Annotated in this window: 56 protein-coding genes, 2 pseudogenes and 1 riboswitch (1 of these 59 cut by a window edge); of the genes and pseudogenes, 23 read left to right on the top strand and 35 right to left on the bottom strand. The window is 60.9% G+C overall.

The genetic code is table 11. From position 1 onward, the window contains the following. From SM766_RS02825 to SM766_RS02815, 3 genes are all read left to right on the top strand, one after another. Positions 1 to 141, top strand: the 3' end of a protein-coding gene (locus SM766_RS02825) for a CpXC domain-containing protein (RefSeq protein ID WP_368946857.1). Its footprint begins 582 nt before the window's first position; 141 of the gene's 723 nt are visible here — the last part of the coding sequence; the start codon falls outside the window, past its left edge; it ends in the stop codon at positions 139 to 141. A gap of 295 nt (positions 142 to 436) precedes the next feature. After that, the gene (locus SM766_RS02820) at positions 437 to 1,483 is read left to right on the top strand and encodes a methyltransferase (RefSeq protein WP_368946856.1); all 1,047 of its coding nucleotides are present in this window, start codon (positions 437 to 439) and stop codon (positions 1,481 to 1,483) included. Between the two features lie 15 nt (positions 1,484 to 1,498). Continuing rightward, positions 1,499 to 1,966: a thioesterase family protein gene (locus tag SM766_RS02815; RefSeq protein ID WP_368946855.1), complete on the top strand. Its 468-nt coding sequence runs from the start codon at positions 1,499 to 1,501 to the stop codon at positions 1,964 to 1,966. Positions 1,967 to 2,075: 109 nt separating this feature from the next. Here SM766_RS02815 and SM766_RS02810 read toward each other — a convergent pair whose 3' ends face one another. After that, complete coding sequence (locus SM766_RS02810) at positions 2,076 to 2,690, bottom strand: DUF2202 domain-containing protein (RefSeq protein WP_368946854.1); 615 nt, start codon at positions 2,688 to 2,690, stop codon at positions 2,076 to 2,078. Between the two features lie 353 nt (positions 2,691 to 3,043). Then, the gene (locus tag SM766_RS02805; RefSeq protein ID WP_368946853.1) at positions 3,044 to 3,943 is read right to left on the bottom strand and encodes a LysR substrate-binding domain-containing protein; all 900 of its coding nucleotides are present in this window, start codon (positions 3,941 to 3,943) and stop codon (positions 3,044 to 3,046) included. 6 nt (positions 3,944 to 3,949) lie between these two features. Between SM766_RS02805 and SM766_RS02800 the strand changes: the two genes are divergently transcribed. After that, on the top strand, positions 3,950 to 4,186 hold the full coding sequence (locus tag SM766_RS02800; RefSeq protein WP_368946852.1) for a hypothetical protein: 237 nt from the start codon (positions 3,950 to 3,952) through the stop codon (positions 4,184 to 4,186). Positions 4,187 to 4,198: 12 nt separating this feature from the next. Continuing rightward, positions 4,199 to 5,746 carry an asparagine synthase (glutamine-hydrolyzing) gene (asnB, locus tag SM766_RS02795; protein WP_368946851.1) on the top strand — a complete coding sequence of 516 codons (1,548 nt, stop codon included), beginning with the start codon at positions 4,199 to 4,201 and terminating at the stop codon, positions 5,744 to 5,746. 94 nt (positions 5,747 to 5,840) lie between these two features. On the opposite strand, the gene SM766_RS02790 is transcribed toward asnB, so the two are convergent. The 8 genes from SM766_RS02790 to SM766_RS02755 form a co-directional block, all read right to left on the bottom strand. After that, the gene (locus tag SM766_RS02790; protein ID WP_368946850.1) at positions 5,841 to 6,434 is read right to left on the bottom strand and encodes a rhodanese-like domain-containing protein; all 594 of its coding nucleotides are present in this window, start codon (positions 6,432 to 6,434) and stop codon (positions 5,841 to 5,843) included. A 247-nt stretch (positions 6,435 to 6,681) separates the two neighbouring features. Then, positions 6,682 to 6,837 (bottom strand): hypothetical protein, encoded by a 156-nt coding sequence (locus SM766_RS02785; RefSeq protein ID WP_368946849.1) that lies wholly within the window; start codon positions 6,835 to 6,837, stop codon positions 6,682 to 6,684. A gap of 118 nt (positions 6,838 to 6,955) precedes the next feature. Then, complete coding sequence (locus SM766_RS02780; protein ID WP_368946848.1) at positions 6,956 to 7,819, bottom strand: aldo/keto reductase; 864 nt, start codon at positions 7,817 to 7,819, stop codon at positions 6,956 to 6,958. A gap of 277 nt (positions 7,820 to 8,096) precedes the next feature. Then, positions 8,097 to 8,492 carry a (R)-mandelonitrile lyase gene (locus tag SM766_RS02775; RefSeq protein WP_065271027.1) on the bottom strand — a complete coding sequence of 132 codons (396 nt, stop codon included), beginning with the start codon at positions 8,490 to 8,492 and terminating at the stop codon, positions 8,097 to 8,099. Between the two features lie 23 nt (positions 8,493 to 8,515). After that, a complete protein-coding gene (locus SM766_RS02770) occupies positions 8,516 to 9,154 on the bottom strand; it encodes an NADPH-dependent F420 reductase (RefSeq protein ID WP_368946847.1) in 639 nt (212 codons plus the stop codon). 48 nt (positions 9,155 to 9,202) lie between these two features. Further along, the gene (locus SM766_RS02765; RefSeq protein ID WP_368946846.1) at positions 9,203 to 9,964 is read right to left on the bottom strand and encodes a carboxymuconolactone decarboxylase family protein; all 762 of its coding nucleotides are present in this window, start codon (positions 9,962 to 9,964) and stop codon (positions 9,203 to 9,205) included. Between the two features lie 129 nt (positions 9,965 to 10,093). After that, positions 10,094 to 11,023 carry a LysR family transcriptional regulator gene (locus SM766_RS02760; protein ID WP_237028424.1) on the bottom strand — a complete coding sequence of 310 codons (930 nt, stop codon included), beginning with the start codon at positions 11,021 to 11,023 and terminating at the stop codon, positions 10,094 to 10,096. A gap of 57 nt (positions 11,024 to 11,080) precedes the next feature. Further along, positions 11,081 to 11,536, bottom strand: a complete 456-nt coding sequence (locus SM766_RS02755) for a (R)-mandelonitrile lyase (RefSeq protein WP_065271030.1) — start codon at positions 11,534 to 11,536, stop codon at positions 11,081 to 11,083. Between the two features lie 196 nt (positions 11,537 to 11,732). Here SM766_RS02755 and SM766_RS02750 point away from each other — a divergent pair, with 196 nt between their 5' ends. Together SM766_RS02750 and SM766_RS02745 are read left to right on the top strand one after the other, a co-directional pair. Beyond that, positions 11,733 to 12,935 carry an NAD(P)-dependent alcohol dehydrogenase gene (locus tag SM766_RS02750; protein WP_368946845.1) on the top strand — a complete coding sequence of 401 codons (1,203 nt, stop codon included), beginning with the start codon at positions 11,733 to 11,735 and terminating at the stop codon, positions 12,933 to 12,935. Between the two features lie 72 nt (positions 12,936 to 13,007). After that, positions 13,008 to 13,466 carry a cyclophilin-like fold protein gene (locus tag SM766_RS02745; RefSeq protein ID WP_368946844.1) on the top strand — a complete coding sequence of 153 codons (459 nt, stop codon included), beginning with the start codon at positions 13,008 to 13,010 and terminating at the stop codon, positions 13,464 to 13,466. Between the two features lie 126 nt (positions 13,467 to 13,592). On the opposite strand, the gene SM766_RS02740 is transcribed toward SM766_RS02745, so the two are convergent. The 11 genes from SM766_RS02740 to SM766_RS02690 all read right to left on the bottom strand — a co-directional run bounded on the left by SM766_RS02740 (position 13,593) and on the right by SM766_RS02690 (position 22,598). Beyond that, positions 13,593 to 14,444 carry an energy transducer TonB family protein gene (locus SM766_RS02740; protein ID WP_368946843.1) on the bottom strand — a complete coding sequence of 284 codons (852 nt, stop codon included), beginning with the start codon at positions 14,442 to 14,444 and terminating at the stop codon, positions 13,593 to 13,595. Continuing rightward, on the bottom strand, positions 14,441 to 14,824 hold the full coding sequence (locus SM766_RS02735) for a biopolymer transporter ExbD (protein WP_368946842.1): 384 nt from the start codon (positions 14,822 to 14,824) through the stop codon (positions 14,441 to 14,443). The genes SM766_RS02740 and SM766_RS02735 overlap by 4 nt, the downstream gene beginning before the upstream one ends. Before the next feature lie 5 nt (positions 14,825 to 14,829). Further along, positions 14,830 to 15,210, bottom strand: coding sequence for an ExbD/TolR family protein (locus SM766_RS02730; RefSeq protein WP_368946841.1), 381 nt, complete (start codon positions 15,208 to 15,210; stop codon positions 14,830 to 14,832). Beyond that, entirely contained in the window at positions 15,207 to 15,848 is a 642-nt protein-coding gene (locus tag SM766_RS02725; protein WP_368946840.1) for a MotA/TolQ/ExbB proton channel family protein, read from the bottom strand. Before SM766_RS02725 ends, SM766_RS02730 begins: the two co-directional genes overlap by 4 nt. A gap of 11 nt (positions 15,849 to 15,859) precedes the next feature. Further along, a complete protein-coding gene (locus SM766_RS02720) occupies positions 15,860 to 16,012 on the bottom strand; it encodes a hypothetical protein (protein WP_368946839.1) in 153 nt (50 codons plus the stop codon). Beyond that, positions 16,005 to 16,670, bottom strand: a complete 666-nt coding sequence (locus tag SM766_RS02715; protein ID WP_368946838.1) for an adenosylcobinamide amidohydrolase — start codon at positions 16,668 to 16,670, stop codon at positions 16,005 to 16,007. Before SM766_RS02715 ends, SM766_RS02720 begins: the two co-directional genes overlap by 8 nt. Then, positions 16,670 to 17,425 carry an ABC transporter ATP-binding protein gene (locus SM766_RS02710; protein ID WP_368946837.1) on the bottom strand — a complete coding sequence of 252 codons (756 nt, stop codon included), beginning with the start codon at positions 17,423 to 17,425 and terminating at the stop codon, positions 16,670 to 16,672. Before SM766_RS02710 ends, SM766_RS02715 begins: the two co-directional genes overlap by 1 nt. After that, complete coding sequence (locus tag SM766_RS02705; RefSeq protein ID WP_368946836.1) at positions 17,422 to 18,405, bottom strand: FecCD family ABC transporter permease; 984 nt, start codon at positions 18,403 to 18,405, stop codon at positions 17,422 to 17,424. The genes SM766_RS02710 and SM766_RS02705 overlap by 4 nt, the downstream gene beginning before the upstream one ends. Beyond that, positions 18,402 to 19,241 (bottom strand): ABC transporter substrate-binding protein, encoded by an 840-nt coding sequence (locus SM766_RS02700; protein WP_368946835.1) that lies wholly within the window; start codon positions 19,239 to 19,241, stop codon positions 18,402 to 18,404. The genes SM766_RS02705 and SM766_RS02700 overlap by 4 nt, the downstream gene beginning before the upstream one ends. Positions 19,242 to 19,244: 3 nt before the next feature. After that, positions 19,245 to 21,131, bottom strand: coding sequence for a TonB-dependent receptor plug domain-containing protein (locus tag SM766_RS02695; RefSeq protein ID WP_368946834.1), 1,887 nt, complete (start codon positions 21,129 to 21,131; stop codon positions 19,245 to 19,247). A gap of 159 nt (positions 21,132 to 21,290) precedes the next feature. Beyond that, positions 21,291 to 21,503: riboswitch (cobalamin riboswitch) on the bottom strand. Between the two features lie 474 nt (positions 21,504 to 21,977). Further along, complete coding sequence (locus tag SM766_RS02690) at positions 21,978 to 22,598, bottom strand: Lrp/AsnC family transcriptional regulator (RefSeq protein ID WP_237028425.1); 621 nt, start codon at positions 22,596 to 22,598, stop codon at positions 21,978 to 21,980. Here SM766_RS02690 and SM766_RS02685 point away from each other — a divergent pair. Together SM766_RS02685 and SM766_RS02680 are read left to right on the top strand one after the other, a co-directional pair. Beyond that, complete coding sequence (locus tag SM766_RS02685) at positions 22,597 to 23,634, top strand: zinc-dependent alcohol dehydrogenase family protein (protein ID WP_368946833.1); 1,038 nt, start codon at positions 22,597 to 22,599, stop codon at positions 23,632 to 23,634. The two genes, SM766_RS02690 and SM766_RS02685, sit on opposite strands and share 2 nt — an antisense overlap. 223 nt (positions 23,635 to 23,857) lie before the next feature. After that, positions 23,858 to 25,039: an aromatic amino acid transaminase gene (locus tag SM766_RS02680; protein ID WP_368946832.1), complete on the top strand. Its 1,182-nt coding sequence runs from the start codon at positions 23,858 to 23,860 to the stop codon at positions 25,037 to 25,039. 77 nt (positions 25,040 to 25,116) lie between these two features. Here the strand turns inward: SM766_RS02680 and SM766_RS02675 are convergent. Continuing rightward, positions 25,117 to 25,874, bottom strand: a protein-coding gene (locus SM766_RS02675; RefSeq protein ID WP_368946831.1) for an IS5 family transposase whose coding sequence is annotated in 2 segments (ribosomal slippage) — positions 25,117 to 25,553 and positions 25,553 to 25,874 — 759 coding nt in all. Because the reading frame shifts where the segments join, the coding sequence is not laid out codon by codon here. Between the two features lie 788 nt (positions 25,875 to 26,662). Then, on the bottom strand, positions 26,663 to 27,553 hold the full coding sequence (locus SM766_RS02670; RefSeq protein WP_368946830.1) for a LysR family transcriptional regulator: 891 nt from the start codon (positions 27,551 to 27,553) through the stop codon (positions 26,663 to 26,665). A 112-nt stretch (positions 27,554 to 27,665) separates the two neighbouring features. Between SM766_RS02670 and SM766_RS02665 the strand changes: the two genes are divergently transcribed. The 8 genes from SM766_RS02665 to SM766_RS02630 all read left to right on the top strand — a co-directional run bounded on the left by SM766_RS02665 (position 27,666) and on the right by SM766_RS02630 (position 36,670). Then, a complete protein-coding gene (locus SM766_RS02665) occupies positions 27,666 to 29,216 on the top strand; it encodes a proton-conducting transporter transmembrane domain-containing protein (RefSeq protein ID WP_368946829.1) in 1,551 nt (516 codons plus the stop codon). 14 nt (positions 29,217 to 29,230) lie between these two features. After that, positions 29,231 to 31,636, top strand: coding sequence for a YbcC family protein (locus SM766_RS02660; RefSeq protein ID WP_368946828.1), 2,406 nt, complete (start codon positions 29,231 to 29,233; stop codon positions 31,634 to 31,636). Between the two features lie 298 nt (positions 31,637 to 31,934). Next, complete coding sequence (locus SM766_RS02655; RefSeq protein WP_237028426.1) at positions 31,935 to 32,411, top strand: polyketide synthase; 477 nt, start codon at positions 31,935 to 31,937, stop codon at positions 32,409 to 32,411. A gap of 283 nt (positions 32,412 to 32,694) precedes the next feature. Next, on the top strand, positions 32,695 to 33,000 hold the full coding sequence (locus tag SM766_RS02650; protein ID WP_490363344.1) for a hypothetical protein: 306 nt from the start codon (positions 32,695 to 32,697) through the stop codon (positions 32,998 to 33,000). 146 nt (positions 33,001 to 33,146) lie between these two features. Beyond that, positions 33,147 to 33,773 (top strand): Crp/Fnr family transcriptional regulator, encoded by a 627-nt coding sequence (locus SM766_RS02645; RefSeq protein ID WP_368946826.1) that lies wholly within the window; start codon positions 33,147 to 33,149, stop codon positions 33,771 to 33,773. Between the two features lie 25 nt (positions 33,774 to 33,798). Next, the gene (locus SM766_RS02640; protein ID WP_368946825.1) at positions 33,799 to 34,881 is read left to right on the top strand and encodes an ABC transporter substrate-binding protein; all 1,083 of its coding nucleotides are present in this window, start codon (positions 33,799 to 33,801) and stop codon (positions 34,879 to 34,881) included. Next, on the top strand, positions 34,878 to 35,921 hold the full coding sequence (locus SM766_RS02635) for a FecCD family ABC transporter permease (RefSeq protein WP_368946824.1): 1,044 nt from the start codon (positions 34,878 to 34,880) through the stop codon (positions 35,919 to 35,921). The genes SM766_RS02640 and SM766_RS02635 overlap by 4 nt, the downstream gene beginning before the upstream one ends. Then, complete coding sequence (locus SM766_RS02630; RefSeq protein WP_368946823.1) at positions 35,918 to 36,670, top strand: ABC transporter ATP-binding protein; 753 nt, start codon at positions 35,918 to 35,920, stop codon at positions 36,668 to 36,670. The genes SM766_RS02635 and SM766_RS02630 overlap by 4 nt, the downstream gene beginning before the upstream one ends. 239 nt (positions 36,671 to 36,909) lie before the next feature. On the opposite strand, the gene cueR is transcribed toward SM766_RS02630, so the two are convergent. Together cueR and SM766_RS02620 are read right to left on the bottom strand one after the other, a co-directional pair. Next, entirely contained in the window at positions 36,910 to 37,332 is a 423-nt protein-coding gene (cueR, locus tag SM766_RS02625; protein WP_368946822.1) for a Cu(I)-responsive transcriptional regulator, read from the bottom strand. Between the two features lie 12 nt (positions 37,333 to 37,344). Beyond that, on the bottom strand, positions 37,345 to 39,852 hold the full coding sequence (locus SM766_RS02620) for a heavy metal translocating P-type ATPase (protein ID WP_368946821.1): 2,508 nt from the start codon (positions 39,850 to 39,852) through the stop codon (positions 37,345 to 37,347). 163 nt (positions 39,853 to 40,015) lie between these two features. Between SM766_RS02620 and SM766_RS02615 the strand changes: the two genes are divergently transcribed. Then, positions 40,016 to 40,216 (top strand): heavy-metal-associated domain-containing protein, encoded by a 201-nt coding sequence (locus SM766_RS02615; RefSeq protein WP_065271053.1) that lies wholly within the window; start codon positions 40,016 to 40,018, stop codon positions 40,214 to 40,216. A gap of 39 nt (positions 40,217 to 40,255) precedes the next feature. On the opposite strand, the gene SM766_RS02610 is transcribed toward SM766_RS02615, so the two are convergent. The 9 genes and pseudogenes from SM766_RS02610 to SM766_RS02570 form a co-directional block, all read right to left on the bottom strand. Then, complete coding sequence (locus tag SM766_RS02610) at positions 40,256 to 40,987, bottom strand: DsbA family protein (protein WP_274832323.1); 732 nt, start codon at positions 40,985 to 40,987, stop codon at positions 40,256 to 40,258. A gap of 1 nt (position 40,988) precedes the next feature. Next, positions 40,989 to 41,400, bottom strand: a pseudogene (locus SM766_RS02605) (c-type cytochrome). 53 nt (positions 41,401 to 41,453) lie between these two features. Beyond that, a pseudogene (locus SM766_RS02600) lies at positions 41,454 to 41,561 on the bottom strand (multicopper oxidase domain-containing protein); the annotation flags it as partial. 14 nt (positions 41,562 to 41,575) lie between these two features. Further along, on the bottom strand, positions 41,576 to 42,478 hold the full coding sequence (locus tag SM766_RS02595) for a c-type cytochrome (protein ID WP_368946820.1): 903 nt from the start codon (positions 42,476 to 42,478) through the stop codon (positions 41,576 to 41,578). A 2-nt stretch (positions 42,479 to 42,480) separates the two neighbouring features. Further along, complete coding sequence (locus SM766_RS02590; protein WP_368946819.1) at positions 42,481 to 43,086, bottom strand: c-type cytochrome; 606 nt, start codon at positions 43,084 to 43,086, stop codon at positions 42,481 to 42,483. Positions 43,087 to 43,147: 61 nt separating this feature from the next. Next, positions 43,148 to 43,606, bottom strand: a complete 459-nt coding sequence (locus SM766_RS02585; RefSeq protein WP_368946818.1) for a c-type cytochrome — start codon at positions 43,604 to 43,606, stop codon at positions 43,148 to 43,150. Positions 43,607 to 43,980: 374 nt separating this feature from the next. After that, positions 43,981 to 44,292 (bottom strand): SHOCT domain-containing protein, encoded by a 312-nt coding sequence (locus SM766_RS02580; protein ID WP_274866713.1) that lies wholly within the window; start codon positions 44,290 to 44,292, stop codon positions 43,981 to 43,983. Beyond that, a complete protein-coding gene (locus SM766_RS02575) occupies positions 44,289 to 45,680 on the bottom strand; it encodes an ATP-binding protein (protein WP_368947110.1) in 1,392 nt (463 codons plus the stop codon). Before SM766_RS02575 ends, SM766_RS02580 begins: the two co-directional genes overlap by 4 nt. A 14-nt stretch (positions 45,681 to 45,694) precedes the next feature. Further along, positions 45,695 to 46,417, bottom strand: coding sequence for a response regulator (locus tag SM766_RS02570; protein ID WP_274829666.1), 723 nt, complete (start codon positions 46,415 to 46,417; stop codon positions 45,695 to 45,697). Positions 46,418 to 46,587: 170 nt separating this feature from the next. Here SM766_RS02570 and SM766_RS02565 point away from each other — a divergent pair, with 170 nt between their 5' ends. Further along, positions 46,588 to 47,139 (top strand): calcium-binding protein, encoded by a 552-nt coding sequence (locus tag SM766_RS02565; RefSeq protein ID WP_368946817.1) that lies wholly within the window; start codon positions 46,588 to 46,590, stop codon positions 47,137 to 47,139. 428 nt (positions 47,140 to 47,567) lie between these two features. Here SM766_RS02565 and SM766_RS02560 read toward each other — a convergent pair whose 3' ends face one another. Next, positions 47,568 to 48,413, bottom strand: coding sequence for a transporter (locus SM766_RS02560; RefSeq protein WP_368946816.1), 846 nt, complete (start codon positions 48,411 to 48,413; stop codon positions 47,568 to 47,570). A gap of 674 nt (positions 48,414 to 49,087) precedes the next feature. On the opposite strand from SM766_RS02560, the gene SM766_RS02555 reads away from it, so the two are divergent. From SM766_RS02555 to SM766_RS02540, 4 genes are all read left to right on the top strand, one after another. After that, positions 49,088 to 50,875, top strand: coding sequence for an amidohydrolase (locus SM766_RS02555; RefSeq protein WP_368946815.1), 1,788 nt, complete (start codon positions 49,088 to 49,090; stop codon positions 50,873 to 50,875). A gap of 309 nt (positions 50,876 to 51,184) precedes the next feature. Next, positions 51,185 to 52,852, top strand: coding sequence for an alpha/beta hydrolase (locus tag SM766_RS02550; RefSeq protein ID WP_368946814.1), 1,668 nt, complete (start codon positions 51,185 to 51,187; stop codon positions 52,850 to 52,852). 399 nt (positions 52,853 to 53,251) lie between these two features. Continuing rightward, entirely contained in the window at positions 53,252 to 54,178 is a 927-nt protein-coding gene (locus SM766_RS02545) for an ABC transporter transmembrane domain-containing protein (protein ID WP_368946813.1), read from the top strand. 294 nt (positions 54,179 to 54,472) lie between these two features. Further along, positions 54,473 to 56,092, top strand: a 1,620-nt coding sequence (locus SM766_RS02540; protein ID WP_490363343.1) for an amidohydrolase family protein, incomplete at its 3' end; no start/stop codon positions are given.

Here is a 56,092-nt window from a genome sequence, read left to right as displayed (position 1 = left end):
GAGCTGTATGTGGTGATCCACGACAACCCTGAGGGATGGGCCGCGATCCGCGGTCGACTGGAAACCTGCCCCTTCGTCGATATGCAGAAACTCTACATGGGTGAAGGCCGCCATACGGGCGATGAACGCCAGGCAGGCTAACACCGCGCAGCCGACACTCAGCGCAAACCGCGGCGGCGGAGGGGCAAAAACGTTCCTCTTGTCGGGCAGACATCAGGCGATCTGCCCTGCCACTAGGTGCGGTTAAACCCATCCGTGCCCTGCCCTTTGCGAGTGGAAACGCAGGCCATAGAAAGTGGTTTCCACCGTAGAATGCATCAAAGTTTGGCTCAAAACCGACAACTTGCAACATGTTCCCGGCACTACTGTTGCGTGGCAGCTACGGCTGTGTATGCTCCCAGACACATCCGAAATGACAGAAAGGTAAGTGGGCTTCATGCAGGATCTGACCCCGGCGACACTCGACAACAATGCAATCGAAAGCGCGGAGGATCTGTCGTCCATCGCTTTCAGTTTCATGGCATCAAAGGCGCTGTTCACCGGTCTGCATGTCGGTATCTTTTCACTGCTCGCGGACGGCCCCAAGACGGCCAAAGAACTGTCAAAGGCCGCAGATGTGCCGCTCAACCGCATCGTCACGCTGACAACCGCGCTGGCCAGCGTCGGGCTGCTGAGCAACACGGACGATGACAAGATCAAGAATTCCCCCGCCGCGCAGAATTTCCTTTCGAAAACATCGAAATACGATTTCGGCGATTATCTTCGCTATCAGATCGACCAACAGATGTACCCTTTCCTGCTGCAGTTGAATGCGGTGATGAAAGGCGAACTCTCCGAGGATGCAATCGCTTCTTACCGGCACTGGATGGCGGATGAAGAACAGGCTTCGGTCTATTCCGAAAGCCAGCACGCCGGCTCGCTTGGCCCGGGGCGCACACTGGCCCGCACTGTGGACCTGTCCCATGCCAAGACCCTCTTGGACGTGGGCGGCGGCACCGGCGCGATGACCATCAGCCTGTGCAACGAATATGAGAACCTTGAGGCCACCATCATCGACTTCCCCAACGTGGCAGAAATCGGTTGGGGCTTTGTCTCCGAGGCCGGTCTGATCGACCGGGTGCGCTATATTCCAGGCAACGCCATCGAAATCCAGTGGCCAGGCAACCAGGACGCCATCCTGATGTCCTATCTGATGAGCGGCGTTCCCGGCGACGACGTCGAAGGCCTGCTGACGAAAGGCTTTGAGGCGCTCGCTCCCGGTGGCAAGCTGATGGTGCATGACTTCATGGTGGAAGAGAACCGCCGCGGACCCGCGCTGGCCGCACTCTGGCAGTTGCAGCACATGGCCTTTACCCCAGACGCCCGTTCGCTGTCGGTGGGCTGGCTGACGGAAATGGGCAAAACGATCGGTTTCGAGGTCGAGACCGTCGACAACCTAATCCCGGCGATGACCAAACTGGTCGTCTTTTCCAAACCTGCCTGAGCCGGGGGAGCGGAGATGTCGACATTTCGCGTACACGAAGAGCCGCTTCAGCAGGAGTGGCTGGATGCCTATGGCCACCTGAACGAAGCCTACTATCTGGTCCCGTTCAGCAATGCGACCTGGAAACTGCAGGACCGTTTCGGGATCGGCACCGCATATTTCGAGGAAACGGGCTGCGCGCTATATACGCTTGAGACGCACCTGCGGTACGTGGGGGAAGTGCGCGCTCCGGCAACCTTGTCAATCGAAGCGGCGATCCTGGGCGTGGACAGCAAACGTTTGCAGATCGGGCACACAATGTGGTCGGCTGATCAGGAATGCGCGACCTTTGAATGCATGCTGCTGCACTACGATACGCGACAACAACGGGCGACAGCTTTCCCCGAGGCAGTTTATAATAGCCTTTTGGATGCCGTCCTGTCCCCGCCCCCGGAATGGGCCGGGCGGGCTGTGCGCCAATTGCGCGGAACTACTCCCGGTTGACGCCACCCCGACCAGCTGGTCTGCCTTTACCTGCAAGGTCCGTGGCTGCACTTGGCCTCGCGATTGCGAGGCCAAGCCAATCTGTGACCGAAACCGGAGGCGATTTCGGTCACAGTACAGCCTCAAAGGCATCAAGGTGCGCATATGAGCCCTGCAACAGGTTTTCATAGATGTCCGCCAGAGCAGTGTCCGGCACGGCCTCGGCCGCAGCCGCGATATCGACGATGTCTTTCTCCTCGATCGCCACACCGACCTCCAGCGCGTCTTCTAGCGAGGTCAGCCCCTGCTCCAGAAGCGTGTCGTACATCTCCTGCAACTCGGGATTGGAGAATTCGCCAGCGGTGTCGAAAACGAAGGAATCGACATCGACGCCGATCTTCTCTGCATAGTCGACAAGCGCGTCAAAGTGCTGGTCTTCGGACTCCTCGATATTGGCGAAGATCTCCTCTCCATAAACATCGTAAAAGGCCTCGTAGAGATCGCCCGCAAGCTTTTCCTCTTCGATCATGAACTTCAGCTCTGCGATGGCCTCAGCGCTCAGCGTCACAGCAACAGAGGCATCATCGGTTGATACCGTTTCAACCTGCTGTGTCTCAGCTTCGTTGCGGTGCCATTTGCCACCGCCAATACCTGTATCAAGGCCGGTTTCGGCCGACAGTTTAACACGGTCGGCGCCTTCGAAACTCACTGTGTACTCGCGGTAGGAAACACTGTTCATGCTCATGTCTTTCTCCTGTGCCGGTTGCTGATCTCAAGGTGAACGAGGCCCGGCGCGCCCATTACATTCGGAAAAATGTATATGTAAATTGGCTCGTGAATTGAAACTGGCCTGCCAGCAGACCGGCGTTGCGCCGCTGATTTGGCAGCGAAATTTTGCCGTGTGCCCGCTGCAACGACTGCACTCGTGACGTCGTGCCGCAAGCCTTGGAAGCCGATTGGCAACCTCTGCATGCTGCCAGACATGCCAGCGCATGCGTTCTGACAACAGCCATTAGAATGCTTAGAGCACATTTCAAGATCGCATTGGAGAGATCGGAGCAAAGCCTCACTGCTGAGAGGCCCACTCACGTCGAGCACCTAGGCGATCGGGATCTTTGCGACCTCGGATTTGAACCATTCGCCAAAGGCAATGAGCCGCGGATCGGGAAAATCCGTATCCGGATAGACCAGCCACATCCCCCGTCCGGTGGTCAGGCGGGCCTCATTGAGGCGCACAAGATGCCCAGCAGCCACGTCGGCAGCGGTCAGGCTGACATCGGCCAGCGCAGCACCATGCCCGGCAAAGGCAAGGTCCACGACCCGCGCGCGGCTGTCGTAGGCGACCATGTCCTGTGGTGGCGACCCCGCATAACCCAAAAGGTTCAGCCAGGCCTGCCAATCGTCCTTGCGGCCGTCGATATAGGCCAGGGTCAGCTTGGCAATCTCATCGGCGGACAGTGGCAGACGCCGCCCCGAGACAACCGAGGGCGCCGCCACCGGCACCAGTTCATCACGGTGCAGTTCGACTGCGGTCAGCCCGGGCCACTCCCCGGTGCCGTAGCGCATGCCACCATCAAGATCCGATTTGCGAAAATCGGTATCCGTGGCGCTCATCTCCGGTTCGACCGTGATCTCCGGATACATGGCATGAAACCGCGACAGGCGCGGCAATACGATGCGATTGCCGTAAAAGGGCGTGACCGCCACCCGCAATGTCCCGCTCATCGGGTTGCCCTGCAGTTCAATCGCAGCGGCCTCAATCGTGTCGAAGGCCTTGCCGATCCGGTCTGCAAAACGTTTTGCCGCGTCGGTCGGTTGAACCGCACGCCCACGACGCCGGAACAGGCTCATCCCAAAGGCTTCTTCAAGCGATTTGACCTGATGGCTGATGGCCGCGTTGGTCACGTTCAACTCAGCCGCCGCCTCCTTGAAGCTTTCATGCCGCGCGGCAGCTTCGAAGGATCTGAGGGCATTGAGAACAGGAAGACGTCGAGGCATGGCACTATGGTCAAATTTTTCTCACCCATAGTGCTAGAATGTTTCATTATTATCAACCACAAGATTTTGATAGCCATGGTGCCGCAAAACTTTAAAGGCGCCCGTCCATCGGCCAAAGCCGATCAGCAGCCCCCTTGCTCCGCCGCCGCCAAGACAGCGCAGCGCGGCCTGTCATGGCAAGGACGGCCCGGCGCGCGCACAAAGCGGCCCCGCCCTTATGGCGACCGCTATGGAACCGATTGAGGACCAAGAACCATGTGTGGATTTGTTTGTTTCTGGAATATCAGCGATGCCGGGCTGGCCGAGGAGATGATCGCGAAAATCGCCCATCGCGGCCCCGACGAGGTGCATGTCCTCCGGCATGCAGATACCCCCACCATCGAGCCCCTTGCAACTGAGACCGCCTTCACCATGGCCCATTGCCGGTTGTCTATCATCGGCCCCGAGGACGGCGCCCAGCCCATCCACCAGACAGGTGACATGCTGGTTGCCAATGGCGAGATCTACAACCACGCCGATTTGCGGGCTATCTTAGGCGATGCGGCGTTTGAGACGGCTTCTGACAGTGAAACGATCCTGCACCTGTTCCGCTCCGGGCGCTCCCGCTGGGTCACCCAGCTGGATGGCATGTTCGCCTTTGTTCTGATTACCAAAGACCGCATCATTGCCGCGCGCGATCCACTGGGGATCAAACCGCTATACATGGCGCGGCTGGGCAATGGGCTGGTCTTCGCTTCCGAGCTGAAAGCCTTTGACGGCGTCCCGGTCGAGCAGGTCGAAGCGGTCCCGCCCGGACATCTGTTCGACAGCCGCACCGGCTGGCGGCAATGGTACCGCACGCCTCAGGGCGCTGCCGCAGCGGGCCCGGATCTCGATATCGACGCCACCGCGCAGGAACTGCGTCTGGTACTGGAGGGAGCCGTTGCCAAATGGATGGTCGCGGATGTGGAGGTCGGCAGCTTCCTCTCCGGCGGGTTGGACAGTTCGATCATCGCGGCGCTTGCCCAGAAGGCGCGCAAGGCACAGGGGCTGGGTCCGCTCAAAACCTTTGCTGTCGGCACCAAGGGCAGCCCCGATCTGGTTGCCGCGCGTGCTGTGGCCGAACATATCGGATCAGACCACTACGAGACCGTCTTTACCGCGCAGGACGTGGCAGAGGCCTTGCCGCATGTCCTTTATCATCTGGAATCCGCTGATGTGGATCTGGTGCGCTCAGCGCTGCCCACCCTGTTCGCTGCGCGGCTGGCACGCGCCAAAGTGAAGGCGGTGCTGACCGGTGAAGGCGCCGACGAATTGTTCGCCGGCTATACCTACCACCACGAGTATGTCGACGATCCCCGGGCGCTGGCGGATGAGCTGACCCGCTCCCTTGGCACCATGCACAACATCAATCTGCAACGTGTTGATCGTGTCACCATGTCCGAAAGCCTTGAGGCCCGCACGCCGTTCCTCGACCGGGAGCTGATCGATTTTGCCCAGGCCATCCCCGCCGACCTGAAGATGCGCCGCACCGACCCCGATGCCCCGGATGCAACCGGCGCTACAACGGAAAAATGGATCCTGCGCAAGGCCTGCGACGACCTGCTGCCCCCGGATCTGGTCTGGCGCAAGAAGGCGCAGTTCGACGAAGGCTCCGGCACGGTCGATGCGCTGGAAGAGGCCCTTGCAGCGCTGATCGGCGGTCCCGTCACGCGGCAGTCAGAAGGCGCCCTGTATGAACGGCTGCTGCGCGATGCCTATCGCAACCCCGAGCGGATCCTGGAGGCCGCCGGGTCCTGGGAGGCAGACCGGGTGGTCGCCTGAGGCACCGCCTGCCCGGTTTCCGGCCCCGATTATGCGCGCCTTGCAGCATCATCCGCCGCAAGGCGCCCGCCATAGCATATCGGTCTGGGCCGCCTCAGGAGCCGCCCGGCACCACGGTCAGGCCCAGCATGTTCCAACTCTGCATGCCACCTCGATAGTAGTAGATCTTCTCGGCCGGGAAGCCCGCCTCGATCATGCGGCGCGCGGCCGTCGGGGACTGACCGCACCATGGCCCGTTGCAGAACAGGACCACCGACGGCACCTCGCCCTCGCAGATCCAGCCATCGAAATCGACCTCGCAGCCGAATTCCCCCAGCCGGTCGGCCGCCTCGGTATAGGGCACCGATATGGCGCCCGGAATTGTGCCTTGCTCATATTGCGGGCGAACGCGCCCATCAACCAGCAGGGCCTCCCCGGATTTCAGGAACTCCAGCACCTCTAGCTCGCCAATGGTCGTCACCCCGGGTGCCGGTGTCATCGGCTGGATGCAGAAATTGGGACAGGGGCGCGAGGTCTTTGTCCAAGGTTCACCCAGACGCGCTTCGGGATCCTGATTGCGCTTGATCTCAACAGCGCCGCCAGGCGTTGTCACGGTCACGCTCATCATGTCCTTGGTGATGCCGACCTTATCCGCCAGTGCAGGCGCCGCGATGGCGGTCATACAAAGGCCCAATAGCATTCCACGCATGTCTGAATCCTCCCTCATCTCGTGTGCTCATCACATTCTAAAATTCGAATAACAAACAGTCGAGGCATTTTTGATGCGCTCAGATCTCTCTCACTGCCTATGCCCGACGATCCTTGCAACGGCTATGATCCTTGCAGCGGCTATATGGAAGCTCCCCCAAGCGGCCCGCAAGCTTATGAAATCAATAACTTTTGCGCGCGGCGTATTCTTATGAATCGATTTCGCCACGGGCAAATCGCATATCGAGTTAGGACTGCGCGCCGGACGCTTTGCGCTGCGATGACGTCCCGTCGCCCTCGCGCACCAGCCAGATCAGCCCGGCGACCACCAGACCCAGGTCGATCATCCAAAGCACGGGGCCAAAGATCATTCCGACCCCGTGACTATGGTCCCAGCCCACCATGTGCCCGTATTCTCGCGCCCTAACTGTCGTGGGCACGCCAAGCAGAACCGACAAATAGACCGGCGGGACCACGGGCCCCACCGGTTGTTTCAGTAGCGGCCGATCCCGAAGGCGCCGCTTACATCTTGCCGCCGTAGACCGGGAAGAAACTATGTTCGCCGTAGTCCTTGATCTTCTCGATGGACTTCAGTGCATCCATATCTGTGTCGGAAATTTCGAAATCCACCGCCGAGTTGTTGGCCATGTGATCCGGGTTTCCGGTCTTCGGCAAAGGCAGCAGGCCCAGCTGCAGACAATAGCGAATGCCAAGCTGCGGGATGCTGACGCCGTATTTCTCGGCCATTGCGCCGACCTCGGTATTCTTGAACAGCTCACCATGACCGACAGGCGAATAGGCCTCGACAAGGATCCCTTTGCTCTTGGTATAGTCGATCAGGTCAAAGGGCGTGTTGCTGATATGGGCCAGGATCTGGTTCAGCATCGGTTTGACGGTGGCGTTCTCGATCAGGTTGTCGAGGTCTTCCTTCTGGAAATTGGACACACCGATGGCGCGCAGTTTGCCCGCTTCAAGCGCCTCTTCCAGCGCTTTCCACGCCGCAAGATTGCCTTCGAAGTACCGGTCGTCGCCTGCAAAATTTTCCCACGGCTGCGGGCTGTGGATGATCATCAGATCGATATAGTCCAACCCCATCGTGGCAAGAGAGCCGTCGATGGCTGCCTTGGCCTCGTCATAGGTCTTGATGCCGGCGTCCAGCTTGGTGGTCACGAAAATCTCGTCGCGGTCCACGCCGCAGTCACGGACTCCTTCGCCAACACCGCGTTCGTTGGCATAGGCCTGCGCGGTGTCGATGTGGCGATAGCCAAGGTTCACAGCCGCCTTGACCGCATCCGCAACTACCGCGTCGTCGATCATCCAGGTGCCAAGACCAAGTTTCGGAATCTCGACGCCATTGGAAAGAGTGTAAGTTTCTTGAAGGATCATTGGGGTTTTCCTTTGTCATAGTGTATCGCCAATGGCTCCCCTGCCGTCGATCGAGCGGCAGAAGTTCCAATGCGTATCTGATGGGGTGGAACTTATGGCAGGCAGGCTCCTGCGATAATCCATGCAGAATTGAACCCACTGATGAGTTCAGATCATTAATGGCGGAACGCCAAGGCGGCGCGCACTGTGCCATGCGTCCTTGATGCCCGCGGCAACTATCACCGATGCAAGACCCTTGGGCAGCGAGCAGGTCTAACCCGCCTGCTCGCCCCAAAGATCAGCCGTTGTAGTCTTCGTCGCTGACCTTCTCCATCCAGTCAACGGCGACACCATCGATGCTTTCCTGGATGGCGTGGTGGCTCATGGCGGTGTCAGGCGATGCGCCGTGCCAGTGTTTTTCACCAGCCGGGAACCAGACTACATCGCCTGCGCTAACCTCTTCGACGGGGCCGCCTTCGCGCTGCACACGTCCGCGGCCAAATGTGATGATGATGGTTTGCCCTGCCGGATGAGTGTGCCACGCGGTGCGGGCGCCGGGTTCGAATGTCACATGGGCACCGCTGACCCGCCCGGGGTCTTCGGCCTGAAACACCGGGTCGATCCGGACCGAGCCGGTGAACCAGTCTTCGGGGCCCGGTCTGGACGGCGCGCTGCCGGAACGGATGATTTTCATGGTTGATCTCCTTTCATGCGCGGTCAGCCGCGCAGTTTTTCAAATCGATAGGTCAGCGCCGGACCGCCGGGCTGCACATAGGCCAGCTCGACCGTCGCCATGGCAAAGGGTTCGACAAAACGCCCATTGCGCAGCCCCCCGGTTTCAAGCGGTTCAAACCCGATGTCCCGGATCAGCGTTCCTGCGATCTCTTTTGCCTCCGCATCATCACCATAGGTAAAGACCTGCGGCGCGGGCGTTTGTCCCTTTCGGTCAAACACAGGCCGGAAACTCTCGGACGGGATGGTGTTGAAACACGACACCCAGCGGGCTTTGGGCCGGGCCTTGGCCAGCTCTTCGGCGCCCGAGGACGTTGTGCCCACCACCAGCTCTGTGTTGCTGTCATTCAGCGGCACGCAGCAATTGAGCACGACCTTTCCCGCCAGATCTCCGGCCTGCTGCAGGACATCGTCGATGCGTGACCAATGCACCGCAATAAGCAGCACATCCGCTCCTGCGACCGCGTCGGCAACCGTGCCCGATGTTCCGCCGCAATCGCCTGCGAGACGCGCGAGCTTGGCAGTGCTGCGGGAATAGGAGAAACACACGTCGTGACCACAGGCTGCCCAGAGTGAGCCAAGCTTGGCGCCCATAAGGCCGGAGCCGAGAATTCCGATCTTCATGCATCTCTCCTTCTGACTTTGCTGCCTTTCCCAAACCTTCATGCGGTCTTATTGCCCGCGATTTTCAAACACCTCTTTGGCAATGGGCATGGCCGAGAATACCTTTGGCCAGCCCGCGTAGAAGGCAAGGTGCGACAGCATGGCCCCAGCTTCCTCCTGCGAGAGACCATTGTCCATGGCGCGGTTCAGGTGAAAGGTCATCTGCTCGGGCTGACCTGCGGCGATCAAGGCGGCGACGGTCACAAGGCTGCGGTCGCGGGGGGCAAGATCCGGGCGCAGCCAGAGGTCCAGAAACAGCACCTCGCGGGTGTTGTCGACAACACCGATACTGACGTCGCTATAAAGGCCACTGACAAGCTTTTCACGGGCGGCTTCGGCCTCTTTATTGAGCGGCAACAGATCCGGGGACACGGGCGGCAAGGCATCGATCGACACGCCGCGAGCGGCAAACACAGGCGCAGCGGCCTCGGACGCTGCGGTTGCATTGCCAAAACCAGTGTAGAAGGCCAGGTGGGTGATCGTCTCGGACAGCTCTGCCGGGGTCACGCCCGCGTCCAGTGCCAGCGCGACATAGCTGCCAAGATTTTCCGTTTCATGACGTGTCACAAGCGCCGCGAATGTCAGCAGTGCACGGTCACGCATCGACAGCGCCTCATTGGTCCATTCCGAGCCGAAGATCGTATCCGTGGCATAGGCTTCCAGCGCCGGGGAGACTTGCCCCACTGCATCGGGCAGCGTGGTTTTCACATCCAGGGCAAAGGCCGGGCTGGTCATCAGCGCAAAGGCAGAGGCGGCAATAGAGGTCTTCATCGGGATCTCCTGTTGGGTTGCTTCTGCCTGATGATGTGGCCCCTTTTTCCGAAAGCTTAATGCCCGTCCTGATCACCCCACTCATGATGCCATTTCATGAATGCCTAGCCTCATACCCTTCCTTTGGTCTCAGCCGCGTTCACGCAGAGCCTCCAGCACCACGCTGAACGCCGAGGACGGGCGTTGGCGGCTGGGGTAATAAAGGTGGAAGCCCGAAAAATAGGGAGAATAATCACCAAGGCACATCTGCAGCGCGCCACTGTCGAGACGCGACTGGGCAAGGCGTTCCGGGATGAGGGCAAGACCATGCCCATCCGTGGCCGCCTGCATCACTGGATTGACCGTGTTGAAACAGGCCTGACCTTTGACTTTGACGTTGATCTCGTTGCCGTCCTTGTCCTCAAACTCCCAGGCATAAAGCGCGCCGTGGGTGGAAAGACGCAGGTTGATACAGCGGTGATCGGACAGGTCCTGTGGCACCTGCGGTGTGCCCATTTCCTTGAAATACTCAGGGGCACCGACACAGACCATCCGCTCATCCGGGCCGATCCGCATGGCGATCATCCCCTCGCTGACCTGATCACCATAGCGCACCCCTGCATCGCATTGTGAAGCCGCCAGATCGGTATAGCCGTAGTCCATGACAAACTCGATATTCACCGAAGGATACTTCTTGAGCACCGGCGACAGCTTGGGCCACAGGATGCTTTCGATGGCGTATTCCACTGCCACGATCCGCACTGTCCCCGTTGGCTGATCCTGCGCGTCATTCAGCGCCTGCAGCCGGTTTTCGATCTTCTCGAAACAGGGATTGAGCGTGGCAAGCAGGTCCTCTCCCTCGATGGTCGGGGCAACGCTGCGTGTGGTGCGGGTCAGAAGGCGCAAGCCCAGCCGCTGCTCCAGCCCCTTGATTGTATGGCTCAGCGCGGATTGCGACACGTTCAGCCGTGCCGCAGCCCGCGTGAAACTGCGCTCTTCCGCAACAGCAGCAAAGGCAATCAGGTCGTTGATGTTCTCGCGTATCATGAAAGGGGCCGGGATTTGTGTGTTGTTGCTCATGGTCGTTCTTCCACAATCTATGTCCGGCCTTCATGAAATCGATGATTAAGTTGCGCTTTAGTCCAGGTATTCCTGCTCCGTGACCTGGTCGCCCCAACTGACGGCCGAGCCCTCGACCACCGCCTGAATGGCGTAATGTGTCACCGATGTGCTGTCGCTCGCGCCGTGCCAGTGTTCAACACCGGGCGGGCACCAGACCACATCACCGGCCTTGATGACCTGCTTGTCCTGACCGCGCTCCTGGGTCCAGCCGGTGCCATGGGTAACGACCAGCATCTGCCCTGCCGGATGCGTATGCCAAGCAGAGCGGGCGCCGGGAAGAAACGTCACCTCGCCAGCGCTGACATTATTCATCTGGGGGCCGAATACAGGGGAGATATAGGCCGTACCGGTAAAGACCGTGCCGCTTCCAATTTGGCCGGGCCGGTCTTCGTGCCGGCTGATCTCCACGGATTGGGCAAAGGCGGTTGAGGCGGCGAGCATGAGCGCGGGGGCCGTGAGCATGAGTTTCATGGCATTTGTCCTTTTTGGTTGATCGCGTTGGATAGGACAAAAGGTAGAGAGCTCCGCCAGCCGGATCATGGGCCTGTTCTGCACAGCATTCATGATGGCTTCTCATGAATGCCGTGCAGCAGGCCGGGATTATCCAAGGCGGAGAATGGAGTATCTTGGTCCTGTACCTCGTAGCCAACCGTCCAAGGAGATCCCCATGTGTGAAGCCTGCAACCAAAAGGCCGAAATCCTGACCCGCGAGGGCGAAAGCCGCCGGTCCTTCCTTGGTGGCACCGCGGCCATGGCAACCGCCCCGCTCGCCGCTGCGGCCCTGTCCAGCGAGGCCAAGGCGCAGGAGGCCGCAAGCCCGCTTGGCGCCAGCAATGTACAAAGCTGGGCCGCCTTCGACACCAGCGGATCCTTTGCACCGCACACCATCCCTCGCCGTGCAGCCGGTCCAAAGGATGTGGTGGTCGAAATCCTGTACAGCTCGATCTGCCACTCGGACATCCACACCTACAAAGGCGACTGGGGGATGCCGACCTTTCCGCTGGTCCCTGGCCATGAAATGGTGGGCCGCGTCACCGGCGTCGGCGCCGAGGTGACCAAGTTCCGCGAAGGCGACATCGCAGGTGTAGGCACCATGGTCGACAGCTGCGGCGAATGTGCGAACTGTCTCGCTGATCGGGAACAAAATTGCCTGAATGGCACCACCTTCACCTACAACTCCCCAGACAAGATCTCGGGCGGGGTCACATATGGTGGTTACTCGAAGAAGATCGTCGTGAAAGAGGACTTTGCGCTTCGCATTCCGCCGGGGGTGGATCTCGCGGGTTTTGCGCCTCTGCTGTGCGCAGGTATCACGACTTTCTCGCCGCTCAACCACTGGGATTTGCAGCCCGGGCAGCGCTATGGCGTGATCGGCATGGGTGGTCTTGGCCACCTTGCGGTAAAGCTCGCCGCTGCAAAAGGTGCCGAGGTTGTCGTCTTCACCACATCCAAGGACAAGCTGGAGGACGCGAAATCCTTTGGTGCGTCCGAGGCTTACCTCTGGTCCGATGAAGACGCCATGCACCGCCAGATGGGCAGTTTTGATCTTATGCTCTCCACGGTGCCGGTGGCCTACCCGATGCAACCATTCCTCAATATGCTCAAGCTCGACAAGACCCTGGTCAATGTTGGCGCGCTGTTCCCCATCGAAGGGGCGCATGGCATGATGATGGGGTTCGGCCGTCAAAGCCTGGCAGGTTCGATGACCGGTGGCATCGCCGAAACGCAGCGGGTCATTGATTTTGCCGCCCATCACGGCATCGCAGCGACCTATGAAATGATCACTCCGGATCAGATCGGCGCGGCTTGTGAAAAGGTCGTCAGAAAACAGGCCCGCTATCGCTATGTCATCGACATGACCAAGGCCTGATCATCATGGCCAAGGCGGGACACTCAATTACGCCTTGGTCGCATTTCAGGAAATCTGAGGAGGACAATGAACGTGAACTGGCTCAAAACTCCGGCTTTGGCACTGATGAGTGCGCTCGCGCTGTCCGCTCCCGTCGTGGCAGAAACATCTGGTACAGCGACACAGAAAGAAAGCACCATGACCAAAATCGAGTTCATATTTGGCGAAGACCGCCTCTCAGCAACGCTGGACGATACTGCTGCCGGACGGGATTTTGCGGCGATGCTGCCGCTTGAGCTGACCCTTACGGATTACCACGGAATTGAAAAAATTTCCGACCTGCCCCGCAAACTTGACACAACAGGCGCACCGGCAAGCTACAAGCCCGAAACCGGCGACATCACGTTATATGCGCCTTGGGGCAATCTGGCGATCTTCTACAAACCGTTCCAGAACTCCCGCGGCTTGGTGCGTCTCGGGGCGTTCGATGGCGATATCGCACCTTTGGTGCGTTCCGCCCCCTACACAGTCAGCATAGAAATCGCCGACTGACACGATTGCCGGTCAGCAGGTGTCCAGCGGTCATCCAGTGGCACAGAAATGCCTCCCGACCAGCATGTCCTGCGCGGCATTTACTGTACTCCTTGTTCCTGTCCCGAGGACGCTGAACTGCAAGCGTCACCTAGTGAAACGGGGTGAGAAATCGAAGGTATAGGTACCCGGCGCCAGCGCCTTGGGCGCACGTGGGTACCGTGTTTTTTGCGCCGCCTGCAGTGCGGCATGGTCCAGCGTCGAACTGCCGGAGCTGCGCACGACAGAGGCCCCGATCAGCCGTCCTTGGGTCGAAACTTTCAGGCGCACGCGGGCTTTGCCCTGATCGCCGCCACGCGGGCGCCGCATCTGGCGTTCAATCCTAGACAGGATGGCCGCGCCCCAGCGGCGTTTCAGCTTGGCATCCCGGGCCGGGTTTCCGGTGCTGGCCTCGTCGCCCCCATTGTCACCACGGGCGCTGCGATGGCCGCTGCCCGCGGCCTGCTGGTTCACGGCCACCGAAGCCGCTGCCGGTTTTGCCTCTGCCGGAGCCTCAGCTGCTGGCGCCTGTTCGGGCGGCGGGGCTGGCGCAGGCGGTGCCGGAGCAACCGGCGGAGGCGCAGGCGGTGGGGGAGCAGGCGGCGGCGGTGGGGATGCGGGCTTTTCGGGTACGGCCTCCGCCTGGGCCGCCGGGGCCAGCACGGCCGGAGCATAGGTTGGAAGGTCCGGCACAGAGGACGGGCTGGCAGACGGGACTGGCTGCGGATTGGCGATTGGAGCGGGCTGCACTACGGCAGGCACCTGAGTGGTGATCTCCTGCGGGCGCTGCCATTTGGACACCTGCTGGGTCAGCTCAGCCGAGGCCGCCACCAGCGTGATCTGACCCGTGCCGCCGCTGCCCTCTGCCTCTGTACCGCCATCTGGAAGCGCCACAAAGGGCAGCGCGTGCAAAAGCGCCGCCGAGGCAAGACATGCCGGAAAGAGCGCGATACGGCTCATGATCCGGTTCCGGTCAATGTCACCGATGCGATGCCCGCCGCCCTGAGCCTGGCAATCAGCGCCGCAACTTCATGCGCCGGAACCTCGGCATCGGCCCGCAGGGTCAGCACCCCAATCTGCCCGGCCTGCGCCGTCACTGCAGCAATGGCGCCCTCATCCTGCGCGCCCGCGAAATGCAGGCGGCCATCGGCGGCCATGAACAGCACGGCCTCGGGCGCCGAGGGATCCCCGCTCTCCAGTTTCGGCGGCACCACCGCAAAGGGCGCGCGCGGCGCGATTTGCGAGGACAGGAGGAAGAAGATCAGCAGCAGGAAGACCACGTTGATCATCGGCAGGATCGGCTCACCCGTCTCGCGTTTTTTTGGTTTGGAGAAATCCATGCCGCTCACTCCATGATCACAAGGCCGGTAAAGCCTGCATCAGTCAGAAGCACCGCAGCATCCATCATCTGCTGGAGCGACGCTGTTTTGTCCGGTTGCAGTATGATGGCGTCTGACATCTCCTGCGTCAGCGGGATCAGCCGCGCCGCCAAGGCATCAGCTGCGACCGGAACTCCGTTCAGATGCAGCCCGTCCGCTGTGACCAGCACTAGCCGGGGCGGCCCCTGATAGGCGGCTCCTGCCCCGCCCATAGTGAGCGGAACCACCCGGTCGCGGCCGAATTGCGAGGCCAGCATGAAGAACACCAACAGCAGGAACACCACGTCGATCATCGGCGCGAGGCTGATGCGCTTTTTCCGGCGCGGTGCTCCGAAGGCCAGTGTCATTGCGCGGCCTGACGTTGTGCCGGTCGGGCAGCGGCTGCGGTGAAGACGCGGGTGGCGGCATCCTCCATCCGGGCCTGTTCACGCTCGGCCAGTCCTTCGATCCAGGAGGCCAGCGCCGAGGCCGGGATCGCCACGGCCATGCCTGCCGCCGTGGTCAAAAGCGCCTCCCAGATGCCGCCAGCGAGCACCGAAGGATCCGCGCCGCTGCCGCTTTCCTGCAGCGCCTGAAAAGCGCCGATCATGCCCAGAACGGTCCCCAAGAGGCCGACCAGCGGCGCGATTGCGGCGATCAGCTCAAGGGGGCGCAGACCATGACGCAGGGCGGCCAGCTCGGCCTTGGCGATGCGGGTGGTTTCCTTTTCTGCGGTTTCGGGACTGAACTCGGGCGTCAGCAGCGCCATCATCGCCGACCGGGTGACCCGGTCCAGCGGCGTGCGCCCCGGCGCGACAGGCACCGCCCCCCCGGCCCGCCATTGATCCAGCCATGTTTCGGATTGCGGCCTGCGCCAGACCCCGACCTGTGCCAGCCCGATCAGGCGCCACAGAAACAGGGCGAGTGTCAGAACCGACAGCGCGCCGATGACCCAAAGGGCGGGACCGCCGCGGGCCATGAAATCGAAAAGAGGGGCAAAGGACATAGCAGCCTCCGTCAGTGGCCCGGAAGTCCCGGGTTGGTTTGCTCAGCGCCGCGGTCAAAACGCGCCGAATGGAAGTCTGCCGGACGGTCGTGACCCGGCCAGATGGTGCAGGCGCGGCCCGCCTGCGTCAACGCCGCTGCCTGCATCTGCACGCGCTCAGGCATCGACCGCCCTCCGGGCGTTGGATACCTTCCACTCCAGCGCGCCAGTGTGGACGGCCTTGTAGACGGCTTTTCCGATGGCTTCGCCGGTGGCGGTGTGCAGCCCGGCATAGGGATTTGCCCCGGAAGGTGCAGCAACCGCGACGCAGTCGGTGCCGGTGCCGGTTGCGGTTCCACCGCCGCCCGGCAGTTCAAACCCCGCATCCATCACGGCTGCGGTGCGGGCCTGCACCACGATACTCAGCGCCTCAATCAGCCCGGCCTGCGTCAGCCCTTCGGAAAGGCGCAGGGCGACATTGATGGTGCCCCAGTCGCGGCGGGAGTAATCCACCCGGCTGCCGATCCGTTCACCGTTCGACAGGCCGACGGTGGCCACCGCATGGGCCGAAATTCCCTCGACCGTGGCCAAGGCTTCGCAATAGTGCCGCACATCACGCGAGGTCAGGAAAGCGACCGCGTCGCTGCCGCCGCGCTGTGCCAATTCGTCCGCGAACCATTCGGTGACATCCAGATCGCGCGGCAGGTCGCTGTTCCTGACCTCGCGCCACAGGATTCGGCGAGCGGTGACAAATCCGGGCTGGTTCACTGCCCAGCTCAGCACCTGCATCTCGGCGCCGAGATCAAACTCGATCCATGGGCGCTGCAGGGTGACCGCGCACATCACAGCACCTCCAGCGGCTGGAATATCGGCCCCTGCGCTGTGGTCTCGTGCCAGACCGAGATGCCAAAGGCGCGCGCCATCAGATCGGGCGTCAGCACCTCGACGGGCGGGCCATCGGCCATGATACCGCCGTCGGCCAGCAGGATCAGCCGGGTGCAGTGACGGGCGGCCAGTCCCAGATCGTGCAGGGACACCAGCGCCGCGCGCCCTTCTGAGGCGAGGCTGGCAAAGACCTCCATGGTTGAGATCTGATGCGAGGGATCCAGCCCGGCAGAGGGCTCATCCGCCATCAAAAGCGGCGTATCTTGGGCCAGCGCCCGGGCGATCAATGCGCGGGCCTGCTCGCCGCCTGACAGGCGCGAGGCGGCGCGCTTGCGGAACGAGTCCAGCCCCATGCGAGTGATTGCCTGATCCACCAAGGCCTGATCGGCGGCTGGCAGTCGCCGCCCCTGCGGCAGATGCGGTAGACGGCCAAGAGCGACCAAACGCTCGACCGGAATCGGCCAGGCGATCTCGCGCGATTGCGGCATCCAGGCCACCGTGTGGGCCCGTTCAGAGGCGTTCATTGTGGCCAGCGAACTGCTGCCCGCTGCCGGGATCAGCCCCAGCGCGGCCCGCATCAGGCTGGTTTTCCCGGCGCCATTCGGACCCAGCAGGCCGACAAACTCACCCTTGCCAATCTCAAAGGACACATCGCGCAGCACCGGACGGTCGCGCAGGGTTACAGAAAGGTTCCGGACCGAAAGCACGCTCATGCCAGCCCCTTCCGCGTCTTGTAGATCAAGTGCAGGAACAGGGGCGCGCCAACCAGCGCGGTGACCACGCCCAGCTTGAGATCGCGGGTGGGCAGGATCAGCCGCACGGCAATATCCGCCAGTTGCAACATGATCGCGCCGCCAAGGGCGGAGGCCCAAAGCAGCCGCGAGGGCTGCCCGTCGACGAACGGACGCAGAATATGCGGCACCACAAGCCCGACAAAGCCGATGGCGCCCGCAACTGCCGTGGTGCCACCGGCAATGCTGGCAGTGCCGACGACCAGAAGCCAGCGCAGCTGCCTCAGGTTCACGCCCATGGTCTGGGCTGCATCCTCGCCCAGAGTCAGCGCATCCAGCCCGCGCCCCAGCGGCAGCAGGATCACCATCCCGGTCAGAACAAAGGGCAGCGCCAGCCAGACATGCTGCATCGAGCGGTCCGATAGCGACCCCATCATCCAGAAGACGATCTCATTAGCAGCAAAGGGATTGGGCGAGAGGTTCAGAACCAGCGAGGTCAGCGCCCCTGCCATTGCCGAAATGGCGATACCCGCGAGGATCAGCGTCAGTGATCCCCCATGCTGCCCGGCCAGCGCCATCACCAGAAACACACCGCCCAGAGCGCCAGCCAGCGCCGACAGCGGCAGGCCCAGCGTGGCGGTGGCAGCGAGGCCGGTGTTGATTGCCAATACCGCACCCAGCGCCGCTGAGGAGGACACACCGATCAGCCCCGGCTCGGCCAGCGGGTTGCGCAGGTAGCCTTGCATCGCCGCGCCCGCCAGCCCCAGCCCGGCGCCGATCACGGCGGCAAGGATTGCCCGCGGCAGCCGGATTTCACGCATCACCAGACTGAGAGGTCCATAGCCATCGTCAAACAGGGCCGCCAGGCTCTCGCCCACACCGACATCTGCAGGCCCCACCGTTAGGGAGATCAGGAACAGTGCCAGCACCGCCGCCGAGAGGCACAGCATGAGCCGGGTCATTGGCGGGCCTCACGTTCCATGAAGGCGCGGCGCTCTGCCGCCAGTGTCTCTACCGCGCGCAACACATGCGGTGTCGGGCAGATCCAGTCGGCATTGCGGATTTCCCCGGCGCCGCTGCGTCCGGCCAGCATGCGCACCAGCGGATGTTTCAGGATTTCCTCGCTGCGGGAATTGCGCGGATAGGCGGTTGTGCCGACCAGCAGATCCGGCTCTGACAGCACCAGCAGCTCCAGCGGCAGCTGGCCGGAATGGGCATAGCCCAGTTCATCGGCGATATTGCGAAAACCTGCCGCCTCCAGGATTTGCCCGGCCAGCGTCTGGCGGCCTGCAGTATATCCGTTGGCCGCATAAAGCGCGGCGCGCGGGCGATTGTCCGGGGCATCCGCCCGCAGAAACTCCAGCTGCTGGTCAAAATCCGCCAGCAACCGGCGCGCGGCCTCCTGACGGCCCAGCGCCTCACCTACCTCAACGATGCGGGTTCGGACATCCTTCAGCGAAAAGGCTGGCCCGAATTCCGCCACCGGCACGCCAAGGCGGCGCAGCATATCCATCGTTGCAGGTGCCGAAGATGCGCCAGCGAGCACCAGATCCGGCTTCAGCAGGTAGATTTCTTCCGCCAGCCCGTGATTGACCGGATAGGCCTGCGCCTCTTCGGCCATGGCCGAGGCCCGCGGATCCCGGGCGACGAAGGAAATCGAGATCAGTTGATCCGGCGCGGCCAGCATCATGGCCATCTGGTCCACGCAGAGATTCATCGTGACGACGCGCGACGGCCCGGCAAAGGCACCGGTGGCGGCCATGAAAAAGGCCAGCGCTATGCCGGGCAGCCAGCGCATCGATCAGAAGGAGGCCCGGACGCCGACATAGGCAGCGCGGCCGCGTTTCGCGTAGCCCCAGACGTCCGAGTATTCCTCGTCGAACAGATTGGTGACACGACCGGTCAGGACCACATTCGGGTTCAGCTCATACTGGGCAGAGAGATCGACAGTGGTGTAATCCGGCAGCTCGGCCGTGGCATAGGTGCCAAAGAACTGGCTGTCCCAGTTGCCTGCCACATGGCGGACATCCGCAGTGATGGAGCCGCGACCATTGAAAGTATCGAGCGTGGCGCTCAGCAGCAGTTCGTGTTCGGGGCGGCGCACCTCGACCGTACCATTGGGGTTGGTGGCATCCAGATAGGTGTAGGACAGACGGAGATCGAGGTTTTCCGTGGCCTCAAGGCTGGCCGCCAGTTCGACACCTTTGCGCTCGCTGTCTCCGGCCTGATTGCGGAAGGAGAAGGTGGTCGCATTCACCATATAGGCTTCGATCTCACCCGTCAGCGTCTCGTCGAAATAGGTCACATCAACCAGCCCGCGCCCCTGCAGGAACGGCACCTCGACACCCAGATCAAAGCTGCGGTTTTCTTCGGGCTGCAAGTTCTGATTGCCCAGATAGGTAGTGGCACCAAAGGTGCTGTTGGCAAAGAGCTCAAAATAGGTCGGGTTCACGATACCGGTGCCGGCCGAGCCATGCAGGCGCACACCGCTGCCCGCAAAGGTATAGGACGCACTGGCGTTCCAGCTGGTGGCATCTTCGAAGGCATTGTTGTTGTCGCGGCGCACGCCCAGTTGCAGATCCAGACCATTGGCAAAGCTGCCACGGTATTCCAGCGCGATCGAATTGGTTTTGCGCGCAAAGGCCGGGTTGGAACGGCTGGAATCCTCTTCCCATTCCAGAATGGCGTTCAGCAGGTGATCTGTCAGATCTACCGTCTGGCCATCAAGGCCAAAGCTCAGCAGGTATTTCGCCGCTTCCGTCTTTGTCTCGGTCAGGGCGCCGCCGTTGTAGGATTGGTCAAAATCCGTACGCTCGTAAGACAGGCGATGTTTCAGGCGTCCGCCCAGCGTGTCGAGCTCGGCAAAGATCTGAGCCAGCTGTTCATCGCGGTCGCTGAACTGCGTGGGATCATCCACCACATAGCTGGCCGCATCGGTCGCGGTGAAGGAGGTGCTGTCGCTGTCGAAACGCTCTTCCGAGGCACGCAGGTTGAAACCCAGCTTCAGCCGCTCGGTCACAAGGTAGTCGCCTTTCACCTGCGCGGTGTTGCGGCGGATACCATCCTCTTCGCCGCCGCTGCCGGAGAAATCGTAGCCATCGTCATTATCATGCGCGAGGTTGAGCGAGATGCCGCCGCGTTCGGTTCGGGACGACACCCGCGCCGAGGCCCGGTAGCCGTCCGAGCCGACTTCGGCACTGCCACCGTATTCGGTGCCGATGCCGCCACTCTTGGTGATGATGTTGATCACACCCGCCGAGGCGTTGGAGCCGTAGAACACCGATTGCGGACCGCGCAGCACCTCGATCCGCTCGATATTGGCGGTATCAAGGCCAGACAGGATATAGTCGCTGTCGCCGCCCGAGGCCTCGATGCCGTCGATCAGGATCAGCGTGTGGTTGGCTTCGGCGCCACGGATGCGGACCTGGGTAAAGCTGTCACCTGCACCGGTGACCATCAGGCCGGGGACCGACCGCAGTGCATCCTGAACCGTGGTGATGCCGCGCTGTTCGATCTCTTCGCTGGTCACGACCGAAACCGAGCGACCGTATTTCTGCGCCTCGACAGGGGTAAAACCACCGGAGACGATGAGTTCGCCCAGATCGATGATCTCCGCCTCCTGGGCGGTTGCAATTGCGGGGGTAGTGACCATCAGGGTGGCGGCCAGGGACAAGCTTACCTTGCGCATCGTTTCAGTTCTCCCAGCCTGCACATTCGGTGCAGGAAAAGTGGCTGCCCATCTCGGGCAACATGTACAGATCATCGGTCTTTGGAAGGCAATGCTTCCACAGACGGTTCAATTGCCACCACTACGGAAGTCCGTCGTCCTCGGCGCGCCCCGCACCCGGACTGGGTGATCCTTCTGGCAGGTCTCCTGACTCGCGGGTCGCAGCTTTGCCGCGCCTTCCCGCCCCCTCTTGGGGCAGTGGCATATCGCAGCATTGCTCTCCGCTCACAGTTGCGGGGGCAGTCATGGTTTTGACGTCTTGTTCCGACGCCTTACCATGTTCCCTTTTACCCGGATGGTATTCCCAGCCGGACCAGAATGGCCGGACTTAGGCAAACTGGATTTACTCTGTCAAGAAGGAGTAGACGCCGCCAAGGATGGAGTTTTCAAACAATGCACCGCGCACACCAGCAACAATCGCCTGAAATCAACTGCTAAGTGATGGTTTCAATGCTGCAAACGCAATGCTGTGCCGCATCGACCGCAACCTTTGCGCAGGCGATATTCCACGCTACGGCATGGTTCCCCGTTCCGATCTCCACCGAATCCAATGGCTGGGGTCGTGGCTGTCCCCCCTGCCCCGCATCACGGACAGATTTCCCCTGGCAATGCCCCTGCGGTGGCAACGCGCCTCTTCCGCATCCCGGCGGAGCTATGGCATTTTCATCTCCGCCCAAAGCGTTCCAGTACGAGACCGCGCATGAACGCCCAGATCTTCGCAAAGGTCTGTCGCGGGCACAGGTTCAGTCCGGTGGCCGGTTACAGGCTTCGGTTCAAACACGACGGAAAACCAGCTTGCGCGGCAGTCTATTTCATTGACGCTGCACTGACGGGCAGCTTGCTCGACGCCTTCATTTCTTTCAATGAGAGGTTGGACCGAATGCTGGTGACACCGGGTAGCCGCCTCAGAGTGCTGTCGACGAAACCACTGTAATCATCGAGATCACGGGCAACCACGATCAGCAGGAAATCATCCGCGCCGGTCGTGTTGTGGCAAGCCAGGATGTTCGGTGTCGTCTCAACGATGCGCTGAAATTCTGCCGTCGCGGCTTGATCATGCTCGGAACAGCGCAGCTGGACGAAGGCCATAACGCCGAGGCCGAGCTTTCGACGGCTCAGATTGGCTTGATAACCTTCGATAATGCCGCTTTCTTCAAGACGTTTGAGCCGCCTCCAACAGGGGGTCTCGCTCATACCCAGATGCTCGGACAACTTGGCATTGGTCATGCGGCCATCCTCCTGCAACAGGGTCAAGATCTCGGCATTGACGGCGTCGATGTCAGGCATGGGTAGATATCTTTCAATAATGACGATTCCATAGGGAATTCCACTCCAGATTTGCGCAATATGGGGAGGATTGGCAAAGGTATTTCCCTCATCCAGACTATGATCTCGTCCAAAATACTCTTCAGCGAAAGATCCTGCCATGAAAGCCGTCCTTTTCGAAAAATTCCAAAGCGCGCCAAAGCTGGTTACCGTGGACGACCCGACGCCAGAGCCGCATGGCGTTGTCCTCAGGGTTGCGGCCACCGGCGTCTGCCGCAGCGACTGGCATGGCTGGATGGGACACGACAGCGACATCGACTTGCCGCATGTGCCTGGCCACGAGTTAGCTGGCGTCGTCGAGGCCGTTGGGAATGACGTCACAAAATGGAAGGTCGGCGACAAGGTCACCGTGCCATTCATCTGCGGGTGCGGCAGCTGTTCCGAATGCCATTCCGGCAACCAGCAGGTCTGCCTGCAGCAGGAACAGCCGGGTTTTACCCACTGGGGATCCTTTGCGGAATACGTAGGCATTCATCAGGCCGATCTGAACCTTGTCGCCCTGCCCGAGACCATGAATTTTGCCACTGCCGCGAGCCTTGGTTGCCGCTTTGCAACCTCATTTCGGGCGGTGGTAGATCAAGGGAAGGTCAGCGCAGGACAATGGGTGGCTGTGCATGGTTGCGGCGGCGTAGGCCTGTCCGCCGTGATGATCGCCTCGGCTTGCGGGGCCAACGTGATCGGCGTGGACCTTGATCCGGCCAAGTTGACTTTGGCGAAGGAGCTTGGCGCCGTGACGGTGCTAAACGGTAGGGAGGCCGACGTGCCGGAGGCCATTCGGGAGATCACCCGCGGAGGTGCCCACGTCTCTCTCGACGCACTTGGTCACCCGTCAACTATGACCAATTCAATCCTCTGCCTGCGGCCACGGGGCAAGCATGTACAGGTGGGTCTGATGCTGGGTGAGCACGCGGCACCGACCGTTCCAATGCCAAAGATCGTCGGGCAGGAAATCGAATTGCTTGGTTCACACGGGATGCAGGCACATCGCTACGGCGCGATGCTTGACCTCATCGCCAGCGGCAAGCTGGATCCGGCACGACTGGTCGGAGAGCAGATCAGCCTTGCCGATGCCCCTCAGGCCTTGATGGAGATGGATAAATTCCGCTCCGTGGGTGCCACTGTCATAACCCGCTTTTGAGCCATGGAGAAAATCGCATTCATCGGAAATGACACCTTGGCCTGCGTTATCGCTGACGGTCAAAGGCGATATGCCAACGGAATAATCGCCCGGGGCGTGACGCAGCCCAACATGACGCCTCATCTGGCTGAAAAGGTAATGACTGACGACCGAGGCGGCACGATGATGCCCCGCGCGATCACAGCATTCCATAGTCGGACCGTCGAACTGGAAAGGGTGAATAATGTTTGAGCAGGTGGAAGAATACCCTGTAGATCCAATCATGATCGGGGCAGAGTATTTCGCTCAGGACCCGCGGCAGGACAAGCTGAACTTGACGGTTGGCATCTATCAGGACGCGCAGGGACAGACCCCGGTCTTGAAGGCCGTCAAGCAGGCAGAACAGCGGCTGATCGAAAGCCAGACCAGCAAGTCCTACCTCGCGCTCACGGGCGATGCGGAGTATTGCGCGGTGCTCGGCCACGAGATCATGGGCGACGCCTACAGCAGCGACTGGATCGCGGCGCAAACCTCCGGCGGTGCGGTTGCCCTGCGGGTGATCGCAGATCTTCTGGCTCAAATGCCCAAAAAACCCACGGTCTGGCTGCAATCTCCGACCTACGGCAACTATGTCCCGATTCTCTCCGCGGCGCAGGCGAACTTCCGATCCCTGCACTATTACGATTCGATCCGCAGCGAGCTCACTTTTGACGAAATGCTCGACGGGCTCAGGGCCGCCAGCCCCAGCGATGTCTTCCTGATGCAAGGCGCCTGTCACAACCCGACCGGAGCGGATATGACATCAGAGCAAATCGCAGCTCTGCTCGACATCCTGGAAGAGCGCGGCATTGTGCCCTGGATCGACCTCGCCTACCTCGGGTTCGCCCGCAGTTTCGATGCAGACTGCGACCTCGCCCGACAAATTGCGAAACGGTTTCCCGAGTGCATTGTCTGCATCACCCTGTCCAAGTCCTTTGGCCTTTATCGTGATCGCGCCGGGGCACTTTTTGTCAAAACACGCACCCCAGATCGCAATCGCGTTAAACGGGCGGTCACCGCAATCGTCCGCTCGGGGGCATCACACGCGCCGGACCATGGCTGCTCTGTTGTTCGCACCATCCTGCAAGACCCCAAGCTCAAGGCGCTCTGGCAGGATGAACTCGACCCGATGCGGGATCGTGTGGCACAGATGCGTGAGACGATCGTCAAAGCGGAACAAGATACCTATGGCACAGGAACCCTCGCGTTTCTCGGTCGGCAGAAGGGGATGTTCTCTTTGTTGCCGCTGACCAAATCCCAGGAAGTCGCGCTAACCCGCGACCATGGCATCCACGTCGTACAAGGCGGGCGCATCAATGTGGCACGGCTACGTGAACAGGACGTCCTGTGGCTGGTCCGTGCGGTCCAAGATGTCATGGCTGACTGAAACTCACCAGGAATCGTGTCGATTGCACCACGCCATCTTGGTCTGGCGGTCACGCTGTATCTTCCTAGGGTCAGGACTCATAGCCAATAGATGACGGTTGCAGCGAGCGCGATTGCGGAGTGGAAGACCTTCGGGCACCTGTCGTATCGGGTGGCAACCCGTCGCCAATCCTTGAGCCTGCCGAACATGATCTCGATCCGGTTGCGCCGTTTGTAGCGGCGCTTGTCGTATTTCACGGTCGTCTTGCGCTGTTTACGGCCCGGGATGCAGGCGCGTATCCCTTTGTCTTTCAACGCTTCTCTGAACCAGTCTGCGTCATAGCCCCGGTCCCCGAGCAGCCATTCGACCTTTGGCAGGCCGCCCAGCAATGCCCGTGCGCCGATGTAGTCGCTGACCTGTCCAGCGGTGACGAAGAGGTCAAGCGGGCGACCCTGGCTATCGCAGATGGCGTGCAGCTTGGTGTTCATGCCGCCTTTGGTCCGCCCGATCAGGCGTCCACGCCCCCCTTTTTCACGCCCATGCTGGTCGCTGTCCGGTGGGCCTTGAGGTAGGTCGCGTCGATCATCACGGTCTTCTCTTCGCCGTGCTCGGCGGCCAAGCCCGCCATCATACGGCCGAAGACACCCTTGTCGCTCCATCGCTTCCAGCGGTTGTAGAGCGTTTTGTGCGGACCGTATTCCGCAGGCGCGTCGCGCCAACGCAACCCATTGCGATTGATGAAGATAATCCCGCTCAACACACGCCGATCATCGACGCGTGGCTTGCCGTGAGACTTCGGAAAATAAGGCTCAAGGCGCGCCATCTGCGCCTCGGTCAGCCAGAAAAGGTCAGACATTTTACCGCTCGTTTTTCGAACGGTGAATCACGCCACCCGGCGGAAATCAATGGGTCCTGACCCTAGGAATGCTCTGGTCAAGACGCGCATTGCGACAGTGCGCAACGCGCTCATTCATGTTGATCGCACAGTCGTTTTGTCTTTCCGCACTTGGTCAATGCAGCGGGATAAGTCAAAGCACTGCGCTTCGGGCTGTCATGATCCCACATTGCAATGAGTACTGCCTCCCGCCGTTCTTCCGGTACCGTCAGGTTCGGCTTCCCTCTCGCAGCAATGGCGGGTCGGTAGCCTCCTTTCCCAGCAGGTCTTTCAAAACGACGTTGTCGAGCACTGTGTCTGCCTCATCTAACTGATCCAAATTGACTTTCACGGGCGTCCATCGCATCGCCAGATCCATCGACTTTTCACTTGATGCGTCCTGCGCAAAGCTGACCTTCAAGCCAAACGCACGTGTCCCTGCTCGGTGTCGCTGATCCGAAGGTCCGCTTCCAGAAAACCCAGCATGATCTATTGCGCCTGCAGCAGAACCTTCGCTGGACCTCGCATGCATGTCGTGGTTGGGCGGGCTGACGCCATCCGGCGAAAAAGGACGCGCGCGGTTTTATCTGCGATCGGGCAGCCGCGCCGCCGCACGTCCGATCTGCCACTGCAGCGGACATGCTACGATCTCTCATTAAGAAAAAGCAGCAGTCTTTTCGACAAAGCCAATGAAATAGAGCTTCCTGGGCGCATTACAAAAACAACCCTAGGAAGCTATAAAGTCCGCAGAATGCACGCATGTTTGCACTTCAGGACAAGGCTGCGGAACCGGCATTCCTTTCGAGAAGATCCTGAACCAGAGCATTCGGAAACCGCCGTCGCTGGGTGATGGCGAAAAAGGTTTCCTTGATCCGGGGATGTTCTTTGGCCTCGACAAGCCGACCCGAGGTCAATTCGTCTTTCACGACGATCGGTGCGACCAGCGCCAACCCGATGTTTTCCCGGGCCAGCAGACGCATCATCGCCATGTCGTCGACCTCTGCCGCGATCTGCGGACGTACGGATAACCGGCTTGCCATCGCGTCAAATGCGGTGCGTACGCTGCTGTCGGTGGTTGGTAGGATGAACGGTTGCTCGGCGAGCAAATCGCGGATCGGGCTATCCGGGTCGAGCCGCTCTGGCGCGCCGACGATGCTGACCTCCTGATCCCCGATCTGATGGGTTTCATACGGCGTCAGGCTGTCGTCGGGGGGTGGGCGGTTCATCAGCACCAGGTCCAGGTTGAGCGTTCCCAACCCCTCAAGCAGTTCGGTCGGACTGCCCGACCGCAGAATGACCTCGACGTCCAGACGTGACAGGATCGGCCTCAGGAAACCGATCTGAAAATTGCGCGACAGGGTTGCAAGCGCGCCGACGCGCAGCGCCTTGCGATCCCGCACCGTGCCTTCAAGGGTCGCGACAAGTTCCTGTCCCGTCGAGAAAATTGCATCCGCGTGATCCAGCGCGATCCGCCCAGCTTCGGTCAGGTGCAATTGTCGCCCGCGCCGGTCGAACAGAGCGTGACCAAGCCGTTCTTCCAATTGCTTGATCTGAACTGACAGAGCGGATTGCGAGAGGTTCAGCCGCTCCGCCGTGCGCGTCAGGTTTCCGTCGTGCGCGACGGCCCAAAAGTAACGGAGGTGGTGATAGTTCAACGGCATTCGTTAGATTTTATAGAACGTAAAATGAAAAACAATGAATTTTTACTATCGGGCCGTCTCCCCTAAGCCATTGCGAAAGGTCGCTGACCGCGAATTTCAAAGGAGTCCGATGATGGCTTATCTGTTTTTACCCCTTCTGAGCCCGCTCGTCCTGCTGGTGGCCGCGTTCTATGCGGCGCGCCATCCCGGGAAACGCCCCAGACGGGTGCCTGCCCTGACCGAGGCCGCTGCATTCGCCGCATTCGCGATGGCGGCCGTGGCTGCAACGCTCCTTGTGGTCAAAGGCTCCGGCACCTCGGCCCTGATCGGGTTATTCGGTGTTGGACTGTCGGTGCGGCTCGATGCGGTGAGCGCGGTGATGCTGGTTCTGGTCAGCTTCATCGGCTGGATCGTGCTGCGCTATTCCAGGACCTACATGGACGGTGAGGATCGGCAAGGCGCCTTCACGGGCTGGATGTCTGCGACATTGGCCGCCGTCCTGCTGCTGGTCATGTCAGGCAATCTCTTTCAGTTGTTCGCGGCCTGGACGCTGACCAGCCTGTCGCTGAACCGGTTGCTGCTGTTTTATCCTGAACGCGCAACAGCGCAGCGCGCCGCCCGCAAGAAAGCCATCGTCGCACGGTTGAGCGAGGGCGCATTGGCCGGTGCCGTGATCTTGCTGATCGCGGCAACCGGGACCACTGATATCGAAACGCTTCTTGCCAGCGCTGAGGCCGAGTGGCTGACTATGGGAGCAGCTCTCCTGCTTGCCCTGTCGGCCGTACTAGCCTCGGCGCAATTCCCGATACACGGATGGCTGACCGAGGTGATGGAGGCGCCCACGCCGGTCTCTGCCCTGCTGCATGCGGGCGTCATCAATGCGGGCGGCTTCCTGTTGATCCGCTTTGCCGACGTGATGCTGCTGGCCCCGGGTGTCATGGCGCTTCTCGTCATGCTCGGAGGGTTCACCGCACTTTTTGGTGGTCTGGTGATGCTGACCCAACCGGCGGTCAAGACCTCGCTGGCATGGTCGACCATCGCGCAGATGGCTTTCATGATCATGCAATGCGGCCTGGCGCTGTTCCCGCTGGCTCTGCTGCATATCGTGGCGCATTCGCTCTACAAGGCGCATGCCTTCCTCAGTTCCGGTGAGGCAGTGCGCAATGTCGCGGCAATTGCCCGCCCCGGACCAATTGCGGTTCCGAGCGCCCGCAACGTCCTGCAAGCCTTTATCATTGCCATCGCGATCTATGGTCTAGTCGGCACGGTTATTGGGTTTGACGGCAAGTCGGTTCAGGCCATCGCCCTGGGCGTCATCCTGATCTTTGGTGTCGCCTACTTGCTGGCGCAGGGCTTTGCCGATGCGGCGCCGCGCGCGCTGACGCAGCGCATCGTGGTCTACGCGCTGGTGACGTCGGTGAGCTATTTCGCCCTTCAGGTTATCGCCCAGTCTCTGACCGCTGGCAGCCTGCCTCCGACCCCAAATCCCGGCCCGCTGGAATGGGCGCTGATCCTGCTCGCTCTGATCAGTTTCGGAGTGGTCGCTGTGGCACAGGCGACCTTCCCCCTGTGGGCATCGCACCCGGCCGCAACAGGTCTGCGCGTGCACCTGACCAACGGCCTTTATGCCAATGCAATCTTCGACAAGCTTCTGGACGGATGGTCCAAGCGGTCTGCAGCCTGAAAGGAACCGACCTCATGTTTGCCAAACTCGAGACCTACCCCGCCGCCCTGCTGGAGCTCGTCGCAGAGGCCAACACGGCTGCCAAGGCGATCCCGCCGTTGTTCCCTCTATCTGCCAATGTCGCAGTGAACCCGTTTCTGGGTCAGAGCGATGAGCCGCTTGCAGTCACCGCCGCGCGTCTCGCGCGGGTCGGTGGCGCCCGGGCGATCTCACCACGCGCGCATTGGGCGGGCAAAATCAACGCGGGTGAAATTTGCGACACAGATCTGAAGGAGGCATTGGCTTCGATCAAAGGCCAGTTCAACGTGCCAAGCCTGCAGGAGCTGAAAGCGTCTCTCGACGATGAGAGCCCCGCGCCCAAAGCCCTTCCTACCGTGGCAGAACTGGCAGCGGATGTCTCCGGCATCGACTGGCCCGGGCTTATTGATGACCGCATCGGCGTTTGGGCCGCCAGTCACTTCGATCAGGGGCAGGCTCTCTGGAAACAGGCAGGCAGCGGCGGCCCCTTCAGGGCTTGGCGCGACTTCGCCTCGCGCGATCTGACGCCCGAGATTCAGGGTCTTACGGGCTTTTGCACTTTTGTTGCTGACACCAACCGTTCGCATTGGCGCGCTATTGGCCGCGCTTCGGAAAGGCTTGGCGTCACCACTGCTGCTGCGCCCACCGCGTTCCACCGCTGGCTGATGACGCTGGGCGGATGGGCGCAATACGGACGCTATCTGTTGTGGCAGGCGGAACTGGAAGGCAAAGCGAACAGCAGCGTGACCGAACTTCTGGCCATCCGGATGGTCTTCGACGAAGCTCTGTTCGACCTCTACGAAGACCAGATTGCAGCGCGCTGGGCAGATGTGGTCGCGGCCCATCAGAGCCCAGTTACTCCGTCTCGGGATCTTGTCATCGACGCGCTGCTGCAGGACGCTGCAGAACGGGCCGAGCAGCGCGCGCTGGCCGACCGGCTGTCCAGCGGTACAGCGCGCAAGGGCGAGGCGCGTCCGGATGTGCAGGCGGCCTTCTGTATCGATGTGCGCTCGGAAGTCTTCCGCCGCGCATTGGAAGCGCAGGATGGAGGCATCGAGACGATTGGCTTTGCCGGTTTCTTTGGTCTGGCCAGCGCCCATAAGGCGGCCGGATCGGATGTGACCGAATTGCGCGGTCCGGTTCTCTTGCAGCCGGGGCTGAATTCACAGGCAGCCGAACCCGAAACGGCAAACCTGAACCGCCGCTATGGCGCCCGGGCCAAACGCGCCTGGGGCCGGTTCAAGCTGGCCGCAGTGTCGTCCTTTGCCTTTGTCGAGGCGTCGGGGCCGCTTTATGCAGGCAAGCTTGTCCGGGATGCTCTCGGCCTCGGCAATAAAACCGCGGAAGACCCTGCGCCGGTGATGGATCCTGCGCTTGATCTCGAAACCCGTGTTGGAATGGCGAAATCGGTGCTGACCGCCATGTCTCTCACGGATGAATTTGCGCCGATCGTATTGCTGGTCGGCCACGGCGCCGATGTCACCAACAATCCTCATCAAAGCGCCCTGCAGTGTGGCGCTTGTGGCGGTCACGCCGGGGACGTGAATGCCCGCCTGTTGGCGAGCCTGTTGAATAATCAGGACGTCCGGACTGGGTTGCGTGACGACGGGATCGATATCCCTTCGGATACGGCATTCCTGCCCGCGCTGCACCATACGACCACCGACAAAGTGACCCTGTTTGAACAGGATCTGTCGCCGGAAACGCCCATTAACCTTACCCAACTGAAGGCCTGGCTTGCCGCCGCCGGAGCGCTCGCCCGGGCGGAGCGTTCCCAGCGCCTGCCGCGCGCCGCGGGCGCAGCACATGTCGCGCAGCGGGCGCGGGACTGGGCCGAAACCCGCCCCGAATGGGGCCTGGCCGGATGCCGTGCCTTTATCGCCGCGCCGCGCCACCAAACCGATGGGGCAGATCTGTCCGGGCAGGCTTTCCTGCATAATTACGACTGGCGGCGGGATGATGGCTTTGGCGTGCTTGAATTGATCCTGACGGCGCCCGTCGTGGTCGCCAGCTGGATCAGCCTTCAGTATTACGGTTCAACCGTAGCGCCGGGCTTGTTCGGTGGCGGCAACAAGCTGCTCCACAACGTAGTGGGCGGTATCGGCGTTCAGGAAGGCAACACGGGCGCCCCGCGTCCGGGTCTGCCGTGGCAGTCAGTGCATGACGGCTACGGCTTTCAGCACGATCCGCTACGCCTGTCGGTAATCGTAGAGGCTCCGCGCGAAGCAATGTCCGAGATCCTGCGGCGCCATCCCGGCGTCCGCGCCTTGTTTGACAATGGCTGGCTGCACCTCATCGCAATGGATGACGAGGGCAAGCTGGCTTGGCGCTATTGCGGCGACTTGGAATGGTCACGCTTCAAGGATCAATCCGCCGACGCGCGCGCAATAGCAGCGGAATAGTCTGTTTCCCCCCGCCTGGAAATAGCTTTGGCGCACCTTCGTTCTGCTTCATGCAGAATGAAGGTGCCTCGCATTGGTTCTTATCGGTAATTTCAGGGGTCTAAGACGCTATAGGTACAGAGATGCAGCGAGCCAATAACTTCCCTGCACGCATTTTCCTCCATCTTGCCCCGCTGAACGGTCCATCTGACATGTTCCAAGGCCGCATGTGCGACGAAGGGCGCTTTTTTGATGCCGCCACGCGCCGAATAGGCCCGGCTTCAACCGGCTGAAAGGCTGAGTTTGCAAATGACGCTGTATGCGCCAAAGTTACCCCGGCGCACGGATCCGGGTCGCCCCTCGTGCCGATGTCCGCATTGTCGCAGCTGAAGTTGCGCGGTTGCGATTTACACCGGTTCTGCTATCGACCTTTGATATGAAGGTAATGCACTCCATCTGGTGGCTCCGCACGCTGGCCGTGCTGCTGACAGTTGCCTTGGCAACGTCGGGTTTTGCGCATCGCTTTGCAACACCGGAACAGCAGGCTGCACTGGATTATGCCCAAACCTATGGGCTGGACATCTCGTCGATCTGTGGAGATTTCGAGGATGCCGACAGCACGCAAACCTGTGACGCCTGCCGACTGCATTCGGCTATCTCCCTGCCAGAGCCAGCTGTTGCCCTCATCCTTGCCGAATTGTCTTGTGATCCGGCCGATTGGGTGCCGCAGCCACCTGTTCTGAACGCCCTCACCGCCGAAGCAGCACGCCCGGCACGAGCGCCTCCGACCGTCTGAATTTTCCCGACCTATTGGTGAAAAATCCGGCCCGTGCGCCGGAGCAGACTCTGGAGACATCCATGAATATCGCTCTTAGTGCGGCTCTTGCCGCTACCTGTGACGTCACTGCGCGCTCTACGGGAATAAGGTAGAACCGGCGTTCATGGGCGATCCCGCCGACAGGCTGGGTCGTTCCTGAATGGACCATTTCGGCCCCTGATCCTTGTTCTTTCTCAGTCTCATAACACGCGCGCTGCTGCTCTTGGCGTTGCTCGGCTCGTCCACCGTGCCGGACGGGCTTATGCGCGCTCAAGGCCCCGAAGGCATGCGGTTGGTGCTTTGCACGCCGGACGGCACGCAGGAGGTCTGGCTGACCGATGCGGGCGAGATCATCCCTGCCGAGGATGATCAGCCCGCCCGGGACGATCACGGCGGGCCGCATTGCGTCCAAGTCAGCGTCGCCGGGACCGTGCCCTCTTCGAACGTCGGTCTTTTGATCCAAATGCCGCTTCGACCTTTGGCGCTGCCAACAGGTTCGGCGCAACGTCCAGTTTCGCTAGATCTTCCAAATCAACACCGCAGCCGCGCGCCGCCTCTTCCCGTCTGATCCTTCAGCCGGGGCCCCGCGCCCCTTGTCCGTCAGTCAAAGACAAGGAAACCAACATGACTGCGATGATACACCCGTGGCCTGACCACAGGGCCTTCAGAATTGCCTCAAGACTCGCCCTGTTCCGGGGGATGAGGTCTGCCGAGATGCGCAGTATCCAGCGCAAATTCACAACCGAAAAATACCGTGATGGCGAAGCACTGGCCTGCAAGGGTGTGGATGCGCCCTTCATGGGGATCGTCCGGTCCGGCATGCTGCGCGAGGACAGGCCGACGCCGCAGGGTCGCACACATCTGCTGGCCCTGACTTTTGCCAACGAAGCGCTGGCGCCGCAGGGCTGCGTCCGTGCCAAATGCACGCTGACCGCCGTCGGTGAGACCGAGGTCATGACCTGCGACCAACGCACATTCGAGGAACTGGCCAGCGCCATTCCCCGGCTGCAGCTGAACCTCTTGCATCTGATACAGGACCAGTTGGCACAGGCGCAGGACTGGCAGCTGCTGTTGGGGCGCAAGACTGCCAGCGAACGCGTGGCCTCAATGCTGGTCTCCTTCCATCAGCGCCACGGGCGACCGGACGAGATGCACCTGCCGATGAGCCGCGCTGATCTGGGACAGTTGACCGGCCTGACGCTGGAAACCGTCTCGCGGCAGATGCGGGCGCTGGAAAAGGCGGGGCTGATTGCCATGCCGCTACCGACCCGCGTCCGCGTTCTGGATGCCGTAGCCCTTCACGAGCTGACCGGCGATGCGCCTGCACGCGTCGCCGCCTGACCTTTTCATGACACAGGGAGAAACCATGAAACTTGCACTGACAACCTGCCTCGCCACGCTGCTGACCACCGCCGCATGGGCCGAGATCACCATCACCGACCTGCGCGACCGCACCCTTACGCTCAACGCTCCGGCGGAACGCGTGCTGCTGGGGTTTTACTACGAGGATTACCTCGCTGTCGTCGGCGACGGCGCGGTGGACAAGCTGGTCGGCCTGTCGCGCGGGCCTTGGGCCGACTGGCGCCCGAAACAATGGGACGCCTACACGCAAGTCTTTCCACAGCTGGCTGAGCTGCCCGATGTGGGCGACACAGAAAACAGCACCATGTCCATCGAGGCCGCCATCGCCGCAGACCCGGATCTGGTGATCCTTGCGGGCTGGCAGTACGACGCGCTTGGTGAAAGCGCGGCGCAGTTCGATACGGCGGATATTCCCGTACTCGTACTCGACTACAACGCCCAGACGCTTGAGGCGCACCTGGCCTCGACCCGCGCGCTGGGGATGGCGATGGGCACTGAGGAGCGCGCCGAGACGCTCGCGACGCTCTATGCCGAGATGACAGCAGACACTGCTGCGCGGGTAGAGCAGTCAACTGAGGCACCAAAAGTTTATGTCGAGCTGGCGCAGAAAGGGCCGGACGAGGTCGGAAACTCCTATGCAGGCGGCATGTGGGGCGGAGTTATCGACCGGCTCAAGGGGCAGAACATCGCCAATGGCCAGATCGAGAACTGGGGGCCGCTGTCGCCGGAATACGTGCTGTCCCAAGCGCCCGAGGTGATCCTTCTCTCCGGCTCTGAATGGCTGAACCGTCCTGCCTCGGTGCCGATGGGTTTTGGCGCGGACAAGGCGCTGGCGAACGAACGCATCGGTGCCTATCTCGGTCGCCCCGGCTGGTCAGACCTGCCCGCAGTCGAAAACGGCAAGGTCTACGGCATCTATCACGGCGGCTCGCGCACGCTGTCGGATTTTGCCTATTTCCGTTTCCTTGGAAAGGCTTTGCATCCGGCAGCCTTTGCCGATGTTGACCCGCAGGCCGAGCTGGCGAAGTTCTACGCCGACTGGCTGCCGATCACGCCCGAGGGCACCTTCATGATGCAGGCGGAATGAGTATCGCGGTAAGTGAAGGGAGCGGTTTCGACCGCACCCGCATCACCCGGATGGGGGCGGTCTGTGCCGCCCTCACCATCCTGGCGGCCCTGATGGTGGTGGACCTTGTGACCGGTCCCGCCGGTCTGCCTTTGTCCGATGTCCTGAAGGGCCTGCGCGATGGCCCGGATGCAGAGAACCGCCGCCTCGCGACTATCCTGTGGCATCTTCGCATGCCGCAGACCCTGATGGCTGCACTGGTGGGGGCTGCCCTGGGGATCGCCGGACTGATGATGCAGACCATCCTCAATAACCCTCTGGCCAGCCCCTATACGCTGGGCTTTTCCGCCGCTGCCGGTTTCGGAGCCGCACTGGTGATCCTGTTCGGTACGGCACTGCCGGTGGCGATGTGGATCGGCGTACCGCTCGCGGCCTTTGCCGCCACGCTGGTCGCAGCTGGACTTGTCTACCTCGTCGCACACCTGCGCGGCGCCTCGCCCGAGATGCTGGTGCTGGCGGGCATAGCGGTGCTTTTCCTGTTCCAGTCACTGCAATCGTTGCTGCAATTCATGGCGGCCCCCGAAGTGCTGCAACAGATCGTCTTCTGGCTGTTCGGCAGCCTGCTCAAGGCGACCTGGACGTCGGTGCAGGTTTTGTCCGCGATCCTTGCCGTGACCCTGCCATTGATCGCCCGTGACGTGTGGAACCTGACCTCACTGCGCCTTGGCGAAGGCAATGCTGCAAGCCTTGGCCTGAACGTCGAAGGGTTGCGCCTGCGGGTACTGGTGATAATCGCGCTTCTGACTGCCGGTGCCGTCAGCTTTACCGGCACCATCGGTTTTGTCGGCCTGATCGCCCCGCATGTCGGGCGCGCTCTGGTGGGCGAAGATCACCGTTTCGGCCTGCCGATGGCAGCGATCATGGGCGCTGTGGTGCTGGTCGCCGCCTCCGTCCTGGGCAAGGTCATCTCGCCCGGTGCGGTCATTCCGGTGGGCATCATAACCGCCATCGCGGGTATTCCGATGCTGCTTGCAATCATCCTGCTGAAAGGGCGCACATGAGTTTGGTTCTGGAGAATTTCACCGTTGATGCCGGGCGCCGCCGCTTGCTGCGGATTGACAGGCTGGAGCTGCCCTCGAGCGGGCTCGTTGCGGTAATTGGCCCAAACGGTGCAGGCAAATCCACCCTGCTGAAGGTTCTTGCCGGGGTTCAGCGCCACGGCGGCACCAAGGCGCTGGACCAGACCTGGCCTGCGCCTGAACGCATCGGATTCATGCCACAGGATTTTACCGTGAAGGCAGCCATGAGCGTCGCGGAATGTGTGCTGCTTGGGCGGCGCGAAAGGCTCGGTTGGCGCATCACAGCGCGGGAGCGCGCCGAAGTTGCCCAGATGCTGGAGATGTTAAACCTGTCACACCTCGCCGATCATCGGATGGATAGTCTGTCAGGGGGCCAGCAACAGCGCGTTCTTCTGGCGCAACGCCTGATCCGCGATCCCCGCCTGCTGATCCTCGACGAACCCACCAGTGCGCTGGACCTGCACCACCAGCTCGAGGTGCTCGAACAGTTGCAAAAGCTTGCGCAGAGCAGACTCGTGCTCGCGGCCTTGCACGACCTGACCTTGGCAGCCCGTTATGCGGATCAGACGGTATTTCTTGAAACCGGCAGGCTGGCCGTGGCTGGACCAACCTCACAGGTTCTGCGGTCGCCCTGCCTGGACCGGGCCTATCACATCGACAGTGAGATTCTCCGTGATCGCGATGGCGGGCCAGTCTTCGTCGCGCACCAGGCTCGGTCGCCGAAATGTTGAAGTATTGTAGATCAGCGCTCCCAAGTGTGAGCCCAAGACGCCGAAGGTTTGATCTAGCAGGTTGTCAATCTCGACGCGGCAGATCACTCAGATACCGCATGTACCCGCCGCACTAGCCTTTACCCTGCCGCATCCTTTGGTCGCGCTTTGAAAATGCCTTAGGGGTCTCGCGAAAACAGCACTTTCTCCGCGTCCGAAAGCCCACCCCATACAGCACCCGCGAATTCACGCTTGCCTCATCAACGCACCACAGGCTCCCCAATGTTTTCCTCAGCCGTGTTTCGCGCCAAATCCTTCAGGATGGGGCAATCCGGGCGGTGATCTCCCGCGCAGGCATGCACCAGTTGATCCAGCGTGTCACGCATCGACTGGAGCTGAGTGATCTTCTCGTCGATCTGGGCCAGATGCTCTTCGGCAATGCGCTTGACCTGCGCGCTTTCCCGGCCCTCGTCCTCGTATAGCGCCATCAGCGCCCGGCAGGTTTCAATGGTAAAGCCAAGCGCGCGGGCGCGGCCGAGGAAGGCCAGCTTGTGCAGGTCCTGTTCACAAAAGCTGCGATACCCGTTCTCGCTACGCTGCGGGTAGATCAGGCCAATATCCTCGTAGTAGCGGATCGTTTTTGCGGGCAGTCCTGATCGCCGTGATACGTCACCGATATTCATTCCAGCCCCCTGTCATTCCGCCGGAACATGCGCGTTGCTTGCGCGGGCGCCGCTGGCCCCGGCTTTTTCATCCATGGCCGGTGCTACGCGGCGCAGGCGCAGCGCGTTGGTCAGGACAAAGACCGACGACAGCGCCATCGCCCCTGCCGCCAGCATCGGCGACAGCAGCACCCCGAAGGCGGGATACAGCACGCCCGCCGCAACCGGCACCAGCGCGGTGTTGTAGCCGAAGGCCCAGAACAGGTTTTGGCGGATGTTGCGCATAGTGCGGCGAGAGACCTCGAAGGCGTTGACCACACCGCGCAGATCGCCCGACATCAGGACCACATCAGCGCTTTCGATGGCCACATCCGTGCCGGTACCGATGGCGATGCCGACATCGGCATGTGCAAGCGCAGGCGCGTCATTGATGCCATCCCCGACAAAGGCGATCTGGCGCCCTTGCCGCAACTCATCGAGCGCCGCGACCTTGCCGTCGGGCAGAACCCCCGCGATCACGTGGTCGATGCCGGTTTCGCGGGCGATGGCTTCGGCTGTCTCGCGCTTGTCGCCGGTGATCATGGCGACTTTCAGCCCTTTTTCGTGCAGCGCAGCGATGGCCGCGCGACTGGCCGGTTTCACCGGGTCGGCCACGCCGATCACCGCCGCAAGCCGCCCATCAACTGCCGCGTAGAGCGCGGTACGCCCGCGTTTGGCAAGCTCGGTCTCCTGCGCCGACAGCGCCGCCGTATCGATGCCTTCGCGGGCCATGAACCGGTCGGCGCCGACCATCACCTGCGCCCCGTCCACCATGGCGCGCACGCCGTGGCCGGTGACCGAGGTGAAATCGCCCGCCTCAGCGCGTGGTGCGCCCTCGGCGCGGGCGGCGCGGACGATGGCTTCGGCGATCGGGTGCTCCGAACGTTCCTCCACCGCGGCGATTTTGGACAGCACCTCCGCCCGTTCAAAACCTGTGGCGAGAACAAGGTCGGTCAGTTCCGGGCGGCCCTCGGTCACGGTGCCGGTCTTGTCCAGCGCCACGACCTCGACCGTGTCCAGCTGTTGCAGCGCGTCGCCCTTACGGAACAACACGCCCATCTCAGCGGCGCGTCCGGTGCCCACCATGATGGAGGTTGGCGTGGCCAGGCCCATGGCACAGGGGCAGGCAATGATCAGCACCGATACACCTGCGACCAACGCCAGCGTCAACGCGGGCGAAGGGCCGAAGATCAGCCAGACGAGGATGGTCAGGGTCGCGGCGGCCATCACCGCGGGCACGAACCACAGGGTGATCCGGTCAACCAGCCCCTGGATCGGCAGTTTGGCGCCCTGCGCCTCTTCGACCATGCGGATGATCTGGCTGAGGGTGGTATCACCGCCAACCCGCGTGGCGCGGAACTGCAGGCTTCCTGCGCCGTTCACGGTACCGCCGGTGACGGCATCACCAGCGGTCTTTTCCGCTGGAACCGGCTCGCCTGTCAGCATGCTTTCGTCGACGTGGCTGCTGCCTTCGATCACCTCGCCATCCACGGCAATGCGCTCGCCCGGGCGGACGACGATGATGTCGCCCTGCACCAGCTCATCGACAGAGACCTCGGTGCTCTCGCCGCCCCGCATCACGCGGGCGGTACGCACCTGCAGCCCCAGCAGTTTCTGGATCGCAGCGCCGGTGCGCCCCTTGGCGCGCGCCTCAAGGAAGCGCCCCAGCAGGATCAGCACGACGATGACTGCTGCCGCCTCGAAATAGACCGCACGCACCGCGTCCGGCAAAAGCGCAGGCAGGAAGGTTGCGACAACGGAGTAAAGATAGGCCGCCCCGGTACCCACCGCGACAAGGCTGTTCATGTCCGGCGCGCCCTTCAGCAGCGCGGGCAACCCTTTGAGATAGAAAATCCGACCCGGCCCGATCAGCACCAGAGTCGTCAGTGCGAACTGCAACAGCCAGCTGGTCTGCTGACCGATGGTGGCGTTGATCCAGTGGTGAAAGGTCGGAAACACATGGCCGCCCATCTCAACCACAAAGACCGGCAGCGCGAGGGCGGCGGCATGGGCCATGCGCCGGGCAAGGCTGCGGGCCTCTTCGGCCTTGCGGGCTGTGCGATCCTCACCGCCTGCCGCCTCTGCCACGGTCGCGGGATAGCCGGCGTCCTTGCTGGCCGCGATCAGTTCGGCGGGGGTGACCGCGCCTTCGGCATAGCGCACGGTCGCGGTTTCAGATGCGAGATTTACATTGACGTCAAGCACGCCCGGCACCGCCTCCAGCGCCTTGTCGACGCGCCCGACGCAAGAGGCACAGGACATCGATTCCACATTCAGCGTCACCGAGGCCACCCGCGCCGGGTAACCAAGCTTGTCGAGCGCGGCGATGGCGTCTGCGATGCGATCCGGATCGTCGGCGACCAGTCGTGCGGTTTCAGATGCAAGGTTTACCGAGACGTCATGGATGCCCTCAACCGCCGTCAGGCCGCGGTCCACGCGCCCAACGCAAGAGGCACAGGACATGCCTTCGACGGACAATGTAACAGGGGTTTGTTCGGGCATGACAGCCTCCTCGATTCTGTGTGGCTGTGCCTTACATGGTGGTTCTAGTCACTGGAAGGTCAAGGGCGCGTCAAAATTTTATCACAGGTCAGATCACGTCTTGACCTTCCCCTAACTGGAAGCCCCATCTCTCGCCCTGCAACCAAACCAGAGAGGGTTCGAAATGGAATTCAAGGTTCCGGACATGAGCTGCGGCCACTGCACTGCCGCCATCGAAAAATCCGTCAAGGCCGCCGATCCGGCCGCCACGATTGCCTGCGACCTCGGCGAACGCCTGGTGAAGATCGACAGCGCACTGTCGGCTGATCAGCTTGCCGCCGTGATCAAGGACGCTGGCTACGACTCGCAGCCCGCTGCCGCCTGATCCTGTCCCGCGTCGGCCCCCTCCGGCGCGGGATCCCCATTATTCGGCGCGGTCCCGGGCTGTGCTCACCAGTTCAGAAAGCTGGTCCTTTTCAACAAATCCCGGCACCAGCGCATCCCCGACAACGAAGGACGGCGTTCCGTTGAAGCCGAGCGCCTGGGTCAGACGCATCGATGTGGCGATGTGTTCAGCCACTTCCGGCGCCTCCATGTCTTTCTTCAGCTGCTCAAGATCCAGCCCGACCTCTTCGGCGACGCGCAGGACCGTGGCCTCCTGGGCACGGCCCTTGATCGCCATCATCGCCCAGTGGAATTCTTCATATTTGCCCTGCGCCCGCGCCGCGAGCGCAGCCTTGGCGGCAAAGACCGAGCCGTCGCCAAGGATGGGCCATTCTCGGTAGACAAGTCGGATATTGGGATCTTCCTCGATCAGCGCCCGGACCTCGGGTTTTACCCGGCGGCAATAGGGGCAGTTGTAGTCGAAGAACTCCACCACGGTTACATCCCCCTCCGGATTGCCGAGGACCGGCGCATTCGGATCGCGTTCAATCAAGTCGCGCTGGCTGCGCAGCACCTCTGCCTGAGTTTCTGCCTGTGCATCCGCCTGTTGTTTTTCCAGCAGAGCAACGGCCTCCATGACGATCTCGGGGTTCTCCCGTATCGTCTCCAGGACCAGCTCCCGGACGCGGGCCTCGTCGAGTTCCTGCGAGAGTGCGGGTATCGGCAGCAACGTGGCCATCGCCAGTGCAAGGATCGGTGCCTTAAGGGTCATGTCAGTTCTCTCCATTTTCCGCATTGGTTCGCGCTTTCTGTGCTTCCTTTACATGCTCCGGCCAGGTGGACCGAATATAGCCCAGCACGTTGCGGATCTGCTGATCCGTCAGGCTGTCGCCAAACCCCGGCATGCCGCTGTCGAACTCCATGCCCTGCTGGGCCATAAGGGCCTTGCCGCCCAGCTTGGTATAGTTGAACAGCAGGCTGTCCGAATGATGCCAGGTGTGCCCCGTTTCATCATGCGGGGGGGGCGGGCAGACGCCCGTCGGGGCCGCGTGTGCGCCAGTCCGGCTGGCCTTCCAGCTGAGCCCCGTGACAGGCAGCGCAGGCTTCGGTGTAAAGGGCCTCGCCCTCGGCAATGTCCAGTTCCTCGGCGCCGGAGGCCACCGTCGGATCCTGTCCTTGCAGCATCCAAACGCCGCCAGCCACTGCCACTGCCAGCACGGCGATGATGACTTGCCCCCTCATGTGACCCGCGCCCATGTCTTCATGCCCGAGGCCGCATGGGTTAGCATGTGGCAGTGCAACAACCTGTCACCGGGATTGTCGGCGGCAAAGGTAATGGTGCGCGTTGCATCCACATCGTTCATTCGGCCGCTCCCCCATCAGCGTCGAACAGATAGGTGGCGATGGCTTCACGGTCCTTTGGAGTCAGGAACCGGGTGCCTTCGCGGACCACCTCGGCCATGCTGCCGCCAAAGGCATCGCCTGATGGCGTCAGGCCCGTCTGCAACGCGTAGGACAGCGACGAGACAGTCCAGCCGTTCTTGGCTAGATCAGCGGCCCGGATCGAGGGTGCCTTGCTGCCGCCCGGCAGCGCGTCATTGCCGGCAAAGGCTGCGTCAGGATCGCGGCCCCCCGCCAGATTGCGCGGCGTATGGCAGGCCCCGCAATGGGCCGCACCGCGAACCAGTTCCCTGCCCCGGTTCCAGGCCGCACTGCGCCCCGGCAGCGGTTCCGTCCCCGGATCGTGGAAAAACGCGGCCCGCCAAAGCTTCAGTCCCCAGCGTTGATTGAAGGGAAAACCGACCGCATGATCCGGCGCGGCCTCAGGCACCGGTGCCACGGTCTGAAACGCTGCCCACAGATCGGCGATATCCTGATCGGAAAACTCGGCGTAGAAGGGGTAAGGAAAGGCCGGGAAATAGGGTTCCCCATCTGGTCCGATCCCCTGGCGGATGGCTTTTGCAAAACTCTCGGCAGTCCAGCCGCCGATGCCTTGTTCGGGATCGGTGGTCAGGTTCGGCGGATAGAAGGTGCCGAATTCCGTCTTCAGCGGCGCCCCTCCGGCCAGCGGGGCGCCGCCCGCTTCGAAATTCGAATGACAGGCGATACAGCCGCTGGCACGTGCCAGGTAAGCACCCCGGTTAACGTCGCCCTCCGTCGTGATCGGCTTCGGAGCGCTGCCGACCGGCCACGCGATCACCGCGGTCAGGACAACGGCAACACATGCCGCCGCCTCGCCAGACAAAAATGCGACCCGGCGCATGCTCAGTGGTCTTCCGCCCGGAACCGGGAATGACAGGCCGAGCAGACCTGTGTCGTCATCGCAAAGGCCGCATCTACAGGCATCGCGGCGATATCTTCTGCACGCATCATCCCGGCACCGCCGCCCATCATACTGGTGCCTGACCCCATCATGGATCCGTTGCCCATCATCGACCCCGATCCCATTCCGGAGCTATTCCCCATCATCGACCCTGCGCCCATTCCTCCGCCACCAGCGAGGCCATTCCCGGCAGCGCCCTCCAGGCCCTCGGCGTAGATTGCCAACTGCCGTGCCAGCGCCGCGAACCGATCCCAGTCTGACCAGACCGCATCCTTGGCCTCAGAAGGGGCACCGCCAGACCCTTTCGGGAAAAGATCGGTCAGGGCCTCGCCTGCGTGTTTCTGGAAAATCCGGGCTGTGTTGCGCATGGCTGCGGCATCATAGGTCCTCTCGCCGCGCATCATCGGGGTGACCGCCTTCACGGCATCCCCCATCGCTTCCATCGATTCCATCCGATTCCTGACGATACCCTTGGCATTGCCGTGCGCAAAGGCTGCGACTGCTGTGCCGGTGATGACGATTGCTGCCAGAATGGGTGTTGTCTTCATCGTATCAATACTCCGTTGATGCTGAATTTTGCTGCCCTTGGAGATCAAGAACCCAGGAGCATCACTCGATCCCGTTCGCACGTTGCAGTTCACGCACGTAGGCAATGACCATCTTAACATCACCCGGCGTGACCCCCTCGACCGGAGGCATATTGCCAAAGGGCCAATGATGGGCGCGCACCCCGTTCTGCGCAGCCAGGATAAAGGCCATGTCGGAATGGTGGCTGGGTTCATAGACCTTATGCACCAGCGGCGGCGCAACCCCGTTCTGCCCTGCTGCGTTTTCCCCGTGACAGTCGGCACATTTGGCTTCGAAGATGGATTTTCCAAGCTGGGCATTGCCAGAGAGTTCTGTCGGCAGCGCGACCGTTGCAATCGGAGCGCCAAGGGCAAGCGCGCCCGTGTCAGGCGACGCCATCGAATGACCGGCCGGTGCGGCCTCGGGTTGCAGGTACTGCCAGCCACCGACTCCGATGCCCCCAGCCAGAATGACGGCTACCACAACAGTCAACTTGTTCATTTCGTGTCTTTCTTTCGCTTTTCCTAGTGCAGATGAGGCCCGACCTGCGTTCCGGCGGACGCTCTTTCGACTGCTTGGGGCGTGCCTGCCCTCTGCCTGCTTTGAATAAGTGAATATCGAAGGCACCCCATGCGGCAAGCTGGGACGGCCGCAAGAAATGTATCGGTTTGTATCCTTGACCAGATCCGGCGGCGGAACGGCCTGACGAGCACAGCTTTTCGGGAGCATGGTCACATCTATGCTGGCGAAAAACCAATCTAGCGACCCTGGCCGCAACCGGGTTCTATGACACGCATAGGGTCGGCCTCAGCGGTCCTGCCTCCTAGATCTGCGCCCGGCCTGTGCTGTTTGAGCGTTTGACCTGATGGGTCCGGTCATTCCTCAAGCGTGGCCTTGCGACGGCGGAATTCATCCTCATCGATTTCGCCCTTGGCGAGCCGTTCCCGCAGGATATCGAGCGCATCGGAGGACCGGGCGCCACCCGGGCGACTGTCCCTCAGCCAATGCACAGCCAGCACGATCAGGGCGATGACAACGCCCCAGAAGACCAGCATCATCAGCCCGCCGAATACGCCATAGCCGCCGCCCCACATCATATGCCCGTCCCAGTGGCCTTCGGGATCTGCCATTGCTGTTGAGGCGAAAAGGCCCGCAGTAGCAGTCATACTCCAGAGTTTCAGGGTCATCTTTCTCTCCTTTCATCGGGTGTTTCTCCGGCAAGCGGGATCGTCACGATGGCACGTAACCCGCCTGTTTCACGGTTCCTGAGGATGATGTCGCCGCCATGCGCCTGGATGATCGTCCGCGCAATCGACAGGCCCAGCCCATGCCCCCCGGTTTCCAGCGATCGCGACGCCTCAAGCCGGTAGAACGGGTCAAAGACTTTCTCGGCCTCGTCCTCCGGAATGCCGGGGCCGTTGTCGTCAACCGTCAGGACAACAGTATCGCCCACGCGCTGCCAGCCCACCGAGGCGCCGCCGCCATAGCGATTGGCGTTTTCGATAAGATTGCGCAGCGCCCGCCGGATGGCATTGGGCCGCAAGCGCGCCTTTGTGTCAGGCCCGGCGCCAAGATCGAAACCGCCTGGTATGTCGGCGCGCAAGGCCGAAAGAAAATCATGCAGTTCTATGGTTTCAGGGCGTTCGGATCCGGTCAGCCCTCGGGCAAAGGTCAGCGTTGCATCGACCATGCCCTGCATTTCCTGTACCGAGACCACAAGGCTGTCGCGGGTTTCCTCATCATCGACCATCTCGGCGCGCACCCGCAGGGCGGTCAGCGGTGAGCGCAGGTCGTGCCCCAAAGCGGCAAGCATCCGCGTGCGGTCCCCCACAAAGCGAGTCAGGCGGTCCTGCATCCGGTTGAAAGCACGGGTAAGATCGCGCACCTCGCTTGGGCCTGCGACGGGCAGTTCGACCACATCTTCGCCGCGTCCAAGACTGTCGGCCGCTCGGGCCAGCCGCCTGAGGGGGCCAGTCAGGCGCGCCATCACGAACCAGATTACCACGACCAGCAATACCGCCGCCGACAGGGCGAAGGTCAGCATCGAATAGAGCGGCCACTGGATCGGAGGCCGTTCAAAACGAGTGCCCACGTTCAGCCATTGACCGCCACGGATCGCGATAGAGAGGTTCATCTCCACCGCCGTCAACTCACCCCGCATCATCGCCATATGCATGTCGGTCATTTCCGGCGACAGGTTGGGCAGCGGCATCAGTTGCCCTTCGATCTGGTGCAACTCGACGTGGATATCCCGGCTGTAACTGTCGTCCAGCAGCGTGCGGATACGGGCTTCGACAAGACCGCCGTCAGAATGATCCATGTGCTGGACCGACGCGATATCGGCCAATTCGAAACGCACCAGCGGCGAGTTCGCGGCCCGCAGGATCGAAGCATGCAGATCGGGAGGCGCTTCCTCGATCAGCCGCGCCACGTTTGCCGCGCGCCCGGCGGCTTCAAAGCCAAGCGCGGCGCGGATCGCGAGGCTGCGTTCATCCGCGAACAGGAACAGGCTGAGCAGTAGCGCTGCGACCAGTGCCGCAACGACCAGCAGGGTTAACTGCACCCGCAGCGACATCCGGCGGCGTAATATCACGCCTCCTCCTCCACATCCGTGGCCAGGCAGTACCCGCCGTTGCGCACCGTCTTGATGATCCGGGGGCGCAGGACATCGGGCTCGATCTTGCGTCGCAGGCGGCTGATCTGGTTGTCGATGGTGCGATCCAGGGGACCGGCGGTCCGCCCGGCCGTGAGATCAAGCAGTTGATCGCGGCTCAGCACCATGCGCGCCCGTTCCAGCAGGACCACCAGCAGCCGGAATTCCGAACTAGTCAGCGGGATTTCATCTGCGTTGTCATCAATGAGGATCTGCCGGTCGGTGTCGAGCACCAGATGTTCGAACCGCACCCTGTGCCCCGCCAGCCGCCCGGCCAGAGGGTCCTGCCGCCTGCTCCGCCGCAGGACCGACTTGATCCGGGCCAACAGCTCGCGCGGATTGAATGGCTTTGCAAGGTAATCATCTGCACCGATCTCAAGACCGGAGATACGGTCGCTCTCTTCGCCCAGCGCGGTCAGCATGATGACTGGTACGGTGCCGTCATCGGCCAGCCTCCGACAGGCCGACAGGCCGTCTTCACCGGGCATCATCACGTCCAGCACAACCAGATCGAAATGCCCCGCCGCAAGCTGCACGTCCATATCGGCGGCGTCCTTGGCCGCTGTCGCCCGCATCCCGTTTTTTTCAAGGTAGCGCGTCACGCTTTCACGGATCTGCGCGTGATCGTCGACGACAAGGATATGCGGCTGGGGTCCCATGCTTTTGTCCTACCGGAAAGACCGTTTGAATTTCACCATCGCAATTGTAGCGGATTGTATCAGACAGTCGGCTTACGACAGACCGTTACAATTCTGATGATGCGACGGCCTTTCATTCTGCGCAATCATCCCAAGGTGATGGGTATCGACCCGAACCAAAGGAGGATTTCATGCCGACATTTGTAAAAACCGCAAGCATTCTCGCCGTTTCCCTGCTCACCGCCGGCGGCGCTCTGGCCGACAGCCGCCATCACGGAGGCAATACGGGCGGGGCACATATGGGGGATGAGAAGCCTCAGATGGAGGGCAACCGCCACGAGATGATGATGAAACACATGATGCATAAGATGATGCAGATGCACGGCGGCGGCGCCGAACGGCACGGCATGTCCCGGATGGACCGCGACATGATGCGGACCATGATGGGGGCGGACATGATGGATGGCATGCCTGGCAAAAAGATGCAGGCGGGCCTGAAAGACTATGACGCCGACGGTGATGGCACCCTGTCCCTTGACGAATTTTCGGTCTGGCACGCCGCGATGCTGCGCGAGACGATGGTAGACCGTTTCCAGCATCTGGATGCGGATGGGGATGGCGCCATCACCTCTGATGAAATGAGCGCCATCGCCAATCGGATGAAACGGATGCACGGGAAAGGCATGCATGGGACAGGCATGGGCGGGCATCAGATGATGCAGGGCATTTCAGAACAAGAGTAATCCTGCATCGGCGCCTTTACCTTGGGTCCGGTCGCATTGGCCGGGCCACTCCCCTGTCGCTCGGGAACCGTTCGATGCGCCCTCGGCACGACCGCCGTCTGAGTGACAAGCCCGACGAAAAGACAAGACATGACCAAGCACCGCGAACAGCGAAGGCAGCGCAGCCTCGGAACCGTTGCCGCGACCTTGCGCTACACCCAGGCAGGAGAGGGTGATGCGGTTCGCGCGAAGACCAAAGCTTCAGAAGATCCGTGCGCAGAATGCCCTTCCATAAAACCTGCCATACTCCTTTCAATCAAGATGTCTCATTCTGTTCATGTTCGGTGCAATTTGCCAGATGCCTCCCAGCACCAGCTAATAATTTACCCACCGCGCCAAGCACCTGCGCGGTTATTCCTGCTAGGCATAGGAAAGCTATTAAGGGCTTTTTACTTTGGAAAAAGGAAGGTGAAGTTGAACCTGGCACCCCAGCCTTCTGGGCCGTTCCCGGGTGATGCGGCCCAGTACCTGACACCGCCCCCTATGGACACGGGCTGCGAGCCAATCGTGAAGACCTGTGTCACGACAACACCGATTGGAACTGACCATTCCTTGACCTCCCAGTCGTAAGTTGCCTCGGTCTGCAGAGCGTAGCTGGTCCCTGTAGGCGTAGTGTAAGAGAGGAATGGGTTTAGAAACGTTGAGTTGATCTTAGTCCCTGGATTGTCGTCAAGCGACCTGAGGTGGTTGGCAAGGCCGCCGTAGGTCCAGGGACCCCGCTGGCGGAGAGCCACGGCTGTTGGGCCTGCAGCAAAGGTGTCGGCAGACACCCCGTCCCCACCAGTGGGGTAGAGAAAAACCGGACCGGCCCCCCAGATCCAGCCCCCCGCCGTTGGTACCTTCGGTGACAAGAAAAAGCTCTGGACAATGTCGCCGACGCCATTCTGGTTGATGCCAGGTCCATCCAGAGAGACGACGGGTATTATCGTGCGCGTTATCAGGTTCAAGTCATCCCCAAGATCAAAGGGGATGACCGGTTGGATGTTCAGGAGATACCGATCAGTATGGCCGTCATAGCGATCGTAATTGAACTGAAGCGGTACGCTGATCAGATCTGCGACCGGATTGGCGAGTTGCTTGGCGAGGTCATCTGTGTCCTGCGAAAGGACTCTGCCGGGGATTATCAACGCTGTTATTGCGGCGAATAGCCCGGTCAATGACATCCTTCTCCATCCGGGGTGAAAGCTGCCATCGGTATGTCGCGCCTGGTCAGTACGGAAGATATCGATCCTCATAATCAATCCTCTTATTGGACAATGCGCCATGCGGGAAAATTCCTCTGGCCGCCTGCTATTAGGCTACCTGAGCTGAGTGCAACAAATCGCGGCATTGGAGCAGACAAGAGACAATGCCGCGCCCTGCTGGCGATCACATGAAGTACTTTGGAAAACAGCTTGAACGTGTTTTGAGCTATTGGCGTTGATTTGCGTCAAAACCACCAATCGAGAACACTGCTATTCTGCGAATGATTTTTATGGGGCATAAGCGCAATGAAGCTGCCTTCTCATTTTCTAGGGACGCTTTGTTCAGGACGCCGCACGTCGCCTCGCATGCCCGTGCTGACGAAATTCCGTTCACAAAGTAGGCTCGCGATGGCTGCGCCGTCGAAGATGTGCATTGTTGGCGTGAATGCCTACAGTTGGCGAAAGCCTTCGCGATCCCGCCATCTTTTGGCTAGTCTAAACGGAGCGCTGGAACCAGGTTGCAGCAGATCGGGTCGTGATATCTGGCACCTCGGAGCCTTGGAGCTCGTCGCAAGACCGCAGCTGAACCGCTGCAATATTGTGCAAGACCGACTTTTCCTTCCTGCAATGCCAACAACTTTAACGGACCGAAAAGGAATGAGCCCATGACCCAAGACAAGTTTGGTTGCCCGTGCTGCAGTGGCACCTTTGGAAAGTTGTTTGAAGTGAGCCGAAACGTCAGCAAGCTGAAAGCCGCGGCTGAGAGTGGCACAGGCTGGTCCTGCAACTGGGGTATCAACTGGACCAGCATGGGGCGTCGGGATTTCATGAAGACGAGTGCCGCCGGTGTAGGGTTGGCAGCCGTTATGGGAAGGGGCGCCAGAGCGCAGTCGCAGTCAGTCACCGTCTTCACCAACGGCAATGTGCTTACCGTCGATGATGATTTCTCCGAGGTCGAAGCGATTGCTCTTCGCGGTAACCGTATTCTGGCAGTGGGAACCGACGGTGAGGTTCGCGCAGTGGCTGGCGCGGATGCCAAGATCGTCGACCTTGAAGGTAAGACTGTCTTGCCCGGCTTCATCGATGCTCACTCCCATGTTATTTCCGGTTCCGTGGTGGACTCCATCATGGACTATGTCGGCATGGCCCGCTTCACGACCGCCGCCGAAGTGCTGGACCACATCGCAAAGCGCGCAGCGGAAACGCCTGCGGGTGAATGGCTGGTTTTCCGCAACTTCGACCCTGCGGTTCAGGAAGGACCGGATGCGCTGACCTTTGCCGAGCTGGATCCAATCTCAACCGAGCACCCGATTTTCGTTTTAAACGCCTCGGGGCACCTGGCCTATGCCAACTCCAAGGCCTTCGAAGTCTCCGGGATCCCCAATGACATCGAAAATCCTTCGGGCGGAGAGTTTGTCCGCGATGCTGAGGGTAACCTGAACGGCTTCATGAAGAACAACGTGGCGTTCCTGCAGGTTGCCTCGCACTACCCGGGCATGATGGAGGCCGATCCGGTGGAAGGCCTGATTGGGCTGTTGGAAAAATGGGGCGCGGTCGGCCTCACGACGGTCTCGGAACTCAGCCTTGGCGCGCTAGCGCAGTCGCCTGCGGACGCGCAGGTGATGGCTGCAGCGGCGCAATCCGGGCGCCTCAAGGCGCGAATCCGCGCCTATCCTTTCTATACCTTGGGAACCGAAGCCTGGGACGAGGCGGGTATCCATCAGGGGGACGGGGATGCCATGGCCCGCATCGCGGGCTTCAAACTGGTGGCAGATGGCTCGAACCAGGGGTTCACCGGACTGCAGCGCGAACCATACCTGAACAGCGAAGACCGGGGCCTTGCCTATATGGAACCTGATGAATTGACCGCAATGGCGCTTGAGCGGGCCGGGAAGGGCTGGCACCTTGCGATCCACGGCAATGGCGATGCGGCGATCGATAATGTGCTGGACACCTGTCAGGCGCTTGTTGATGCTGGTGTCGACATGTCCCGGGTCCGTCCGCGGATCGAGCATTGCTCGATACTTCACGACGACCAGATCGAACGGATGCAGCAGCTCGGTGTGTCGGCGAGCTTTCTGATCGGTCACGTTCACTACTGGGGCGTCGCGATGCGTGACGAGGTATTTGGGGAGGAAAAGGCGCAGTTGCTAGACCGATGCCGAAGCGTCGAAGAAGCCGGGGTTGGTTTCACTCTGCATTCGGATTTCATGGTGACCGACCCGAACCCGCTGCACATGATTGAGATGGCCGTCACCCGGCGCACCTGGAAAGAGCCGGATTACATTCTGGCGCCGCAGGAGACGATATCGGTTGAATCTGCGATCCGGGCGCTCACCTCCGAGGCCGCATGGCAACTATTTTCCGATCACGAGGTCGGCAGTCTTGAACCGGGCAAGCTTGCCGACATGGTCATCCTCGAAAAGGACCCGCGCGATGTACCTCCCGACGCTATCAAAAACATCAGCGTTCTCGAAACCTGGATGGATGGTAGAAAGGTCTACTCGTCCTGAACGCATCACCAAGCATTTTGGGCCCGCTCCTTTGGTCTTCATCGTCCTGCCCCTCGTTTCCAAGTTTTTTATTGACCTCGCCAATGTACTGCTCGTTGGCGTGTTTGCCGCTCTTTAGCTGGTCAAAGCGATGGTTCTGATGTCCTGTGGATCGAACAGCCTGGTGCGACTGGCGCTTCGGCCAGCAGACACGCAGCTGGGCCTGTTGACGGAATGGGCACCGCCCCAGTTTCGCAAGCAACCGACACTGGCTAGGTTTTGCGAAAGATCAGTTCTGCAGCCGCGCGTTGGCACCAAGGACAAAGTTGGATGACTAAGAGAATCCTTTCACTAATCTTCGGCCCGATTTCAGTTCCTTGCCTTTTGCTTGGCCTGTTGTTCTTCGCGGCCTCTCTGACGCCGTCCCTGATTCCACGTGGCCCCGAGTTGCAGGGCGTGCTTGGCGGGTTGGTCACGGCGCTCGGATATCTGGTCGGCCAGATCGTTGCACTCATGTGGAATGCCGGTGACCTGCCGCGCTTGTCGCGCGGTCCGGCGAATGTGCTGATCTGGATCGTGTCCGGAACGATTGTTGTGATGTTCCTGTGGGTTTTGGCTTCCAGTCTGACTTGGCAGAACGATCTCCGCCAGAAAATGGGGATGGAGCCAGCCGACGCTTTGCACCTCGCGTGGATCTCGATCATTGCGGCCGCGACACTCGTCTGCACCTTTGTGCTCGGGCGGCTCGTCGCATCGCTGTTTCGGCTGATCCGGGCGCGCTTCTATCGGGTGATGCCGCCACGAAGGGCGAATGTGTTCAGTCTGATCGCAGTCGTACTGATCCTCTTCTTGGTCACACGAGATGGCATTCTGGACCGGACCATCGCAGTCCTTGATGAAAGCTATGAAGCGGCGCAGGCTCTGTTCGATGACGCCCCGCCACCGCCGACTGATCTGCGGAAAACCGGAAGTACGGCCTCCTTGATCGACTGGAAGGCAATCGGAGAGCCGGGCCGCGATTTCATTATGTCGGGGTCTGATGCGGAAGACATATCGGCATTCACAGGACGGCCAGCGCGCGATCCGATCCGGGTGTATGTCGGCCGTGCCAATGCGGCCACGCCCCGCGAACGTGCGGAATTGGCACTGGCTGAACTGCGCCGTCTGGGCGCCTTCGAGCGTGAGGTTCTGATCGTGGCGAGCCCCACCGGAACCGGTTGGATGGACCCTGGGTCGCATGATCCGGTCGAATACATGCACAACGGTGACATCGCCACGGTTGCCGTACAGTATTCGTATCTACAGTCGCCACTGGCGCTGATCCTTGAGACCAGTACCGGTCTCGAGCAAGCTACTGCGCTTCAGGAGGTTGTTCACCGGTACTGGAAAACACTTCCAGAGGGCGCCCGTCCGCGGCTCTACATGCATGGCCTCAGCCTCGGTGCCTGGTCCTCAATGCATGCAACCAATCTTTTTCGGCTTCTGGACGACCCGATTGATGGGGCTTTCTGGGCAGGTCCGCCGTTTCCCTCGAATTTTTGGAACTACGTCCAGAAACATCGCAATCCGGGCAGTTCCTGGGTTTTACCGCAGATCGGAGATGGTTCGCTGGTGCGCTACGCTTCACGCACCAGCGATGCGTCCGGGTCACCTTCCGCCTGGGGCCCTATGCGCATTGTCTTTCTGCAGTATTCCAGTGATCCGGTCGTCTTCTACGATCCGGCGTCTCTTTGGCGTCGACCTCAATGGATGCGTGACCCGCCCGCGGATGATATGTCCAAGCACTTTTTCTTTATGCCTATAGTGACCCAGTTTCAGTTGGCTTTGGATCTGGCGCTGTCCTTCGGCTCGCCGCCCGGGCACGGCCATGCCTACTATGCACAGGACTATATCGGCCCGTGGGTGCAGGTTACCGAACCCAAGGGCTGGACAAGCGGCGATACCCAACGTCTGAAAGCGCATTGTGACAACGGGTTTCAGAGAGGCTGTTCGAACTGAAATGTGCCGACTGCTTGGGACAAGCACTTCGTTGGCGTGGCCAGTTCAGGCAAGCCGATTGGCGCCACCGCACTATTCCGCCAAGGCAGAGAGCGTGGCGCTTCGTTTGCTTCCATGTCGGGTTCGGATATCCGTTTTCCATTTTCCGCACTTCGCTCACGCGTAAGCGAAGTGCGGAAAATGGACATTGCCAATCCGTCCCCATCGTCAAATTGGCAACTCTTTGCTTGGCAGCTGTGCCAAGTGTGGGCCGTTCTCACCCGTAACGCACCCTACAATCCACATTGCGCCTAGGGGGACAAACAGGCCGGTTGGTGAAGGGACGCGAATGATTCAGAGTTGTGCTATGCCGACCTTGGCGCGACTGTGTCCCTGGCCGACCACGCAAAGGGGGGCAAGATGCTTCAGCTTTATTCCGCGATTTGGCGCGTAAGCGCTCCGCGCCAGATTGTACTGATCCTGCTTTCTCTGTCCATAGCCGCACTCGCGGCCGCGCCGCTCAAGTTTCAGCAGGACATCGTGAACCTTCTGACCGAAGGCTCTTTTGACACGTCGGAGCTCTTCATTCTCGGGGGCGGCATGATGGGCGTGGTCCTGCTCAGCCTTGGCCTGAAGTGGCTTATGGGATACCGATCTCAGATCCTTGGGGAGGACGTCATTCGTCTACTTCGCAGCAGACTGCTGGATGGGGCCGTCAGTGAACAAGGAATAAACGGTCGTGTTCGCACCGGCGCACTGTCGACCGCGATTTCGGCCGAAGCCGAAGAGCTTGGCATGTTCACCGGGTCCGCCATCTCGGAACCGGTGATGCAGTTGGGGACCTTGATCAGCGTGATCGGCTTCATCGCATCAACGCAACCCGTGCTGGGTGTCGTAGCGCTTTCGATGCTGGTTCCGCAGATCGGGATCGTGGTCTTCTCTCAGAGCAAGGTGAACATGTTGCTAGCCAAGCGGGTGAAGATCCTGCGGCGCGCGGCTGACCAGCTGACAGAGACTGATCTGCGCGCCGCCGTGACTTCGGTGAAGGAAGACTTCGACCGAATCTATGAAACCAGACGCACCATGTTTCACTGGAAGCTGTCGACGAAGTTTATTCTGAGCGCCATCAATGGTGCAGGCACGGTCTTTGTCTTCATGCTGGGCGGAGTGCTTGTTCTTGAGGGTAGAACGGATGTCGGCACGGTCGTGGCCGCGACCCTAGGATTGAGTCGACTGCAAGCGCCGACGGCATTTCTGATCGCCTTTTATCGCCAGGTCAGCGCTAATCGCGTGAAGTTCGAACTGCTTCGTACGCTGCCTTTAGGACAGGCTGCAGCAAGCACATGAGCATTGTGGGCTGCGGGGAACAGCCCAAAGCAACCATTCAGCCAGCGCCCTTACGCAGCTGGTGTTTGGCATTCTTGTTGAGGCAAAAGGGTCAAGAAAGGTGGAACGAACCGAGATCAAAGTCCCGCCTCAGTACCACAGTCTAATGTTGAAGCGAACAAAACTCACATCGCCCTTTTAGGGTGCGGTCCGTGTTTGGATTCTACACGGTGGCTGCTGCTCGTTCACATACAGATTTGCTGGACTTCGCCTGTCGGTAGTCCGCCCATTTTTCTACAAGCTTGGAGATTTGATATGATACGTACGATCACCATGGCCGTCGCCATCGGATTGATGTCCAATATTGTTTCAGCAGAGGAACGTTACGATCTGGTCATCACCGGCGCGCGCGTCGTCGATCCCGAAACGATGCTGGACCAAGTTCGCAATATCGGCATTTCTGGCAACGAGATCGCCATCGTAACACCAGAAGCGATCAGCGGTGCTGACGTGATTGACGCCAGCGGGTTGATCGCCGCTCCGGGTTTCATCGATTTTCATGCCCATGGCCAGGACCCCTACAGCGAGAAGGTTTCCATCTTCGACGGTCGCACGACACAAATGGACCTTGAAGCGGGCGCCCTGCCGCTTTCGGACTACTATGAAGCCAAGGCCGGAATCTCGCTGGCGAATTATGGAGCGTCGGTTGGCCATGCTTCTGCCCGTCTATTGTTGGTGGATGGCGTAGAGTCCCACGGCAGCCCAATGATGACCCACGCTCTGCAAAAGGCGGGTAAGACTGGCAATCAATGGTCCGTCAACCAAGCCACGGATGAACAACTGGATCAGATCGATGATTTGGTTACGGACGGAATTCATAATGGTGGACTCGGGATTGGCGTCATGGTCGGATACTATCCATCCGCCCGCAGTGAAGGCATCGCTAGGATGGCGCGCGTTGCGTCTGACAACCACAGTTTCCTAACCACTCATCCCCGCTACCTTAGCAACATCGCCCCTAGTGGAGTGTTAGGGCAGCAAGAATTCATTGCCTTGTCGATGGCATATGACGTGCCACTGGTATTGCACCATATTCCGACAAACGCCCTATCCGATACAAAAGCCGCGCTTGCCATGGTTGACCGGGGCAACGCGAATGGCGCGAAGATCCTGGGAGAAGCCTTTCCCTATGTGAAAGGTTCAAGCTTCATCGCCGCAGAGATCCTCTCTCCGGGGTGGCAGGAACGGACCGGCATGGACTATTCGGATTTGATTTGGGTCGAAACCGGGGAAACGCTGACCGAGGAGACTTTCAACAAATATCGCGCCGAACGTCCCGATGGCTTCTTCGTGATGGAGCACATAAAAGAACCCGACATGATGGCCGCCATCTTGCACCCGGACATCATCATCGGCAGCGATGGTATGCCTCTGGTTGATGATGACGGGCATTCATTGCCTTTTGACGCACCATTCGGAGCTGGTCTTGGCCACCCACGCAGCGCAGGCACGTTTGGCAAATACCTCAGGATCGCGATCGACGATGGCACCCTGACCATGCCGCAGATCATCGCCAAAACAGCCTATTTGCAGGCTGAATTCCTTGAGCCTTTCGCCCCGTCAATGGCAAAACGTGGTCGGCTTCAAGCGGGAACATTCGCTGATATCACTATCTTCGATCCAGACGAAGTGAATGGAATGGCAGGGTACGACGCTGGGACGAACAGCCTCGCCTCCAAAGGCTTCGTACATGTTATTGTCAACGGACATCCGGTGATCCGTGATGGAGAATTGAACGCGGATGTTCATCCCGGTGACCTGCCCCCCGAGGCTCCCTTATTCATAACGAGAGTCTGCGGGTCTGGTTTTCATATTCTCCGTCGTCTGATTGGGCAAGCGCGCCGGGCGCGGAGCCCTCAAATTGCTCAAGCGTCC

It is taken from the genome of Pseudophaeobacter sp. A-200-2, assembly GCF_041008815.1.
GTDB lineage: Bacteria > Pseudomonadota > Alphaproteobacteria > Rhodobacterales > Rhodobacteraceae > Phycobacter > Phycobacter gallaeciensis_A.
The sequence above is the reverse complement of the archived record's forward strand: the minus strand, read 5'-3'. Positions and strand labels throughout refer to the sequence as shown.

Coding starts and splice junctions, on each gene's coding strand:
- SM766_RS02610 (WP_274832323.1), bottom strand. CDS start 40,987: ATGACCCTTAAGGCACCGATCCTTGCACTGGCGATGGCCACGTTGCTG.
- SM766_RS02640 (WP_368946825.1), top strand. CDS start 33,799: ATGAAACTTGCACTGACAACCTGCCTCGCCACGCTGCTGACCACCGCC.
- SM766_RS02630 (WP_368946823.1), top strand. CDS start 35,918: ATGAGTTTGGTTCTGGAGAATTTCACCGTTGATGCCGGGCGCCGCCGC.
- SM766_RS02740 (WP_368946843.1), bottom strand. CDS start 14,444: ATGAGCCGTATCGCGCTCTTTCCGGCATGTCTTGCCTCGGCGGCGCTT.
- SM766_RS02695 (WP_368946834.1), bottom strand. CDS start 21,131: ATGCGCAAGGTAAGCTTGTCCCTGGCCGCCACCCTGATGGTCACTACC.
- SM766_RS02615 (WP_065271053.1), top strand. CDS start 40,016: ATGGAATTCAAGGTTCCGGACATGAGCTGCGGCCACTGCACTGCCGCC.
- SM766_RS02650 (WP_490363344.1), top strand. CDS start 32,695: ATGCGCGCTCAAGGCCCCGAAGGCATGCGGTTGGTGCTTTGCACGCCG.
- SM766_RS02565 (WP_368946817.1), top strand. CDS start 46,588: ATGCCGACATTTGTAAAAACCGCAAGCATTCTCGCCGTTTCCCTGCTC.
- SM766_RS02780 (WP_368946848.1), bottom strand. CDS start 7,819: ATGATCCTTCAAGAAACTTACACTCTTTCCAATGGCGTCGAGATTCCG.
- SM766_RS02705 (WP_368946836.1), bottom strand. CDS start 18,405: ATGACCCGGCTCATGCTGTGCCTCTCGGCGGCGGTGCTGGCACTGTTC.
- SM766_RS02590 (WP_368946819.1), bottom strand. CDS start 43,086: ATGAAGACAACACCCATTCTGGCAGCAATCGTCATCACCGGCACAGCA.
- SM766_RS02670 (WP_368946830.1), bottom strand. CDS start 27,553: ATGCCGTTGAACTATCACCACCTCCGTTACTTTTGGGCCGTCGCGCAC.
- SM766_RS02575 (WP_368947110.1), bottom strand. CDS start 45,680: ATGTCGCTGCGGGTGCAGTTAACCCTGCTGGTCGTTGCGGCACTGGTC.
- asnB (WP_368946851.1), top strand. CDS start 4,199: ATGTGTGGATTTGTTTGTTTCTGGAATATCAGCGATGCCGGGCTGGCC.
- SM766_RS02725 (WP_368946840.1), bottom strand. CDS start 15,848: ATGTCCTTTGCCCCTCTTTTCGATTTCATGGCCCGCGGCGGTCCCGCC.
- SM766_RS02810 (WP_368946854.1), bottom strand. CDS start 2,690: ATGAGCATGAACAGTGTTTCCTACCGCGAGTACACAGTGAGTTTCGAA.
- SM766_RS02700 (WP_368946835.1), bottom strand. CDS start 19,241: ATGCGCTGGCTGCCCGGCATAGCGCTGGCCTTTTTCATGGCCGCCACC.
- SM766_RS02760 (WP_237028424.1), bottom strand. CDS start 11,023: ATGAGCAACAACACACAAATCCCGGCCCCTTTCATGATACGCGAGAAC.
- SM766_RS02645 (WP_368946826.1), top strand. CDS start 33,147: ATGCGCAGTATCCAGCGCAAATTCACAACCGAAAAATACCGTGATGGC.
- SM766_RS02660 (WP_368946828.1), top strand. CDS start 29,231: ATGTTTGCCAAACTCGAGACCTACCCCGCCGCCCTGCTGGAGCTCGTC.
- SM766_RS02665 (WP_368946829.1), top strand. CDS start 27,666: ATGGCTTATCTGTTTTTACCCCTTCTGAGCCCGCTCGTCCTGCTGGTG.
- SM766_RS02790 (WP_368946850.1), bottom strand. CDS start 6,434: ATGCGTGGAATGCTATTGGGCCTTTGTATGACCGCCATCGCGGCGCCT.
- SM766_RS02585 (WP_368946818.1), bottom strand. CDS start 43,606: ATGAACAAGTTGACTGTTGTGGTAGCCGTCATTCTGGCTGGGGGCATC.
- SM766_RS02595 (WP_368946820.1), bottom strand. CDS start 42,478: ATGCGCCGGGTCGCATTTTTGTCTGGCGAGGCGGCGGCATGTGTTGCC.
- SM766_RS02720 (WP_368946839.1), bottom strand. CDS start 16,012: ATGCCTGAGCGCGTGCAGATGCAGGCAGCGGCGTTGACGCAGGCGGGC.
- SM766_RS02680 (WP_368946832.1), top strand. CDS start 23,858: ATGTTTGAGCAGGTGGAAGAATACCCTGTAGATCCAATCATGATCGGG.
- SM766_RS02755 (WP_065271030.1), bottom strand. CDS start 11,536: ATGAAACTCATGCTCACGGCCCCCGCGCTCATGCTCGCCGCCTCAACC.
- SM766_RS02710 (WP_368946837.1), bottom strand. CDS start 17,425: ATGAGCGTGCTTTCGGTCCGGAACCTTTCTGTAACCCTGCGCGACCGT.
- SM766_RS02750 (WP_368946845.1), top strand. CDS start 11,733: ATGTGTGAAGCCTGCAACCAAAAGGCCGAAATCCTGACCCGCGAGGGC.
- SM766_RS02765 (WP_368946846.1), bottom strand. CDS start 9,964: ATGAAGACCTCTATTGCCGCCTCTGCCTTTGCGCTGATGACCAGCCCG.
- SM766_RS02570 (WP_274829666.1), bottom strand. CDS start 46,417: ATGGGACCCCAGCCGCATATCCTTGTCGTCGACGATCACGCGCAGATC.
- SM766_RS02685 (WP_368946833.1), top strand. CDS start 22,597: ATGAAAGCCGTCCTTTTCGAAAAATTCCAAAGCGCGCCAAAGCTGGTT.
- SM766_RS02735 (WP_368946842.1), bottom strand. CDS start 14,824: ATGGATTTCTCCAAACCAAAAAAACGCGAGACGGGTGAGCCGATCCTG.
- SM766_RS02800 (WP_368946852.1), top strand. CDS start 3,950: ATGGTCAAATTTTTCTCACCCATAGTGCTAGAATGTTTCATTATTATC.
- SM766_RS02560 (WP_368946816.1), bottom strand. CDS start 48,413: ATGAGGATCGATATCTTCCGTACTGACCAGGCGCGACATACCGATGGC.
- SM766_RS02545 (WP_368946813.1), top strand. CDS start 53,252: ATGCTTCAGCTTTATTCCGCGATTTGGCGCGTAAGCGCTCCGCGCCAG.
- SM766_RS02580 (WP_274866713.1), bottom strand. CDS start 44,292: ATGACCCTGAAACTCTGGAGTATGACTGCTACTGCGGGCCTTTTCGCC.
- SM766_RS02770 (WP_368946847.1), bottom strand. CDS start 9,154: ATGAAGATCGGAATTCTCGGCTCCGGCCTTATGGGCGCCAAGCTTGGC.
- SM766_RS02805 (WP_368946853.1), bottom strand. CDS start 3,943: ATGCCTCGACGTCTTCCTGTTCTCAATGCCCTCAGATCCTTCGAAGCT.
- SM766_RS02815 (WP_368946855.1), top strand. CDS start 1,499: ATGTCGACATTTCGCGTACACGAAGAGCCGCTTCAGCAGGAGTGGCTG.
- SM766_RS02550 (WP_368946814.1), top strand. CDS start 51,185: ATGACTAAGAGAATCCTTTCACTAATCTTCGGCCCGATTTCAGTTCCT.
- SM766_RS02715 (WP_368946838.1), bottom strand. CDS start 16,670: ATGTGCGCGGTCACCCTGCAGCGCCCATGGATCGAGTTTGATCTCGGC.
- SM766_RS02620 (WP_368946821.1), bottom strand. CDS start 39,852: ATGCCCGAACAAACCCCTGTTACATTGTCCGTCGAAGGCATGTCCTGT.
- SM766_RS02785 (WP_368946849.1), bottom strand. CDS start 6,837: ATGGTGGGCTGGGACCATAGTCACGGGGTCGGAATGATCTTTGGCCCC.
- SM766_RS02635 (WP_368946824.1), top strand. CDS start 34,878: ATGAGTATCGCGGTAAGTGAAGGGAGCGGTTTCGACCGCACCCGCATC.
- SM766_RS02655 (WP_237028426.1), top strand. CDS start 31,935: ATGCGCCAAAGTTACCCCGGCGCACGGATCCGGGTCGCCCCTCGTGCC.
- SM766_RS02820 (WP_368946856.1), top strand. CDS start 437: ATGCAGGATCTGACCCCGGCGACACTCGACAACAATGCAATCGAAAGC.
- SM766_RS02775 (WP_065271027.1), bottom strand. CDS start 8,492: ATGAAAATCATCCGTTCCGGCAGCGCGCCGTCCAGACCGGGCCCCGAA.
- cueR (WP_368946822.1), bottom strand. CDS start 37,332: ATGAATATCGGTGACGTATCACGGCGATCAGGACTGCCCGCAAAAACG.
- SM766_RS02690 (WP_237028425.1), bottom strand. CDS start 22,598: ATGGCAGGATCTTTCGCTGAAGAGTATTTTGGACGAGATCATAGTCTG.
- SM766_RS02730 (WP_368946841.1), bottom strand. CDS start 15,210: ATGACACTGGCCTTCGGAGCACCGCGCCGGAAAAAGCGCATCAGCCTC.